This window comes from Candidatus Solincola tengchongensis (genome assembly GCF_015711935.1).
Taxonomy (GTDB): domain Bacteria; phylum Actinomycetota; class Geothermincolia; order Geothermincolales; family RBG-13-55-18; genus Solincola_A; species Solincola_A tengchongensis.
In genome coordinates, this window is the sequence record NZ_JACVJJ010000062.1 from 1 (window position 1) to 44,082 (window position 44,082).

The window sequence follows — 44,082 nt, forward strand, 5'->3', positions numbered from 1 at the left end:
CTACGTGTACAATTACGTTCGTCCCCACCGGAGCCTGGGTTATCTCACCCCCATGGAGTTCCTGAACGCCTGGATGGAGGAGTGCAAGGATAGGGGCGATGTGTTCACTATGTAGTGGACCAGGACAACGGGTTTTCGAGGGTCTCGGGATGGCGGAAAATAGATCCAAAGCCCTCATCCGTCGGGTTGACGGGACGGGGAGCGGTAATCGCGAGGAAGACCTTCCCCTGGGGCTGGGCTCGTAAGACGGGAAGCGAAGGTCGATTTTCCTGGGACGGTGAGCGCCAAGGAAGGGAGGCTTGCAGGTGGCCCACTCCTCGGGTTCCCGGGAGGGCGGGGATGTTCTCCCTTGGACCGATTCTTGAAGGCATGGTGCGAGGGCGGGGAAGGAGAGGGGGCACCGGTGGTGTAGACTTGGGAGGGAAGGTCATGCGGGATGCGGCCTCGCTCACCGACCAGGCCCCGGTGAGGGAGGTTCGATCCGCGGTGGCGCGGGATGAAGGAAGGGACAACCCGGATATGAGGGATTACAGCGTTTCCCGGCAGGGGAGGCCGGCGCTCGTGAAGCCGGGGCCGGCGGGGCATGGCGGACGCGGCCTGCTCCTTCCGACATCGCTGGTCACGATCGCCCTTTTCTGTCTCCCATGGCTCGGGGGGTGCCGGGGGAGCAGGTCCCCCGCGGAGTGGCTACGGGAGTGCGGTCGCGCTGCGGAGGAATACGCTGCCGTGGGCGGGTATCTCCGCTTCCGCCAGGAGTCGGATTATGTCCTGGAGACCGCCAAGGGGAGGTTGACCCACACCCTCCGCGTGGAGGGGGAGATTATCTTCCCGGACAGGGAGAGATACGAGTTTCGGGAGGAGGTGAGGAGCGACATAAGAGGCGAGGAGAACAGGTCAAACGCCTTCTCCTACCTCACCCTGGACGGGGGCAAGACCGCCTACGTGCGAGGTGAGAGGCTCGTGGAGCAGTTGGGAGTGGAGGGATGGGTGCATTACACGCCGCCGGAGGAGCAGAACCGCTATTTCGACTATCCGAAGCTGGTGGGCAAGGCGATCGCATCGGCCCGGCAACCGCAGTGGTTGGGCTTCGAGGAGGCGGCGGGGGTGCGCTGTGCCCATCTCGCCTACGACCTCGAGGGGAGCGAGTTCCTCGATCCGGAGTCGCGTGAGGGTTCCCCGCTTCTTGAGGAATACGGGACCCTGGGCTCGGAATGGGCGGGTGTGGTGATGCGTGTCGAACTGTGGGTCGGGGAGGAGAGCCTGCTTCCCGTTCAACTGCGTTTGAGCACCCAGTACGGTGAGGAGGGCGTGGGGATGACCTACCTGATGCGGGTGGTCTTCGAGGGTTACGGGGAGCAGCCGCCCTTCCCCATCGAGAGGCCGGCGGTCTGGGTCGAGGCACAATGATTCATCAGGTTGAGTGGACCGGATTCTTCCACGGCGCGGGAAAAAGGAGCGTCGCGTAAGGCTGCTATAATACCTTTGCGTCGCTGGGGACGGGGAAGACGCCACAGAAAGCGGTTTGCATAGATCGCCGTTGGGCGTGCGGGTGTGATCGAACGAGGAGGAGTGATGGAAGCGGCCGTCAAACCCATGTCTTATCTCGTCATCCTAATCAGCGTGGCCCTGGCCATAAGCGGCCAGATATGCCTGCGGCGGGGGATGGCCGAGGTGAAGGAGCGCACGGGGATGAACGCCGGACAGCTGATGCGCAAGCCGGCGACCTTCATCAGGGAGATAGCCACCACCTGGATGGTGATCCTGGGGCTGGTCCTCTTCGTGGCCTCGGCCCTCTTCTGGCTCATAGTGCTCACCGATGTCCCGCTGGGAGTGGCTTATCCCTTCGTCAGCCTCACCTACATCGTGGTCATGCTCTACGATCGTTTCTTCGAGGGCCGGGAGATCATCGCGCTCAACTGGCTGGGGGTTGCGGCCATCGTCCTGGGCATCATCCTCATCAACTGGGGACAGTGGAGCCAGACCTCGCCCTGACAGCGGTTCCCGGGAGAAGGCGGGTGGCGGGATGAGGGTTATCTTCGACGGGACCCCCTTCCTCCTGGAGAAGACGGGGATAGGGCATTACACCGAGAACCTCCTCGCCCACCTCCTGAAGGTCGACCCCCGGCTTGAGCTGGGGCTCTTCGCCCTCTCCCTGCGCGCTGGCCACCGCCTCAGCAGGCTGGCCCCCGAGTTGCCGGGGTTGGAGGCGCGCGGCTTCAACCTCCCCGCCAACTTCCTCTATTACCGCCTGTGGAAGCGCACAGACGCCCTTCCGGCCGAGAGGCTCCTCGGCGATTTCGACATCTTCCACGCCACCAATTACCAGGCTCCCGCGCTGAGAAAGGCGAGGCTGGTCTCCACGGTGCACGACATCAACTTCGTGCGCTTCCCGGAGATGCAGAGCAAGGGCATCCGGCGTTTCATAAGCTCCCTTCCTCGCCTGCTGGAGAGGTCCAGGGTGGTGCTCACCGACTCGCGCTTCACCGCCCGCGAGCTCGCCGAGGTCTACGGGCTGCCCGAGGAGAGGATGGAGGTGGTCTATCCCGGGCTCGACCCCGTCTTCCGCCGTACGCCCGGCCCGGAGGAGATGGAGCTGGCCCTGCGGGCCTACTGCCTGAAACGGCCTTACCTGGCCTACATAGGGAACCTGCACCCCCGCAAGAACCTGGCCACCCTGGTGGAGGCCTTCGTGCTCCTGCGGAGGAGGGGGTTCGAGCACCGGCTGGCGGTCATCGGGGGCGGAGGGCTGGGAAGGCTGAACAACGCCGAATACCGCAAGCTCATGCGCCGGGTCACGGACCTGGGCATGGAGGAGGAGATCGTCTTCACGGGTTACGTGCCCGACGAACGCCTCAAGTCCCTGCTCGTGCAGGCCGACCTTCTGGTATTTCCTTCCATATACGAGGGCTTCGGGCTACCGCCGCTCGAGGCCATGGCCTGCGGGGTTCCGGTGGTCACCTCCAATCGTGCTTCCCTGCCGGAGGTGGTGGGGGATGCCGCCCTGCTGGTGGAGGACCCTTTGGACCCGGCGGAGATCGCGGACCGGGTGGAGGCCGTGTTGCGGGACCCCTCCCTCCGTGCCCGGCTGGTGGAGAGGGGGCGCGAACGGGCGAACCTCTTCACCTGGGAGGAGGCGGCCCGCAAGGTGCGCCGGGTGTACGACCGCGTCCTGGAGGGCGGATAAGACGAGCGCGCCTTCCCCTCTACGGAGACGGTCATGGGCGGCTTGACGGGTCCCTTCCCCGCGCGAAAGCCTGGACGGCGGTTTTTAAAGGGGCTTACGGGTTGAGAACCCGAAAGAGCGGCCCTCCACCCGCCAATAAGCGAGACATCGTAGGTGTGAAATGAAGAAACATACGGATAGGGATATAAGCGCAAGATCCGGAAGCCCCAACCCGAACAGGGTTGAAACCGCAGAGGGGGGCGGAAGGCCTAGCTCCACGAACCCCGCGCCTTCCCCCGGCGGTCGGAGCAAGGGCGGTTCGGGGAAAAGACCTGGGGTTACCCTGGCGGCCACGGTCCTCAACGAGGCGGGGACGGTCGTCGAGTGGTGGCGGAGCATCCTCTGCCAGACCCGCCTTCCCGACGAGGTGGTGGTGGTGGACGGCGGGTCCTGGGACGGGACGGTGGAGAGGCTGCGAGAACTCGCTTTGGAGGCCCCCTTCCCGGTGCGGGTGGATATCCTTCCCGGGAGCAATATAGCAAGGGGGAGGAACCGGGCCGTTTCCCTTGCCAGCCACGATGTCATCGCCGTGACCGATGCGGGCTGCGTCCTGGACCCGGGATGGCTGGAGAACCTCACCGCTCCCCTTGACGAGGATCCCGGGCTGGACCTTGTGGCCGGGTTTTACCAGCCCCTTGCCCGGAGCTGGTTCGAGGCCCTGTGCGCCTCCGTGACCCTTCCCCTGCCCCAGGAGGTCAGGGGCGAGCGCTTCATGCCTTCCTCGCGTTCCCTGGCCTTTCGCAGGGAGGTATGGGAACGGGTGGGTGGCTACCCGGAATGGCTGGACATAGGTGAGGACATGTACTTCAACCACCGCTGGAGGGAGCTGGGGATAAGGCATGCCTTCCGGCCGGAGGCGGTGGTCTACTGGCGAATGCGCCCCGATCTGCCCTCCTTCCTGCGACAGTACTTTCGCTACGCGCGGGGGGACGGGGAGTCCGGCATGTACCCTCACCGCCACCTCCTCCGTTTCGCCGTCTACGGGGGGCTGACCTGGGCGGCGGTCTCCCGGGCTGGAAGGCGCTTCTTCCCCCTCGCCCTGCTACCGGCGTGCCTCTACGCGGGCAGGCGGTGGAGGCGCATCCCGGCTTTCCTCCGGGACAGGTCCCCTGCGGAGAAGGCGGCCGCCGCGGCGGCGGTCCCTCTCCTTCTTGCCGGTGTGGACGTGGCCAAGATGGCCGGGTACCTGCACGGCCTGTGGAGAAGGCGGTCCGGAGGTCAGGTCTAGCCCCCGCGTTCACCTTCGCCCCGGCGGCTGCGAGGAGAATAAGAGCGGCGGGAACGGGTAAGGAGGCTTTTGGGATAACGCTGTATCATGAAGATGCCTCGATATGGTGTGAGTTGATTGAAAGATGCGAAGATGCCCCGATACGGCGTGAGGTGATCCGAGGGATGCGAAACGTGAACCCCGCCGCGCGCCCGGCGGGATGATGCTTGCGGAACCGAGGTGAGCGCGGCTTGCGGAAGTTGTCGGAAGCGCAGGTTGCTCCGATATTGATCAACTACAACACCCGGGAAGACCTGCGACGGTGCCTCCGAACCATGGAGGAGTGGTTGGGGAGACTCCCAGCGGTGGTGGTGGACAACGGTTCCACGGACGGCAGCCAGGCCATGGTGCGGGAGGAATTCCCCTGGGTACGCCTGGTGGAAAACCCGGGGAACCCAGGTTACGCCTCGGCCTGCAACGCGGGCATGAGGGCCACCGACCGCCCCTACGTCCTCATCCTGAACAGCGATGTGGAGTTCGTGGAGGGAGGATTGGAGGTCCTCCTGGATTACATGGAGGAAAACCCCCGGATAGGGGCCCTGGGACCCCGGGTGCTGAACACCGACGGCACGCGGCAGATGTCCTGCCGGCGTTTCCCCTCCATGCTGGAGAACGTGGTGCACGGCTTCCTGGGCGAGGTATGGCCGGAGAACCCCTTTACCAGGTCCTACCAGATGAAGGACCTGGAGGACGACGGGCCGCGCGAGGTGGACTGGGTATCCGGGGCGGCCATGCTCCTGCGCCGGGAGGCCGCGGAGCGGGTGGGCGGGTTCGACGAGGCATACTTCATGTACGTCGAGGACGTGGACCTCTGCTGGCGCCTCCGCGCCGCGGGCTACGAGGTGGTCTACCATCCCGGGTTCTCCCTGGTCCACCACATAGGGAGGGCCAGCTCCCAGCAGTCAACGCGCATGCTCTACGAACACCACCGCAGCATGTACATATTCTTCCGCCGCAGGTATGCCGGGTGGCGGGGGGCTATTATGAGACCTATAGTGCTTATAGGATTGGCCGCACGTTTTGTTCTGACATGGGCCTTAAGAGCGCGAAAGTGACGAAAAATCTGAGAGGGAGTACAAGATGAAATAGCGGAATTCCACATAACTTCGAAGGCTGATATGTCCATTAAATACGATGGCTTGAGTAAGGTGTAAAATGTTTTCTATGCGTGACCATTAAGAAAGCTTCACTTGTTATGCTGCTTTCAACGTTGGGGATGAATATTAAATGGCCGAGCGCGCTTTGATCACCGGGGCGGACGGGTTCGTGGGCCGGCACCTGGCCCGTTACCTCCTGGAGCGGGGGGTGGAGGTCCTCGGCCTGGGGCTTCACCCGCCGCGGGAGCCCGAACCGTGGGATGCTTGCGCTTACGAGGTGTGCGATGTTCTGGACCGGGAGAAGGTTCTCTCGCTGGTATGCGACTTCCGGCCCGAATACGTCTTCCATCTCGCGGCGCAGAGTTCCGTGCGCCGCTCCTGGGAGAACCCGTGGCTTACCTACAGGGTGGCCCTGGAGGGTCAGGCCAACGTCTTCGATGCCCTGCTGGAGGGGGAAGTGGACCCCGTGGTGCACGTGGCCTGTTCCGCCGAGGAGTACGGGATGGTGGGGGAGGAGGAACTCCCCGTCGCCGAGGACCGGCCCCTGCGCCCCGCCAATCCCTATGCCCTGAGCAAGGTCATCCAGGAAGAGCACGCCCTCTTCTGCCACCGCGTGCACGGCGTCAGAGTGGTTGTTACCCGTGCCTTCAACATCATCGGGCCCGGTCAGACCCGGGAGTTCGTGGCCTCCGATTTCGCCCACCAGATCGCGGAGATAGAGGCCGGACTGAGAGAGCCGGTCATCCGGGTGGGGAACCTGCAGGCACGCCGGGATTTCTCCGACGTCAGGGACCTCGTGGAGGCCTTCTGGAAACTGGTGAACCTGGGCACGCCCGGAGAGGTCTATAACGTTTGCAGCGGTGAGGACCGTTCGGTCGGCGAGGTCCTGGACCTGCTGGTCTCCATGAGCCGGGTCCCGGTCCGGGTGGAGGTGGATGCCGGCAAATTGCGCAAGGCGGATATCCCCGCCCTGCGGGGCGACAACCGGAAGCTGTGCGGGCTGACGGGATGGAAGCCCTCCATCCCTCTGGAGGAGACGCTACGGGACCTCCTCCAATGGTGCCGGGAGGAGGTCGCCGGCTTGCGGGAACCCAGCCGCGAGGCATGATTGGAGAGGCGTCGACCACCCGCCGCCGAAGGGGGCCGGGATGGGTCCTCATGTAAGGAAAGAGACGCGGATTGTACCCCGCTACCGGGAGGATGCGGGAAGGCGGCGGAGGACGGTTTGAGATCCTAGCGGAAAACTTACACGCTCCCGCCCGAGGCACCTGGAGGTGTCCCGCAGAGGAGTTGGCTAAAGAGCTTTCACCGCTGGCCCGGGATGGGATGCCAGCCGGTGAGGGGAAGGTAAAACCTCGAGGGACATCAATGAGCCACGCACTTTGAGCCCCATGGTGCCGAATCGTTTCGGTGGGCGCCTCAAGGCGTGAAAAAGCAGAGAGAGCCTACCGTAATGCTGGCAAAGCAAGCACACATGGAGATGAGGCAGACATGAGGAAAGGGAGATATCCCGATGGTGGCGGGTTTGCCGGTGAACGCAATATTGCCTATTATTCTGGATTGTTTGACGCCACGGGACATGTGTGCTGCGGGGCGTGAGGAACCCTATAGCGGGGCGAGGGGGCAGCGGCAGGGGCCTTTCGCACGCGGCGAAGTTCTCCTCGTGGACCGGTTTTTCTGCAGGCGGCGAGAGGCATGTGGGGGACGCCGAAAAGGCGCGTCCGAATCGCACTGTGGAGGGAAGAAACAGGGTGAGCTTTTCCGGAGGTGAGAGATGCAGGCGGTGATCCTGGTGGGGGGGCAGGGAACGAGGTTGCGTCCGCTGACCCTCACCACCCCCAAGCCCATGATGCCCATGATGAACAGGCCCTTCCTGGAGTTCCAGGTGAACCTCTGCCGCCGGCACGGGGTGGAGGAGATCATCCTCTCCACGGCCTACCTGCCCGAGATCTTCCAGTCCCATTTCGGCGACGGCAGCCACCTGGGGGTGAAGATGATCTACGTGACGGAGGAAGAGCCACTGGACACCTGCGGGGCGGTGAAGAACGTGGAGAGGTACATCCGGGGGACCTTCCTGGTCTTCAACGGGGACGTGCTCACCGACCTGGACCTCACCAACCTCATCGCCTTCCACCGCTCCAAAGGGGGCAAAGCCACCCTGTACCTGACCCGCGTTGAGGACCCCACGGTCTACGGCCTGGTGCCGCTGGACAATCGGGGAAGGATAACCGAGTTCCTGGAGAAGCCCAGCTGGGACCAGGTGACCACCGACCTCATCAACGCGGGGACCTATGTGTTGGAGCCGGAACTTTTGGAGAGGGTGCCCGAGGGGGAACCCTATTCCTTCGAGCGGCAGCTCTTTCCCCAGCTCCTCGAGGATGGGGTCCCCATGTACGGTTTTCCCAGCGAGGCCTACTGGATGGACATTGGGACACCGGCCAAGTACCTGCAGGCCCACTACGACATCCTGCGGCGGCGCCTCCCCTTCCGGTTCGAGGGCGAGGAGATAAAGCCCTCGGTATGGGTGGGGGAGGGCACGGAGATAGACCCCGAGGCGGCGGTCTTCGGGCCCACTGTGATCGGCCCCGGCTGCCGCATAGAGGCCCATGCCACGGTGTCCAGCAACTGCGTGCTGGGGCCGGGATGCCATGTCGGGGAAGGTTGCCACCTGGAGGGAGCGGTACTGCACGAGGGGTGTGATATAGGCCCCGGCTGCATCCTCCGCAGGTGCGTGCTCTCCCGCGGCGTCCGCTTGGGGGAAAGGGTCCACGTCTCGGACCAGGCGGTTCTCGGGGAGGGCGTCAGGGTGGGAGACGACAACGACCTGCGCTGCGGCATCCGGGTCTGGCCGGGAGCGGAAATCCCCCCCGAGACCTTGAAATTCTGATCCGGGCCAAGCCTTTTCCTTTTGGGTCGGATGCGGATGTGCCTCCCCTCCTTGCGTTAACCGGGGGATGGTTACGGACGGTTTAGGCCTCTTGGGTGAGATGGGTAGATCAGCCGGTTCTTCGAATCGGGCTGAAACGGCATGGAGCCCGGCTCGGGAACGGAGTACTTCGCTGAAGCTCGTTCGGTTCGTTTCCCTCGATTCCCGGGAAAGGGGATTGGGCCCGGCCGGGACGAGAAGGGAGCCGGAATCCGTGTTCGCCCGCTCTCCGGAAGAGAGGCCAACCGGGCGAATGCCATAAATATTGAGAGGCCCGTCTTTGATGACGCCGGAGATGAGGTGGGCCTCATCATCGGATCGCAAGGCGGTGAGGACCCGGGAGGACCCTGCGCCGGTGGGGGGCTCGAACCCGCTCCGGAATAGCGGCTCTTCCTTCTCGGGCCCGAGGCGGGTATGCAGCCGTGGTGGTTGCCGTATAATAGGGCAGTTATGATATCCAGGGTTGGAGTGGAGGAGGGAGGGGCGTTATCCAGGCGGGATGGGGCGGGGCCGGGAGCTACCAAGAGGCGGTCGAGGACTGGAGAAAGAGGGGACAAGGACCTGGAAGAGGTGAAGGCTGGCATAGTCTGGACTTGAAGAAGGAGGAAAGACCTTGCGCATCCTGATCACGGGCATCACCGGTTTCGTGGGCAGCCACCTGGCGGAGTACGCCCTCTCTCGCGGGGACGTCGAGGTCTTCGGGACGGTGCGCTGGAGGTCGCGCATGGAGAACATAGAGGGCATACTGGACCGGGTGTGCCTGGTGGACTGCGACCTTCGCGACGCCGTGGCCGTCCGCAAGACCCTGGAGGAGGTGAGACCGGAGTACATCTTCCACCTCGCGGCACAGAGCTTCGTGCCCACCTCCTGGAAGGCCCCGGCGGAGACCCTGTTCACCAACATCATCTCCGAGCTCAACCTCCTCGAGGCCATGCGAGACCTGGACCTCAAGGCTCGCATCCACGTGGCGGGCTCCAGCGAGGAGTACGGCCTGGTCTTCGAGGACGAGACACCCATCACCGAGGAGAACCCTCTGCGCCCCCTCTCCCCCTACGCGGTGAGCAAGGTGGCCCAGGACATGCTGGCCTACCAGTACCACCGGAGTTACGGCCTCTACACCGTGCGCACCCGGGCCTTCAACCACGAGGGGCCGCGGCGGGGACACGTCTTCGTGACCAGCAACTTCGCCAAGCAGATCGCGGAGATAGAGAAGGGGAAGAAGGAGCCGGTCATCGAGGTGGGCAACCTCAACGCCCGCCGCGACTTCACCGACGTTCGGGACATGGTCAAGGCCTACTGGCTGGCCCTGGAGAAGGGGGAGCCGGGGGAGGTCTACAACATCGGCTCCGGGCGGGCGGTGACCATCCGGGAGATGCTGGACATCCTCCTCTCCTTCACCGATCGGGAGATAGAGGTCCGCCCGGTCCCGGAGCGCATGCGGCCTTCCGACGTGGAGCTCCTGGTCTGCGACTGCACCAAGTTCCGGGAGCTGACCGGATGGAAGCCGGAGATACCCCTGGAGAAGACGCTCAAGGACACCCTGGATTACTGGCGGGAGAGGGTCTGAGAGCGCAAGGGCGGAGATCCGGGTTCCCCTCTTGCGCGACGGGGATAGGCCCTAGGGGTTCTGGGCGTAGGATGGCAGTGCTCGGTAGGGGCTTGGGAAACGGGAAATAGGGGACTGGTGAATACCGGGCATGGACCCGGAAGAAAGAAGGAGCGGAGATGGACTACCATATCGCCGACATCGGCCTGGCCGAGGAAGGGAAGCTGAGGATCGAGTGGGCGGAACGGGACATGCCCGTCCTGCGCCTCATCCGGGAGCGTTTCCGGCGCGAGAAGCCCCTGGAGGGGATGCGGGTGGGTGCCTGCCTGCACGTGACCACGGAGACCGCCAACCTCATGCTCACCCTCCGGGCAGGCGGAGCGGAGGTGGCCCTGTGCGCTTCCAACCCCCTGTCCACCCAAGACGACGTGGCCGCCTCCCTGGTCAAGCATCACGGCATCCCGGTCTTCGCCATCCGGGGGGAGGACAAGGAGACCTATTACGCGCACATCAACGCCGTCCTGGATACCCGGCCCCACGTGACCATGGACGACGGCGCGGACCTCATCTCCACCCTGCACGCGGAGAGGAAGGAGCAGGCCCGTGAGGTGTGGGCAGGGGCGGAGGAGACCACCACCGGGGTCATCCGCCTGCGGGCCATGGCCGAAGCGGGGGTGCTCCTCTACCCGGTCATCGCAGTGAACAACGCCATGACCAAGCACCTCTTCGACAACCGCTTCGGCACCGGCCAGTCCACCCTGGACGGGGTCCTGCGGGCCACCAACGTGCTGCTCGCCGGAAGGAGGGTGGCCGTCTTCGGGTACGGGATGTGCGGGAGGGGGGTGGCCTCCCGGGCCCGGGGGATGGGGGCCCTGGTCACCGTGGTGGAGACCGACCCCCTGCGTGCGCTGGAGGCGGTCATGGAGGGCTTCCAGGTGACCACCTCTCTTCAGGCTGCGGCCACCTGCGACCTCTTCATCACCGTCACCGGGGACATCCACGTCCTGCGGCGGGAGCACTTCCAGGTGATGAGGGACGGGGCCATCCTGGCCAACTCCGGCCACTTCAACGTGGAGATCGACATCCCCGCCCTGGAGGAGATGGCCGCGTCGCGACGGCGGGTGCGTGAGAACGTGGAGGAGTTCCTCCTCCCGGACGGCAGGCGCCTCTACCTTCTGGCCGACGGGCGGCTGGTCAACCTGGCCGCCGCCGAGGGACATCCCGCCTCGGTCATGGACATGTCCTTCGCCAATCAGGCCCTCTGCGTGGAGTACGTGAGGAAGGCCCACGCTTCACTGGACCGGGTGGTCTACGACGTGCCCGAGGAGCTGGACCGGGAGATCGCCCGCCTCAAGCTGGCCTCCATGGGCATCGAGATCGACTCCCTCACCCCGGAGCAGGAGCAATACCTCTCCTCCTGGGAGATGGGGACCTGATTCACCTCTCTTTCCGGGGAAAGAGGCATTGGGGATAGAGGCATGATCCGGTGCGCCGGGCATGGAGCCGCCCGAGACACAAGAAGAACGGAGGAGGCGCAAACGACGTGCGCCGGAAGGGGTACAACCCGGCACCGTTTGTCGCTGCAGGACCCTGACGATGGCGGTGCGATGCTTGTGTGAGCAATGGTTTCGGCCGAGCACGACAGAGGGTGAGAGAGGCAGGCCGTGGGAAAGGGCAAGGAGTTCCGCGCCGTGGACTGGGAGGATGGCCGGGTGGTCCTCCTCGACCAGACCCGCCTCCCGGGGGAGGAGGTCTACCTCCGCCTGGGCCGCTGGCCGGAGGTGAGGGAGGCCATCCGCGACATGCGGGTGAGGGGAGCGCCGGCCATCGGCATCGCCGCCGCCTACGGGGTGGTCCTGGCCGCCCTGGAGGGTGGGGGCGAGGAGGTGGAGAGGGCCTGCCGGGAGTTGGCGGCGGCCCGGCCCACGGCGGTCAACCTGCCCTGGGCGGTGGGACGCATGCGCCTCGCGGCGGAGAGGTCCTCTCCGGACGGTCTTGTCCGCGACCTCCTCGAGGAGGCCCACCGCATAGCCCGGGAGCAGGATGCCGCCGACCGGGCCATCGGGAGCCTTGGAGCAGAGCTGCTCCCCGAGGGCTGCCGGGTGCTCACCCACTGCAACGCCGGAGGCCTGGCCACCTATTCTTTCGGCACCGCGCTCGGGGTGATCAAGGAGGGTTTCCGGAGGGGGAAGGTCCGCTTCGTGTGGGTGGACGAGACACGGCCCCTCCTGCAAGGGGCGCGGCTCACCGCCTGGGAGCTGCGGCGGGAGGGGGTGGACATGGCGGTCATCTGCGACAACATGGCCGGCCACCTCATGTCCCGCGGGGAGGTGGACACGGTGGTCACGGGGGCGGACCGTATCGCCGCCAACGGGGACACGGCGAACAAGATCGGCACCTATACCCTGGCCGTCCTGGCGCACCGGCACGGGATACCCTTCTATATAGCCGCCCCTATCTCCACCTTGGACCCGGAGGTCCCGGAGGGAAGCGCCATCCCCATCGAGGAGCGGGACGCCGCGGAGGTCACCGACTGGGGAGGACGGCGGACGGTTCCCGAAGGAGTGACGGCGCGCAATTTCGCCTTCGACGTCACCCCAGCCGAGCTGATCACGGCCATCATCACCGAGCGGGGCGTGGCCCGGAAGCCCTATACGGAAAGCCTCCGCCGTCTCTTGGAGGACCCCCCGGGAGGGGCATGAACGTCTGGGGAACGGATCGCTGCGTGCTGGCAAGAGACGGAGCGGCGTGGATGGACAGGGGATTGAGCGGGGTTTATCCTCGGAGAGTGAGAGGCTCGATGCGTCGGGTTGTGGAGATCGCCCTGGAAGACGGGCCTCACGGAGCCGGGCAGTCTTCCCGGAAGGAAAGGCACGAGGGATGAAGGCCATGATCCTGGCCGCGGGGCTGGGCACCCGCCTCCGCCCCCTCACGGAGGAGATCTCCAAGCCCATGGTGCCCATCGTCAACCGTCCGGTGATGGAGCACATAGTGGAGCTTCTGGCCCGTCACGGCTTCCGGGAGATATACGTCAACCTCCACTACCATCCCCAGGTGATCACCGATTATTTCGGCGACGGGGGCAAGTGGGGAGTGTCCATAACCTATTCCCACGAACCGGAGCTCTTGGGGACCGCCGGAGGGGTCAAGAAATTGGGGCCGGAACTGGGGGGCGACACCTTCCTGGTCATCAGCGGGGACGCCCTCACCGACCTGGACCTCACCTCGCTGGTGGCCTTTCACCGGGAGAAGGGGGCCACGGCCACCCTGGTGGTCACCCCCGTGGAGGACCCCTCCAAGTACGGTGTGGTCCTCCTGGACGAGGAGGCGCGCGTCGTCGGTTTCCAGGAGAAACCCGCCCCGGAGGAGGCCAGGAGCCGCCTGGCCAACAGCGGGATATACGTGTTCGAGCCCGCGGTGCTGGACATGATCCCCGAGGGGGAGTTCTACGATTTCGGTTCCCAGCTCTTCCCGCGCTTCCTGGAGGAGGGCATCGCTTTCTACGGGTACCGCCACTCCGATTACTGGAACGATGTGGGGAGCTTCGAGGAGTACAAGGCGGGCAATTTCGACGCCCTCACGGGCAAGGTAAAGGTGCGCATACCGGGCGTGCGCATCGGTGAGGACGTCTGGATCGGGGAGGACACGGTCATCGAGGACGGGGTGGTCATGGTGGGCCCCATATGCATCGGTGCCCACTGCGTGGTGAAGAAGGGGGCCCGCCTCTTCGGGCCCCTGGTCATCGGGGACCGCACGGTCATCGACGAGGGGGCCATCCTCTACCGGGGCATCAAATGGGGGAACGGGTACGTGGGCAAGGAAGCCCACCTCATGGACACCATAGTGGGATGGGAGGCGGAGATAGGGGACCGCGCCGCCCTGCTCGCGGACACGGTGATCGGGCACCGCGCGGTGATCGGCGAGGGGAGCATCATCCACCCCGGAGTGAGCATCGTCCCCGGCGCCTTCGTGGACAAGGACCTCCACTTCCGGGGGGACCCCTCCCCCGAGGATTGAGGCGCGGGGAGGACCGTTATCCGCCACTGGCGACCCTCACGGCTTCCACGTGTGACACGAGGTCTTCATCCCCGCCTTTTCCCCTGCCGTTAAGTTCATGAAGCATCGGGACCTCCCACGGAAGAAAGGGCCGCCGTTGGGCTCGTTATGCACCTGAACCTCCATCGGAATCGAAGGTCGCCCGGAAGCTTTTGGCGCACCGGGACCTCCAACGGAAGAAAGATCGGCGGCAAGTTCCGGATGATTCCCAACGTCCCAGGAGCTGAAGATCGCCAGGGAGTTGGCGATGAAAACCGGCCCTTCACCACAAGGCAGGTCGTTGGGGAGATGTTGATTAAAATATAATAGTTATATAATATATATAACATGATGAATCATGGGACGCTTGCCGAGCTCATCTTCCCCACTCGCTGCGCGGGCTGCGGCGGTTACGCGGGGCGGCTGTTGTGCCCCAATTGCACGGCGCGCCTTCCCTACATCAGGGGGCCGGCGTGCCTTCGGTGCGGAAAGCCGACCCTCTACGATGTGGAGGAGTGTGGACAGTGCCGCGGGCGGGTCCGCAAACTGGACCTATGCCGGGCGCTGGCGCTGTACGAGGACCCCCTGCGCAGGGCCATACACCGCATGAAATACGGCGGGATCTGGAGGCTGGCCAGGCCACTAGGGTTCATGGCCGCCACCTCCATGGCTCCCCACCTGGGGGGCGGTGCCCCCTGCGTTACCCACGTGCCCATGCACCCCCGACGCAGGAGGTCAAGGGGTTACGACCACGCGGAGCTTCTGGCCCGGGCGGTGGCGGAGGCACTGGGGCTTCCTCACCGCACGCTGCTGGTGCGGACCAGGCATGCCCCCACCCAGGCCTCCTCCGACCTCAAGGCGCGCCGTGAAAACGTAAAGGGAGCCTTCAGGGCCGTGGATGGACCTCGCCTTCCTCGCGAGGTGCTCCTAGTTGACGACGTGATGACCACGGGTTACACCCTTTCCGAGTGCGCCACGGCCCTCAAGAGAGCGGGCGTGCGTTCCGTGGCGGCCTGCGTCCTGGCCAGGGATGTGGCGGAAGGCGGGATAGGAGGAAAAGGCTCTGCCCTATTTTCCGTTCAAAGCGCCGCCCGGCGATGCCGATAACATATTCGGAAGCCAGAAAGGAGGGGACGAAGATGCAAATATCCGACCGCGAGATAAGGAATTCCCTCCACCGGCTGTCCGAGACCGCTTATCACGAAGGCAAGAGCGCCTACCGGGATCCCGACACCGTTAACCTCCTGCTCGCCAGGATCCAGCATCTACCCGAGGTCCGGAGCGAGAAGGTACGCGTCCTGAGGAAAGCCATAAGGGAAGCGCGTTATCGGGTGCCCAGCGAGGAGGTGGCCGGGAAACTGCTGGGCCGCATCATAGCCGACAGCCTCCGCTGATCGGACACCCCCACGAAAGAGTGTTAAGTGTGCCCCGACAATACCTCAGGGATCCATCTTTATGAACGCCGTTCGGGTGGGAGGGTATTGAGAGGCAAACCTGTCATCCTGGAAGAACAGGCAGAGTCGAGGGCACGAAAGGGTTGGTCTCTCGAGCGTCAGAACTTGAGGAAACGCCGCTCCGCCCGGCTTGCGGGGCACAGAGCCCGTAGGAGGACCCGCCGAGGCCTTGGGCCGCCGCATGGGCCGCCGCATGCTTTATAATAGGGTCGGAAGGCTTCGACCCGGGTCTGTGGTTGAAAGTCGATGCCAGCCGCAGGCGAAACGACCCACGTAAGCCAACTCTTGGTTGGTGAGCATGGTGCGGCTTAGGGGTAAGTCCTGCCCGGCCGGAGAGCCGGAGAAGCGTAGTAGTGGCGGGCGAGGAGACGTTCCCGCGGGGTATTCCTTCCCGCTGCGAGCCGCTCAGCAGGCGAGTGTGGGGGCAAAGACCAGGTCAGCCGGGCTTCGAAGCCTTCCTCTTTAGAGGCGCCCAAAAGGCACCCGGGGGAGCGTCGCGGCAGGGCACTGGGGGAGGAGATGGCTCGTGCCGTGAGCTCCGGCTCCGGGGTTGGCGGGGATTACAACCTATGACCTCTTGTGTTAACCTAATGCGCGTCGCCGGCGGGGACCTCGCGAAGAGGTTGCGGCAGCGGAAGGCGATCGGTCGCAGGCCCATACCTTGACCCGTGGTATGGGCTTTTTACGCGAGGAGGAAGGGAGAAGAGGACATGCAGATCATCGTCAAGGGGAAGAACCTGGAGGTAACCGATGCCCTGCGCGATTACGCCACGGAGAAGGTGGGGCGGGTCGGGAAATACCTGGACCGCATCATCAAGACGGAGATAGAGCTGAGCGTGGAGAAGAACCCCAAGATACAGGAGAACCAGGTTGTGGAGGTGACCATCTTCTCCAGCGGGCCGGTGATAAGGGCCAAGGAGAGCGCCTCCGACATGTACCAGGCCATCGACCTGGTGTGCGCCAAACTGGAACGTCAAGCCCGCAAGGTGAAGAGGAAGGTCATCGACCGCCACCATCACGCCCGGAACCCCTTCAAGGAACCTGCCGTCCTTCCGGAGGAGGAAGAGGAGAGGGAGCCGGTGATCGTGAAGACCAAGAGCTTTCCCCTCAAGCCCATGACTCCCGAGGAGGCCTGCTTGCAGATGGAGCTGGTGGGACATGACTTCTTCGTCTTTATAAACTCGGAGACGGAGGAAACCAACGTCGTCTATAGAAGAAGGGATGGGAACTACGGTTTGATCGAGCCGGGAGGTTGAAGCCATGAGGCGCTTTCTGGACATCCTGCGGCAACTCCTGGACTACGTGGTGCGCCGGGGAGCGTCCATGAGGCTGTGAACACGCGGGAGGAGCGGCGCGCGGGGGTGAGCAGCCTTTCCAGAGACCCGCTCCCGCGGGGAGGGGATGGAGGAACGCTCCCTCCCACCGTCCGTCCCGGGAGCGGGCCGGCGAGTTTGAGACACCGGAGGGTTGGAAGTGACGGATAAGGACGGTAGCGCGCCCGAACGGGCGGAGAGGGGCGAGAGAGGCGAGGAGCCGAGGGAGAGGCTCTCGCGCCCGGAGATCGGCGCGAAGGGCAGGATTCTCACGCCGGTGGGCCTTTTGGGCTGGCTGGCCGCCCTGGGGATAATCCTCTTCCTGACGCTGGCCGACGACCAGCCGGTGCTCTGGTTTTCGGTGGTCCTCCTAGGCATCTCCATAATCCTCTGCGAGAGCATGGGGGAGAGGATGGCCCTTGGCGGGAGGTCCACCTACGGGATCATCGTCATCTTCGCCGCCCTGACCGCGCTGAACACCCCCTCGGCGATGATCGTGGCCCTCTGCGGGGGGTTCAGGTTGGGGCGCGGGGAGGAAAGGGTCTCGCCGGAAACGGCCCTCTTCAACGGGGCCATGTATTCGCTGGCCGTCTGGGTGGCCTCGGCCACCTACCATGTCCTGGGAGGCTCATCTCGGGCTTTCACCCTGGAGGAGGGCATGAGGTCCGTCCTCCCGGCCCTGGCCGCGGCCGCCGTCTTCTGGGTCCTGAACACCGGGGGGATGGCCCTCGCCCTGCGTCTCAAGCGGGGTCTGGAGCCGGCGCGTTTCCTTAAGGCCGATGCCCTGAGGCTCCTCCCAAACCAGCTCGTCTATGGACTGGTCGGCTTGAGCGTGGGGATCATCTACGCCCAGAACGCCTTTCACGTCCTGCAGGACGTGGAGGGGAGGGCCATCCTGGACGCTGCGGGGAAGCCCATCGTGGTGGGCTCCACGGTCGAGTACCTGCGCGGCTTCTTCGCCGTCCTCTCCTTCACCGCCCTGCTGGGTACCGCCTGGTACTTCTCCGGGAAGAACATCGAGCTGCTGGAGTCCTACGACCGCAGCCTGGAGACCCTGGTCACATACCTGGAGCGCCGGGAGCCCTACCTTGACGGGCACGCGTTGCGGGTGGCGGAGTACGTGGTCATGACCGCTAGGAGGATGGGACTACCTTTCTACGAGGTGAGCCGGCTCCGCCACGCCGCTCTTCTGCACGACCTGGGGAGGGCTGCGGTGCCCCTCCGCATCCTCATGCGCGAGGGACGCCTGGACGAGGAGGAGTTCGAGGAGGTGAAGAAGCATCCGCTGGAGGGCAGTTCCCGGCTGGAGGAGGTCCCTTACCTCGCGGATATGGCCGACGCCGTCAGACACCACCACGAGTATTACGACGGCGGCGGTTACGTAGATCACCTGGCCCGGGAGACCATCCCCCTCGGGGCGCGCATCATCGCCGTGGCCGACGCCTACGACGCCATGACCCGTACCCGCCCCTACCGGGAGGCCAAGACGCACGAGATGGCGGTGGCGGAACTCCGCCAGAACAGCGGGTTGCAGTTCGATCCCCAGGTGGTGGAGCATTTCCTGGCCGCTCTGGAGGAGGCCGCTGTGTCTGGTGCCCCTGCCGCGGTAAGGGCGGCGCCGGGAGAGGAGGAGCGGGCCGAGGTACGGGTGGAGGAGCACGTGGAGAAGGTCGCCTCCCCGCCGGAGCTGCGGGCTCCTGCAGCCCGGAGGGGAAGGAGGGCGCGTCGCCGCGAGGAGAGGCTGCGCGAACGCAGGGAGGCCAGGGAACGCCTGGAGAGGGAAGCCCTGCGGGCCCTGGAGGAAGAGGGGCCGCCGGAAAGCGAGGAAGCACATCTCGGGGAATCCCCACCTGGCGACACCGGGATGGAGAGCGGGGATCACGGGACACCCGGAATCCCCGGAGGTGAGGCGCCGGAAAGCGCCCCGGAGCGGGAGGAAGGGGGTGAGCGGTGATGAACAAGGCCCGTTCCACGGCCCTGAAGTACCTCTCCGCGGCCGCTTTCCTGGCGGTTCTTGGGGTGTGCGCCGCTCTGGTCAAGTGGGGGGACCTCGACCCGGTCCGCACCATCGGGCTCATCGCTTTCCTGGCCTTCCTGGAGACCTGGAGGGTACAGTTCCCGTGGGGGAGGCCGCTCCGGCTGGGCATGGCCGTGCTCCTTTGCGTCCTGGCCATAAGACCCCTTCCCGAGGCGGTATGGGTCTTCCTGGTGGGAAGCCTGCTGGGGCGCGTCCTCTACCGGGTGCAGCGGTCCGAGGAGGGGGATTTCCTGCATATCGTGCAGCGGACATACATCGTCGCCCTTGCCGGGCTGGTCTACCGGGCCCTCATATTCCTGGGCTGGGAGTACTCGTGGAAGGCGTATCCGGAGTATTTTTCCGACTCTCCCACGGCACAGAACGTCTTCTCGACCTACTACAACCCCGCGGTGATGCACCGGGCTCTGGTCTTCCCCGTCGCTTTCCTGGCCATGGCCCTGGCCTTCTACCTGGGGGAGATGCTCACCTCCTCGGTGGAGATGGCCGTGGCCGGCCGCGGCAACTGGCGCGCCGTCCTTCCCCAGCACGCGCGCCAGACCTTCCCCGTTTACCTGGCCATAGCCGGGGCGGGGGCGCTCATGGCTCTCTATTTCCCCCGCATCCCCTGGTTCAACTTCCTGGTCTTCTTCATCCCCCTACTGCTGGTGCGCGCGGAATCCAACCGGGACAAGGAACTGGACGACCGTTACTTCTCCACCCTCCTGGTCATCGGTGACGCCTTCGACCTGGGCAGGGGCATGCCCGGCCATTCCGGCCGGGTTAGCAACCTGGCCGCCGAAGTGGCGCGGGAGATGGGGCTATCCGCGGAAGAGGTACGGGATATCCGTTACGCCGCCGCCCTCCACGATATAGGGCGTGTCGAGGCGGGCCCGGGTGAGGAAGAGGAACACGCGGAGCGGGGAGCGCGAGTGCTGGAGAAGGTGCCCCGCCTCGCGCCCATAGCCCGCATAGTGCGGCACCACCATCCCTCACCCGAGGAGGAGGGAGGGGCGAGGCTTCCGGTGGGCGCCAGGATCATCGCCGCGGCCACGGATTACGACATCCTGACCAACCGGGCCAGGAACCGGCTGTCCAGGGCCGAGGCCCTCGAGGAGATGAGCCTGGAGAGGGGGCGCAGGTACGACTCCATGGTCTTGCGCACCATGGCCCAGGTGCTGGAGGCCCAGGAGCGCGCCAGGCGCCGCCCGGAGAGGGAGATAAGGCAGCGGGCCAAGGTGCTCGAAGAGGAGGAGCTCAAGGAGACCTTGGAGGAGATCTTCCGGGAGGAGGAGCGGGAGTGAGGGCCTGCTGCCCGGAGTGGAGTGGTTAGCGGATGTGAGCTGATCCGCCCCACGAACGCCACACCGGTTAACTCCCATCCGGCCTTCGTCCGGGTCGGGTCGAGCTTCAACCGTGACGGATTGGACGGAGGTCGGTCTTCGCCCTGCCGATGACGAAGCCGCTTTTCCGGGGTGTGAGGGCTGTCTCGGAGGCGGGTCCATGCTGCCCGGCATGTCCAGAGAAGGAACCTGTATGGTAATTATTACCATAAGGAATAAGGAAGATGTCGCGGAAAGGCGGTTTTGGCGACTCTTGCTAAAAGGGCCGGCTGCCGTCAAATACCGTCCGGAACATCCATGGAAGAAAATGGGCGGTAAGAAATAAGTCGTCCGGGAAAAGGCTCCCTTCCGCCGGACGTAACCGGGCGGAATGCAGAGGAGTGCATTCCGTGGAGGTAGAGGGCAACCGAGAATTCGAAGGTTGCACCCGGCAGGGGGAAAGGGTCTCGTTTCCTGAAAGGCCAATTATAAGCGTCTTACCAGGACGGGATGAGAACCCGACACGCCCATCGAGTGTAGAATATGAGGAGAGAGTGGCGGGCCCTGTAGGAGGGATATATCCGCCGGATACATGGGCCCTTACCCTTGTGAAGATGCGCCGTAAGATGCCGTGGAGCCCGGGAGGAGGAACGGAGGATGCTCAAGGCGCTGGGCAAGGTGCTGCGCATGGGGGAGCGCAAGAGGCTGGAGCAGCTGGAGGAGACCGTCCGGCTGGTGAACGCGCTGGAACCCGAGGTGCAGCGCCTGAGCGACGAGGAGCTGCGGGCCAAGACGGGCGAGTTCAAGTCCCGCTTGGAGCGGGGTGAGTCCCTGGACGACCTGCTCCCCGAGGCCTTCGCCGTGGTCCGGGAGGCGGCGGTGCGCACCCTGGGCCAGCGCCATTTCGACGTCCAGATCATGGGCGGGATCGTCCTCCACCAGGGGAAGATCGCGGAGATGAAGACCGGCGAGGGCAAGACCCTGGTGGCCACCCTGCCCGTTTACCTCAACGCCCTGGAGGGGAAGGGCGTGCACGTGGTCACGGTCAACGACTACCTGGCCCGCCGGGACAGCGAGTGGATGGGGGCCATCTACCGCTTCCTGGGCCTCTCCGTGGGGCTCATCCAGGCCCAGATGCCCAAGGAGCAGCGGCGTAGGGCCTATGCCGCCGACGTGACCTACGGGACCAACAACGAGTTCGGGTTCGACTACCTGCGGGACAACCTGGAGGTCTCCCTGGCGGGGATGGTACAGCGCGGGCACCATTACGCCATCGTGGACGAGGTGGACTCCATCCTCATCGACGAGGCCCGTACCCCCCTGATCATCTCCGGGGCGGCCGAGGAGTCGGCGCGCCTCTACCGGCAGTTCGCCTCCATCGCTCCCCGCCTCAAGCCGGGGGTGGACTACGAGGTGGAGGAGAAGACGCGCACCGTCTCCGTCACCGAGGAAGGGATACGCAAGGTGGAGGCCATGCTGGGGGTGGACAACCTCTACGATCACCTCAACACCCCCCTGGTGCACCACCTGCACAACGCCCTGAAGGCCAAGGAGCTCTACCGCCGCGACGTTGATTACGTGGTCACCGACGGTCAGGTGGTCATCGTGGACGAGTTCACCGGGAGGCTCATGCCCGGGAGACGGTGGAGCGACGGCCTGCACCAGGCCATCGAGGCCAAGGAGGGGCTGCGCGTGAGGCAGGAGAACCAGACCTTGGCCACCATCACCCTGCAGAACTACTTCCGCATGTACGAGAAGTTGGCGGGCATGACCGGCACGGCGGCCACCGAGGCGGCGGAGTTCGAGGAGATCTACGGCCTTGAGGTGGTGGTCATCCCCACCAACCTCCCCATGATCCGGGAGGACAAGAACGACGTCATCTATAAGACGGAGGAGGCCAAGTTCCGGGCCGTGGTGGAGGATATAGCCTCCTGCTACGAGCGCGGCCAGCCGGTCCTGGTGGGGACCATCTCCATCGAGAAGTCGGAGCGCCTCTCGGCCATGCTCCGCAAGCGGGGCATCCCCCACCAGGTGCTGAACGCCAAACACCACGCCCGGGAGGCGGAGATCGTTGCCCAGGCCGGCCGCCTGAAGACGGTGACCATCGCCACCAACATGGCCGGCCGGGGAACGGACATCATGCTGGGCGGCAACCCGCGTATGCTGGCCCAGAAGGAGCTCCTGGGCCGGGTGGAGATGGACGAGGAGGCCTGGAGGAGGACGCTGGAGGAGGAAGGCATCCCCTGGGAGGAGTGGGAGCGCAAGCTGGCCGAGGTCACGGCGCGCTGCGAGGAGGAGAAGAGGAAGGTCATCGAGCTCGGCGGGCTCTATGTCCTGGGCACGGAGAGGCACGAGGCGCGGCGCATCGACAACCAGCTCCGGGGCCGTTCCGGCCGCCAGGGTGACCCCGGCGTCTCCCGCTTCTACCTCTCACTGGAGGACGACCTCATGCGCGTTTTCGCCTCTCACACCGTGGCCTCCCTCATGGACCGCCTGCGCCTCCCCGACGACCTGCCCATCGAGAACAGGATGGTCACCCGGGCCATAGAGACGGCGCAGAAGAACGTGGAGGCCAACCACTTCGAGATGCGCAAGAACCTCCTCAAGTACGACGACGTCATGAACACCCAGCGGGAGGTGATCTACGGGGAGCGGAGGCGCATCCTGGAGGGGGAGGACATCCATTCCCGCGTGCGAGAGATGATAGAGGAGGTGATCGGCTCCGCCGTGGCCGGTCACGTCGACGCCGAGGCCCATCCCGAGGATTGGGACCTGGAGGGCCTCTTCCGCTATCTGAGGAGCGTTTACCCCGTGACCTTCGAGCCCTCCCAGATAGACCTGGACAGCGTCACCCCGGAGGCCCTGCGCGACGCCCTGGTGGAGGACGCCCTGGAGGTCTACGAGCGGCGGGAGAGGGAGTTCGCCGAGCAGGGCCAGGACATCCGGGAGCTGGAACGCCTGGTCATGCTGCGGGTCATCGACAACCGCTGGCGGGACCACCTCTACGACATGGACCACCTCCGGGACAGCGTGGGCCTGCGCTCCTTCGCCGGCCGCGACCCCCTGGTGGAATACCAGAACGAGGCCTTCCGCACCTTCCAGGAGCTCATCTTCAACATCCAGGAAGAGTTCCTCCGCTACATGTTCCATGTGCGCCTGGCCAGGGTGGAGGAGAGGCCTTCCCTGCGCGTGGTGGAGGGGGAGGGCGGAAAGCGGGGGAAGAGGGCCGAGCCCGCGCGCTCCCAGAAGGTGGGGAGGAACGCCCCCTGTCCCTGCGGTAGCGGGAAGAAGTACAAGCACTGTTGCGGTAAGAGCGCCTGAGAGGACCCCTTCGCGCCGCGAAACGGGGGGTTTCGCTTTTTCAGCCTACGGGGAGGCCGCCGTTTCTCGCCCGTCCGGCGGGCTCGGGGCGCGTTCGGGCCGGGGAGCGAGAGGAGGGTCCGGCGAGAGAAGGCTGGAGATTCTCGCCTCTCACCGGGTCTGTTGATGGCGTTTGACGTGTCCTTTGGGGGGCGCGGAGCGGACGGGAGATCGTCCGGAAATCCCCTACGACTTATGTGATTTCGCCCGTTGAGGCCGGAAGGTCACCGTTCTGTGGTATCCTTCATTCCGCCGTTCAATGGTAACGAGCCCGAGGTTGGAAACCGGAGGGAGATATGGGAGAGGTTGGAGAGAGGCTGGAGAAGATAAAGGAGTATCTTTGACATCGAGGGCAAGAAGGCGCGCCTCGCCGCCCTGGAGAAGGAGGTGACCCGCCCCGACCTCTGGGAGGACCAGGAAAAGGCCCGCCGCCTCCTGGCCGAGCTTTCCGCCCTGAAGGACGTGGTGGAGCTGTGGGAGAGGCTGTGGTCGGAGGCCGGTGACCTGGAGGAGCTGGCCCTGCTGGCCAGGGAGGAGGAGGACGCCGGCCTGGCCGAAGAGGTGGAGCGGGGGATGCAGCGCCTCAGGCGGGAGATCGACCGCCTGGAGGAGGAGAGCCTGCTGGCGGGGGAGTTCGACTCCCACGACGCCATTGTGAGCATCCATCCCGGGGCGGGCGGCTTGGAGTCGCAGGACTGGGCGGAGATGCTCCTGCGCATGTACCTCCGTTGGGCGGAGAACCGGGGTTTCAAGGTGGACCTCAACGACGTGCAGCCCGGGGAAGGCGGAGGCATCAAGAGCGCCACCTTCACCGTGCACGGCCGCAACGCCTACGGGCTGATGCTGTCGGAGAAGGGTGTCCACCGCCTGGTGCGTATCTCTCCCTTCGACGCCTCCCGCCGGCGGCACACCTCCTTCGCCTCCCTGGACGTTATCCCCATGCTGGCCGAGGAGGAGCGGGTGGAGATCGACCCTAAGGATCTGCGCGTGGAGACCTACCGCTCAAGCGGTGCGGGAGGCCAGCACGTCAACGTCACCGACTCGGCGGTGCGCATCACCCACCTCCCTACGGGTATAGTGGTCTCCTGCCAGAACGAGAGGTCCCAGATCCAGAACCGTGCCACGGCCATGCGTATCCTGGAGGCCCGCCTCTTCGAGCTCGCCCGCCGGGAGAGGGAGAAGGAGATCGAGAAGCTGCGAGGGGAGAGGAAGGACATCGGTTTCGGCAGCCAGATACGCTCCTACGTCCTGCACCCCTACCGGCTGGTGAAGGACCACCGGACGGGCATGGAGACGGGCAACGTGGATGCCGTGCTGGACGGGGAGTTGGACGAGTTCATCGACGCCTACCTGCGCTGGAAGGCCGCCGGCTCCTCCAGCTGAGGGATGCCCTCCCTTTCCCCCGGTAGCCTCAAAGGACAACGAATGCCAGAGGGCGGTTTCGACGCCGGAGGAAGCGTTCCCCTCGTCTGGAAAACGGGCCCAGAAGGGGAGTCTCCGGCGGAGGCATGGTCGAGCGGGAAGCGCCTCTCCGGCGGGCGGATAAAGCGGGAAGCAGAGGGATGGGGGAGAGCGGGTGGTGGGAAAGGCTACCGGATAATGAGGGCCTTCCGCGTAGGTCACGCGTAATGTTCCGCTGCGGAGGGAGCGGGATCGGAAGAAAGGTCTTGGCTTGACGTGCTGTTCTCACGCGCCGGCTTGCTCGACTTTTTGGTCGGGTGTCCGGCGCGAGCGGCGACATCCGGAGGAGGATCAGGTGGAAAGGGGAGATTACCGGATAAAGGTGGACCTCCACGTGCACACGGTGTCCAGCGGGCACGCCTACTCCACGGTGGAGGAATGCGCCCGCTGGGCGGCGGAAAAGGGGCTGGAGGCCATCGCCGTCACCGATCACGGCCCGGCGGTTCCCGGTTCAGGTAATATTTACCATTTCTGGAACCTCAAGGTGATCCCCCGCCGGCTCCACGGGGTGGTTATCCTACGCTCCGTGGAGGCCAACATCCTGGACACGGAGGGTACCCTGGACCTCCCGGACAAGGTCCTGGCCGCCCTTGACGTGGTCCATGCCGGGCTGCATCCCTACACCGGATACCAGGGGGAGAGCGTGGAGGAGAACACCGCCGCCCTGCTCTCCGCCGTCCGCCATCCGCTTGTGGACATCATAGTGCATCCCGACAACCCCGCTTTCCCGGTGGACATGGAGGCGGTGGTGGAGGCGGCGGTGCGGGAGGGGAAGGCTCTGGAGGTGAACAACAGTTCCTTCACCTACACCCGTAGCGGGAGCGAGGAGAACTGCCGCCGCATGGTCCGTCTTCTGGCGGAGAGGAAGGGCCTGGTGGCGGTGGGGAGCGATGCCCACGTGGCCTCCTTTGCAGGAGAATTCGGAGAGGCGATAGAAATATTACGCGAAACTGACATGGCTCCGAGCAGCGTGATAAACTACTCCATCGAAAGGCTGGAGGAATTTCTGGCGCGGAGAGGGAAGCAGCTGCGCCTGGAATGAGGCCGGCCGGCGAGCCAGAAAGGCGTGAAGATATGAGTGCCGTGCGCCCGGAGACGGAAGGGATGGTCTTGGAAGGGACGGAGGCAGACGAGCTCAGGAATAAGCTGGAAACTATTTCCAGAGAACTGCGGAAGGACATCGTGCGCATGATCGGCCTTGCCGGGAGTGGGCACCCCGGAGGCTCCCTCTCCTGCGTGGAGATCATGGCCTGCCTATATTTCTACAAGATGAGGCACCGCCCGGAGGAACCGGAATGGCGCCTCCGCGACCGCTTCGTGCTCTCCAAGGGGCACGCGGCGCCCGCCCTGTACGCCGTCCTGGCCCGGAGCGGGTACTTCGACCGGGAGGAATTGTGGCGGCTCCGCCGTCTGGGTTCCATGCTCCAGGGCCACCCGGACCGGCTGCGCACCCCCGGGGTGGAGATCTCCACCGGGTCTCTGGGACAGGGCCTCTCCGCCGCCTGCGGCATGGCCCTGGGGTTGCGCATGGACGGGCTTCCCTGCCGGGTATATGCCCTAATCGGGGACGGGGAGAGCCAGGAGGGAGGGATCTGGGAGGCGGCCATGCTCGCCGCGCACCAGCGGCTGGACAACCTCACGGCCATCCTGGACAACAACGGTTTGCAGATCGACGGGCGCTGCTGCGAGGTGGTGGACCTGGGGGACCTGCCCGCCAAGTGGCGGTCCTTTGGCTGGGAAGTGCAGGAGGTCGACGGGCACGACGTCCTGGAGGTCTGCGCCGCCCTGGACCGGGCGGACGGATCCCTTGGCCCCAGCATGATCATCGCCCACACCATAAAGGGCAAAGGGGTCTCCTTCATGGAGAACAACGTGGACTTCCACGGCAAGGCACCGACCCGGGAGGAGATGGAGAGGGCCCTGAGGGAGCTGGAAGAAGAGATATGACTGAGTGGGAGCTGCGCTATACCCGGGACGGGTACGCCGATGCCCTGCTGGAGCTTGGCGAGAAGGACCCGCGCATCGTGGTCCTCGACGCCGACCTGGCCAAGTCCACCCAGACGGAGAGGTTCAAGCTGCGTTTCCCGGACCGTTTCGTGGACTGCGGAGTGGCGGAGCAGAACCTCATGGCCACCGCGGCCGGGCTGGCGGCCACGGGGAAGATAGTCTTCGCCTCGACCTTCGCCATCTTCGCCACAGGAAGGGCGTACGACCAGGTGCGCAACACCATCGCCTATTCCGACCTCAACGTCAAGATATGCGCCAGCCACGGGGGCATCACCGTGGGGGAGGACGGCTCCTCACACCAGGCCCTGGAGGACATCGCCCTCATGCGGGCGGTGCCGCGCATGAAGGTGGTGGTGCCCGCCGACTATTACGAGGCGAGGGAGGCGGTGAAGGCCGTGGCCTACCTGGACGGCCCGGCCTACGTGCGCCTGGGGCGGCCCAAGGCACCGGTGCTCTTCAGCGAGGACTACCGCTTCCGATTCGGGAAATGCCTGCTCATGCGCCCGGGGAGGGACGTCACCATCATCGCCTGCGGGTACTTGTTGCACAAGGCCCTGCAGGCGGCGGAACTCCTGGCCGATGAGGGTATAGAGGCCGAGGTCCTCAACCTGCACACGGTGAAGCCGTTGGACCGGGAGGGCGTCCTGGAATCGGTGGCCCGCACGGGGAGGGTGGTGACCTGCGAGGAACACACCGTTCTGGGCGGGATGGGAAGCGCGGTGGCCGAGCTCCTCGCGGAAGAGATGCCCACGCCCATGCGCATGGTGGGCATCCGCGACCGTTTCGGCGTCTCCGGGTCGGCGGAGGAGCTGGTGGAACATTTCGGGCTGGGCGCCCGTCACATCGCCGAGGCGGCGCGCCTTCTCTGTCATGGAGATAACGGCGGAAAGACGAGGAGATGATGCGTTTTGATCAGGATGCGTAGGGTGACCAAGATCTACAAGGGCAACGTCTACGCCCTCGAGGACGTCACCCTGGACGTGGAGAAGGGGGAGTTCGTCTTCCTGGTGGGTCCCTCCGGCTCGGGCAAGACCACCCTCATCAAGCTGCTGATCAAGGAGGAGGAGCCCACCAGCGGGCAGATCTACATCGCGGACACGAACATAAACCAGCTGCGCAAGTGGAAGGTCCCCTACCTCAGGCGCAAGATCGGGTGCGTCTTCCAGGACTTCAAGCTCCTGCCCCACAAGACGGTCTTCCAGAACGTGGCCTACGCCATGGAGGTGACGGGCAAATCCCGCCGCCTCATCGAACAGCAGGTGCCGGAGGTGCTCAAGCTGGTGGGGCTGGGGCACAAGCTGGACGCCTTCCCGGACGAGCTGTCCGGAGGGGAGCAGCAGAGGGTGGCCATCGCCCGCGCCTTCATCAACCGGCCCCCCATCCTGCTGGCCGACGAGCCCACGGGAAACGTGGACCCCTCCCTTGGGGTGGGTATAGTGCGCCTCCTGGAGAAGATAAACTCCACGGGCACCACGGTCATCGTGGCCACCCACGACAAGAACATAGTGGACGCCTTCCGCAAGAGGGTGATCGCCCTGGAGAACGGGCGCATCATCCGCGACCAGGACAGGGGCGTGTACGGCTATGAATAAGATAAAGTACTTCGCCGGCGAGACCTGGGCATCCCTTCGCAAGAACATCATCCTGGCCATAGCCGCCATCGCCGTGGTCACCGTCTCCTTGGGGATCCTGGGCCTGGTGGTCATGGGCTGGAACATGTTCAGCAACATGATCAAGAACGCCGAGCGCAAGGTGGGGGAGGTGGACGTCTACCTCTCCGACCTAACCACCCAGGAGGAGCTACAGGCCATCGAGGCCTTCCTGGCCTCCATCCCGGAGGTGGATGCCAAGTCCATCTACTTCAAGAGCAAGGACGAGGCCCTCCGGGAGTTCAAGGAGCGGTTCAAGGACCAGCCCGAGCTCTGGGAGTACATCGACGAGAACCCTCTTCCCAATTCCTACCAGTTGATGACCAAAGACCCCAAGGACGTGGGCGTGGTGGTGGGAAGGATCAACAATGAGGCCCCCTACCGGGAGCGCATCGAGGACATCAAGTCCGCCAGCTCGGCCATCGAGAAGCTGGAGAACATCTTCGACAAGTTCCGCCAGATAGGCACGGTGGCCGTCATAGCCCTGGCCTTGGTGGCCGTGCTCCTGGTCTCGGTAACCATCCAGGTGGCCATCTTCGCCCGGCGCAGGGAGATCGGGATCATGAAGCTGGTAGGAGCCACCAACTGGTTCATCCGCTGGCCCTTCGTCCTGGAGGGGGTGTTCGAGGGGCTCTCGGGTTCCCTGGCCGCCATCCTCGTGGTCATGGCGGTCAAGGTGTGGATACTCGACCGGCTCATCGAGAGCCTCCAGTTCCTGCGGCTCTCCTTCTCCTCCGGGCTCTTCGCCGTCCTCGTCCCCTGCATCCTGGTGGGCGGCGTGGTCATCGGGGCCCTGGGAAGCGCCTACGCCCTGGGACGCTTCCTCGAGGTGTGAGAGCAGGACCCTGTTCCGCGGGGGAGGAAAATGCAGCCGGGCCCCGATCTCGCCGACGAAGGGCAGAAGCGCCGGGACCGGCGCATCGCCGTACTCGCCGTTGTCCTGTCCCTGCTTCTCGTGGGTTCATGTTTCGCCGTGCCCTATCTGCTCACCTCCTCGGGACGCCGCTCCGGCGGCACCTCATCCGGGTCTCAGGGGCGTGGAACGGCGGAATCCTCCGATGAGCTCCGGAAGCTCCTGCTGGACAGCGATTCCTTCCGGCGGGCGGAGGACATCGTGGAGGGCAACTACGTGGAAGAGGTGGACGAGGAGGAGCTCCTGGAGGCCGCGGCGCGGGGGATTCGCCGCCTCGCGGAGTCCGGGGCCGACAGGGAGCGCCTGGTGGCGCGGGGGGTGGAGTCCATGCTCGATTCCCTGGACGACCCCTTCACCGCCTTCATGAACGCGGAGCAGCTGGAGATGCTGGATACCCAGCTCTCCGGCCATTTCTCGGGCATCGGGGTGGCCATGCAGAAGGTGAAGAACCAGATACGCGTGGTCCAGGTGCTGGAGGGAACCCCGGCCCAGGAGGTGGGGATACGGGAGGGGGACATCGTCCTCGAGGTTGACGACAGGGATGTCACCCATATGGAACTGGACGAGGTGGTCATGCTCATCCGGGGGCCGGAGGGGACCACGGTGCGCATCGGGGTCTCCCGTCCCGGGGAACCGGACATCCTCCGCTTCGACATCATGCGCCGCAGGATCGAGATCCCGGTCATGGAGACGGAGGTCAAGGAGGGAGGGGTGGGTTACATCCGCCTCACCGACTGGACCCAGGACGCCGCGGAACGCCTGCGGGAAGCCCTGGCGGACCTGGGGGCAAAGGGTGTTTCCTCTCTGGTCATCGACCTGCGCTCCAACCCGGGAGGTTACATGGAGCCGGCCATCGAGGCCGCGGATCTCTTCCTCCGCGACGGGGTCATCGTCTCCTCCAGGGGACGGGTTGCGGGGGTGAGCCGGGTTTACGAGGCGGACGGGGAGGTCTCCTGGGACCTTCCCGTTTACGTGCTGGTCAACCGTGGATCGGCCAGCGCCTCGGAGATCTTCGCCGCTGCCCTGCGGGAGAACAACCGCTGCCTCTTGGTCGGCGAGGCCACCTTCGGGAAGGGCTCCATCCAGCAGATCTTCCGCCAGCCCGACGGGACCGGCATCCGCCTGACCATCGCCCGCTATTACACCCCGCGGGGAAACAACATCGACGACCAGGGCATCGCCCCGGACTTCCCGGTGAGGAACCCCCTGGTGGGCGGGGAGGACCTCCAGCTGCAGAGGGCCCTGGAGGCGGCCCGCGGCACCCGCTAGGAGGCCCCGAGGAAACCCGGTGCGAACAGCCAAAGCCGCCGGGGCATCGCCCCGGACATCCGCCACTGCGAGAGAACCGCTACCCATATCCCGGTGAGGAACCCCCTGGTGGGCGGGGAGGACCTCCAGCTGCAGAGGGCCCTGGAGGCGGCCCGCGGCTCCTTGAACCCATACAATTGCGTCCCCAGGTTGAATGTTCGGAAATGCATGAGCATAAGTCCCCAGGTTGAATGTTCGGAAATGCATGAGCATAAAAGACCTCCGACTGTGGATGGGCGGTTGAGAGATTTCCTTCAGCCTTGTTGCATCCGGTGCGGCGGAGAGCCCGTCCTCGGGCGGGGTTGCATTGCTGCAGTAATTAAATATAATAATATTTAATTATATTTGATGATGACGAGTATTTCCTGGGGTTGTGGCCGTAGGAGAGCACGGTTTTCATCTCGGGGTTTGGGAAAATTGGAGGACATATGCCGCATAACATTTTCTTTTTCGCTCTGGTCGGTTTTTCGCTCAAATAATCGACGGAGCCATCGGTATGGCTTATGGGGTGATCTGCGACACGGTGCTTCTTAGCCTGGGAATTCCCCCACGACTTTCCAGTGCCAGCCTGCATGTATCCGAGGTATGCACGACGGGAGTCTCCGGTCTCTCCCACTTCACCTTTCGCAATGTGAAAAAGGAATATTTCTTCCGGCTGCTCATACCGGGGGTGCTCGGGGGAGTCTTGGGAGCTTATCTCCTGGCCGATGTTCTCGACGGTGAGCGCATCAAGCCCTTGGTCTCGTGTTACCTGCTGATCATGGGCGTGGTCATCCTGTACAAGGCTTTCCGTCAACCGGTGCATAAGGTCACCGACGCACATCTGTTCCTGTCGAGCTTGGGAGTGGTGGAGGGATTCTGCGATGCCATAGGGGGCGGAGGATGGGGTCCCATAGTGACCTCCACCCTTGTGGCCAGGGGCAACAACCCCCGTTATGTGATCGGGTCGGTCAACGCCACGGAGTTCTTCGTCACCACCGCCCAGTCGATTACCTTCTTCCTCACGGTATCCAACATCGATTGGTGGATAATTCTCGGCCTGGTCATCGGGGGCGTAGTGGCAGCTCCCTTTGCTGCCTACACGGTGCGCAAGGTGGCCACGAGGCCTTTGATGCTCCTTGTCGGCGGCTTGGTGGTGACGCTGAACCTCCGCGCCCTTATCCCTTACCTCCTGCGCCTTTTTTAAGGGTTGAGGAACTATAGAGGCGGCTGTCGATGGGTGTTTTGAACCGGGATGTTTCGGTGGCATGCTCCGACCGCTTGGGGATGGAATGGATAATATAAAATAAAAAAACCCTTCCACTGGAAGGGTTTTCCTTAATTATGGTGGAGGCGGGGGGAGTCGAACCCCCGTCCAGAAATCCGACCGCGTGGGCTCTACGAGCGTATCCGCCGTTTCAGGTTTCACCTCCGGTTCGCCCGGCGAACGGCTCGCCGGAAGCTATCCCGGATGGTTTGTCCTCCGGCCTTTACGGGAGTAGGGCCGGAGCGAGCCCGCTGGACGACGCCCCTTCCCCGGTCGCGGGCCTCCCGGAGAGGGACGGGCCGCTTCTATTAAGCGGCCAGAGCCAACTCGCTGTCGGCGTCTATTTGTTTTCCCGCTTGCTCACGGGGCGCGGGCCCCCGGCTCGCTCCCACTGCGGCCGCCGATCCCTGTCGAAGCCGTTTCGCCCCCTCTTTTCAAGCTGCGCCTTCAAGTACATTTTACACCTCGTTGACCGCAAATTCACCCGCCGTGACGAACCCGCACGAACGGCGGCAGGCTTTTTGCGTCCGTGACAAAAATCGGTCTCTACCGTGAGGAGCAGGAAACCCAGAATCCCTTTCGAACCCGATCGTGCTTGAAAGAAGATCACGGCTTCATCGACCGATCCTCGAGCCTCTGGAGCACCATGCGAATGAGGATTCCCCCGAGCGGTGAAGGACATCTCCTTCTTCCTTCGATAGCGCCCTCCTTTCCGTCCATGACCGGGCTGTCCGGCCTGGGGGAGGGCTTCCCCATCCCCTTTCACGGCCGGGGGCGCCGGCCAGGGCGCTACGGAGATCCCCCAAAGGCGGACGCCGGGCGAGATCCGTTCCCCCGAGCGGTGAAGGACATCCCTTTTTCGTGCGAGGACCTCGGGTTTGAACGGGGATCGGCAAGGCGTTATAGTGTTTCGATCTTTAATGCGCCGGCCAAGGGTATACGGTGACGATCGGGAGATCCTTGCTTTCGGCGGAACAATCCGCCGATGACGACCTCGAGGGGGGTTCGCCCTCAACGGCCTCGTGCGCCGTTTCGGATGCGCACGCTCAACGCCTCGCCTCCCGAGCCTGCCCGCCTTTACCCGCCTCGGATATGGTAAGCTAACACCCATAAGGCCGGATGGCCGGAGCTCGCAAGATGCGGCGGTATTGCGGTCCGCGCGAGCCGGCGCATAGCCTCCGTCGAGTTCCTCGCAGGTGTTTCGTGGAAGGATACGGCGCCTCCCGCATTGATGTTCCGATTGCTGGGGGCCGAGGACCTGAGAAAGGCGGTCGCCGGGTTGCGGCGCATGGAAGATCGGCCCCGGGACGTGGATTGGCAGAAGATAGAATACGAGGCTTCACGGGGTAAAGCCTGCATGGGCGAGCCCTGTGCCGTGAGCGACAGAGGAGAAGCGGAAAGGCTCTACAGGAGGGGCCTGCGCCTCGAGTATTTCACCCTGGCCTACAACCTGCTGGAGGCGGCGGCATCCATCGGTTTCGGCCTCCGGGCGGGAAGCATAGCCCTGGTGGGTTTCGGCCTGGACAGCGTGGTGGAGTCGCTGAGCGGGTTGGTGCTCGTCTGGAGGCTGCGCATGCACGGGAAGGTCTCCGGCGAGGAGGAGCAGAGGGTGGAGAAGAGGGCCATGCGCCTCGTGGCCGTCACCTTCCTGGTCCTGGGTGTCTATATCCTCTACGAGTGCCTGGATAAGCTCATCGGGAGAGAGGTACCGGAACCATCGCTCCCGGGGATGGTCATCTCCGCCCTTTCCCTGGTGGTCATGCCTTTCCTCGCCCGGTGGAAACGCCTCACAGGGGAGAGGCTCGGAAGCAGGGCCCTGGTGGCCGATTCGCGCGAGACTCTGGCCTGCGCTTTCCTCTCCCTTTCCCTCTTCGTCGGCCTGGGCTCCAATTACCTCTTCGGCTTCTGGCAGGCGGACCCGATTGTCGGACTGGCCATAGCGGCCTTCCTCTTCCGGGAGGGAGCCGAGGTCTGGGGGGAAGCGGGGGAGGAGGGAGAGGAAGAAGGGGAAGGAGGCTAGGAAGGCGGGCAATCCAAGGAGGAGTGGCCAAAGGCCTCCTATGCAATGGCTGAACGCCGGTCCGATAAGGGTTCCGCTGTTTTTCGAAGCGTCCTGTCTCTCAAAGGACACAGGACACCGCTTTCCTTAGCCGTTATGGGGGAGGATGGGTGGCCGGACGCAGATCCGGGAAGATCCCGCCGCCGGTCAGGCCGCTCTATTATTTTATGCATTTCCTGCCGCAGGAAGCCGCTTGCCTTCCCGGTTGGTGGAGAGGAAGAGTAGCTGGGCATCGGTCCAGGGAGATTCAACCGAAGGTGCAGGCCGTTTTTAACCCTATCGCTGAGAGGGTGCGATGAACGCCTGGTCGCGGTCTCCAACAAATTCGCTCTTCATGCATGGCCGGGAGCGAAAGCCACTTTCTTGGGAAGAATTACCTTGATCCCCTGCCACGAATATCCGTAAGGATACTTATTGGATAGCGAAGTCCGAGTTTCCACGTATGGCCGTGAGGGGGGTCCGCTCTGGAGGGCCCTGCCCTGGGGATGAATATTTATCGGGGACTCCGGACGCGGGGAGAGGGGGCAAAATGTCGGGGAGGGGAAGCCCCTATTCTCGGGATAGATGCCTCCCGCTCTCCTTCAGGGCACGCTCCAGGTCGCGCCGGCTCTCGCGCTCCATTATCTCGCGGCGGCGGTCGGCCTTGGCCTTGCCCCGGGCCAACCCAAGTTCCACCTTTATCTTGCCCTTCTCGTTGAGGTAGAGGCTGAGGGGTACAAGGGTATAGCCCTTCTCGGCCACCTTGCCCTGCAGGCGCCGTATCTCGCCCTTGTGCAGGAGGAGCTTTCTCTCCCGGCGTGGTGGGTGGTTGAACGCCCCTCCATGGCTGTAGGGTGCCACGTGCATGTTCTCCAGGTAGACCTCGCCGTCCCTGACCCTGGCGAAGCTGTCTCGCAGGGAGGCCTTTCCCTCCCGTATGGACTTGACCTCCGAGCCGAGGAGGGAGATGCCCGCCTCCATCCGTTCCTCGATGAGGAAATCGTGCCTGGCCTTACGGTTCTCGGCCAGGGTCTTCACCCTCTTCGCAGACTGGTTCTTCCCGCTCATGGGGAAATCATAACCCAGCAGGGGCGTGGAAGGACAGGAAGCGGGAGGTACCGGGCGAAAAATGCGAGGGAGGGTTCGATGATGGCCTGGAGGACGGGTTGGGATCCCTTCGTAGGGAGGGATAGCGCGGGAGGACAGGCAACGGGAGGTACCGGGCGAAAAATGCGAGGGAGGGTTCGATGATGGCCTGGAGGACGGGTTGGGATCCCTTCGTAGGGAGGGATAGCGCGGGAGGACAGGCAACGGGAGGTACCGGGCGAAAAATGCGAGGGAGGGTTCGATGATGGCCTGGAGGACGGGTTGGGATCCCTTATGGGAAGGATAAAGTGGGAGGTGTAATGGGTAGGAGAGTGTCTGGAGCGGGGCATGTACGCGCTGCCCCTTGCGCGGTCGGGAAGGGCAATGCCCCTCGACAAGTTCAAGGTAAGAGGCGCGGGAGCCCAGGGTTCCATGCGCACTGCGGGTGGCATGGCGGCGCATTTGGCGTCGTCGCTTCGCTTGGGGAGACGCGGACCTCGCATAACCCATACCGGTGTCGGCGGAGTGCATGGGGGCCCTCCGGCGGAACGCGGGCCCGGTCCACCCGGCCCCATGCTCCTTATGCTGGTAATCGGCGGGTTCCGGGGTTATAATTCGTCTCCGTGCACGGTCGGCTGCGGCGAGGACGTGCCTCCGGGAAGGGCTCCCGTCAAAGAGAGGGGGATTCGCCGCGGGCCGGCCGGTCCGCACGGATGGGATTGCCCCGTTAGGCATGGAGTAATAACCTGGTCGTGACGAGGTCGAAGAGCGTGGTTGGCGGATGCCCGCAGTAGGCGGGCGGAAGGAGGGGAGCGAGGTCGAGATGCCCATTAGCCTGACCCGGGACATCTACCGGCTGGCCAACTCCTTCGGATCGAACATCTATCTGGTCACCGGGAACGGGCTCACCCTGGTGGACGCGGGGTTTCCCGTGGACCTGCCGGCCATCCACATCGGGCTGCGCAGGATGGGCGCTTCCCCCCGCGACCTGGAGATGGTGGTGGCCACCCATTACCACGGGGATCATGTGGGGACCATCTCGGGTCTGAAGCGCAGGCACGGGGTCCTCGCCGCCATCCATGAAGACGATGCGCCATACGCGCGCGGCGATATCCCCTACGAGCGCTTCGAGGTGGAGACGTCACGACTGGTCTTCTACACCGCCCTCTGGCCATTTTTCCGCTACCGCGCTTTTCCCGTGGACCGCCCTCTGAAGGAGGGCGACCGCCTGGACCTGGCCGGAGGGCTGGAGGTGATCCACACTCCCGGACACACGGCGGGGAGCATCTGCCTCTATTCCTCCCGCCGCGGAGTGCTCTTCAGCGGGGACCTCCTGCGCAACGAGGGCGGTATCCTGGAGGGCCCCCCACCGCAGTTCACCCCCGACCCGGAGGCGGCGGCGCGTTCCCTCCTCCGAGTGAGGGAGCTGGATTTCGAGATCCTCCTCCCCGGTCACGGGGAACCCATACTGGGAGGAGCCGGAAAACGTTTCCGCAAGGCGCTCGAGGAAGGGCTTATATGGCCCCTCAACGGTGCATGACCCTGTTTTCCGTTGACCCTCCGGGTTTCGGAAAAGCCCGAAACCGTCACTGGAGAAAGTCGTCCGCGCACGACATGAACTCTCGCCTCCCGTGGGCCCTCCGAGGTTTAGGGGAAAAGCGGGGTGCCCCTGCCTTTCCCCGGTCCGCGGGCCTATGCGAGCTGTGTGCGGAGGAAAGCCGTCACCGGAGGGGTCCCTCCTCACCGACCCCTCGGCATGAACCCGAAGCTGGTTTACGTGTCGTCCATGAGGCCATGGAGTGGGTGCGATGCCTCCATTGAGCCAATCATCGGGAAAAGGAGATGAGAGGGTTGCGCAAACCGGAGGGGCCCCGAGTTGCAGACCCGAGCCGGATAAGGGTCCAAGGGTATCGAACCGCGAGACTTGGTTGACCGCGGCCTGTTGCCGGTCGTCCGCGCATCAAGTAGGGTGTTTTCCGCGAGGGAAAGCGGACGTACCGTAACCGCAGGCTCATGGGACGGTCCTCGACCTGCCGCTTTCCGCGCTCCTCCTCCGTTCCAGCCATTCCGTCAGCCGCCCGGGCTTTTGCGCCGGGACTCGCGGTTGGCGCAGGCGCTCGTCGATGAAACCGGCCGTGCGTACGGCCAAGGCCATGACCGTCAGCTGCGGGTTGACCCCCAGGGAGGTGGGAAGGACGCTGGCGTCGGAGATGTAAAGGTTTTCCACCTCCCATGTCTCGCCGGTGCTCTTGACCACCGACCATTCCGGGTCGCCGCCCATGCTGCAGGTGCCCATGGGGTGATAGGCGGAGAGGCCGTAGATCTCCCCCCGGCGCAGGCGGTGCCGGGAGAGGCGTGAGAGGTCGCGGGGGGAGGTCAGTTCACGGTAGCCGGCTATGGGGGTGTAGACCCTCCTGGCCCCGGCGGCGAACCAGATCTCGGCCATGAGCACCACGGAGCGCTTCATCCTCTCCAGGTCCCCGGGCCCGAGGCGGTAGAAGGCCAAGGGCTGGCGCGCGGAGGGTCCGGCCGTGACCCGGCCCCGCGAGTCGTGTTCGCTGATCATGGAGCCGAAGGTCCCGCAGTAGGGATACAGGCGCATGGCCTCGGCGTTCCTGCGCCCGCCCCAGGGGAGGCTCACGGACATAACGGGGGGCGGCAGGGTGACCCCCTCGAGCATGATCCCCTCCGGGGCGAACTCGTCCACATAGGTGCTCTGCGGGATTCCCCTCGGGTTACCGGTCCTCTCCTTGAGCAGGGCCATGGTGGCCCCGCAGGGGTGGATGGAGAGGTTCTCGCCCACCCGGCCGGAGGAGAGGCAGATACGGTTGTGCAGGAGCAGGGAAGGGGTCTGGAGGGCCCCCGCGGCGAGCACCACCACCCGGGCGTAGACCTCCAGACGGAAGCCGTTCCTCTTCCCCCCGGCATCAAGGAAGTGCCCCCTTATCCCCACCGCCCTTCCTCCGCGGACCAGCACCCGTTCCGCGCGGCAGCGGGTGTAAACGTCCGCGCCCGCCCTCACCGCGTCCGGTATCCAGGAGACGTTGGCGCTCTGCTTTGCCCCGGAGGGGCAACCGTAGGCGCAGACGCCGTAGCCCTCGCAATCCTTGGCGTTGCGGGGCAGGAAGCCACCGGAGTAGCCCAGGGACCTCGCGCTCTCCAGGAAGAGGAGGGCGTTCCTCCCCGCCACTTCCGGATCCGCCCTCTTCACGAAGAGGTATTCCTCGAGGGCGGAGTAAAGGAGGTTCAATTCCTCCTCGGTGATGTCCCGGAGGCCGTTCTCCAGGTGCCAGCGCTTGAGGACGTGCCGCGGGATGCGCAGGCAGGTCCCGGAGTTCACCGTGGTGGTGCCGCCCACGGTCATCCCCTGGGGGACGACCACCACCGGGAGGCCAAGGGTCACCGTCTGGCCGGCGTCCCGGTAGAGGCGCATGAGGGCCTGGGAAGAACGGAAATCGAAGTCCTCACGGCGGTACCAGGCTCCTTCCTCCACGACCACCACCCGGTATCCGGCTTCGGCCAGCTCCTTGGCCACTGGGGCGCCGCCCGCGCCGGAGCCCACGATGACCACGTCGGCCTCCCGCCGGACATCCCCGGACACCTCCTCCGGGCGGACTATCATCGGACCACCTCCCTCCGGAGCGCCTCCTCCCTTAAGGCCCGCACCTCGAAGCCCAGAGCCTCCTGCACGTCATCCCGTCCGTAATAGGCCAGGTACAGAGGCGTGCTCAGAAGGGTGGGCACCGCGTTGAGCAGCAGGGACCGGCTGGAATAGAGGGATTCCAGGAACTCCTCGGCCTCCGCCGGGCGCAGGGAATACAGGGAGCGGCGGAAGCGCAGCCGGCACAGGGCCTCAAGGAAGAGGGTCATGGCCAGGTAGAGCAGGCGGAAGGCCGGCGTGCCCGAGGATATGAACTCCCGGCAGAAGGCGGCTACCTCATCAGGGTCGGCGGCGGGCAGGTCATGCGAGGTGACCAGGAGCACGGGCACCAGTCGCTCGATACGCCGGAGTATCGATTCCCTCATCCCAAGACCTCCCTTCCTTTCCCCAACTTCCCCCTTCTTAACTTAAAGGGAGGTTGGCGCCGCGGTCAAACGTGCCGGAGGTCATTCCTCTCGTTCCCTTCGTCCCGACGGCTTTTTTTCTTACCTTGCCGGGATGAGAGAGAGGTTTCTCAAACATTTTCCTCCCGGCAAACGTCTCCCGAAAGGATACGGCACCATCGGGCAAACAGAAGAGGTCGGAGAGCTCGCTCTCTACGCCACTCGGTTCCGGCGGGCGCCTTCGGGTCTGAGATGAGCCGAACGGCAGCCCCCTCCTCCTGCAGGAGCGAACAGCTCGGGAGGAGGGAGGTGGTGGCCCTGTGGCGAAAGGGGTTGTGCTAAGGTTGTGCTAAAATCAAGGGATGTTTTGAGGAAGACGCAGTTTAGCGCGGCCGTTGGGGCTCGACGCCCGAGCCTCCGGCCGCCTGGAGGTGTGAGTTGAACGCCGCGCCCCTGGGCATGTTCGATTCCGGTGTGGGGGGATTGACCGTGATGCGGGCGGTGATGCGCCGCCTGCCGCGGGAATCCATCATCTATTTCGGGGACAACGCCAGGGGGCCCTACGGGCCGCGGGAGATCCCGGAGATAAGGCGCTTCGCGCTGGAGATAGCGGCCTTCCTCGAGTCCCTGGGGGTGAAGATCATCGTGGTGGCCTGCAATTCGGCCACCTCCGCCGCCCTTCTCGACATCCAGAGGAACTGCTCTGTGCCCGTCCTGGGGGTGGTGGAGCCCGGGGCGCGGGGAGCGGTGCAGGCCACTCGCAACCGCCGCATAGGGGTGATCGGCACCCGGGCCACGGTGCGCAGCCGGGCCTACCAGAAGGCCATCCATGCCCTGGACGCCGGGGCCCACGTGCATTCCCGGGCCTGTCCCACCCTGGTGGACTTCGTGGAGCGGGGTGAGGTGCGCGGGCCTCGGGTAGAGGAAGAGGTGCGGCGGTACCTGGCCCCCTTGAAGAAGAGGGGCGTGGACACCTTGGTCCTGGGGTGCACCCATTATCCACTCCTCCGGGAGGTCATCGCCCGGGAGATGGGGGAGGGGGTGCGGCTGATAAGCTCCGACGAGGAAGTGGCTCGGGAAGTGGAGGAGAACCTGGTCCGCAGAGGATATCTCAAGAACTCCGAGGAGCCCCCCACCTACCGCTTCATGTGCTCGGGGGACCCGGAACAGGCCGTCTCCCTGGGTAGGATCTTCCTGGGTCCCGAGGTGGAGAGGGTGGAGAAGGTGGAGCTGCCGCTGGGAGGGTGGAGGCCATGGTCCTGACCGTCCTCGGCGCGTCGGGGACCTATCCCCGGCCCGGAGGGGCCTGCAACGGATTCCTCATCCAGGAGGGAGGATATTCCCTGGTCATCGAGCTGGGAAACGGTTGCCTCTCCAACCTCCTGCGGGAGGTGGAGCTCACGGCCATCGACGCCGTGGTGGTCACCCACATGCATATCGACCATTTCGGAGACCTCTACCCCCTGTATTACGCGCTCCGCTTTCACCCCTTGAGGCCCTGGGGGCTGCGCCTCATCCTCCCCGAAGGGGGCCTGGAGCTCTTGGGGTGCATCCTGGGGCGGGAGGCGCGGGAGTACCTGCCCATTGTCTTCCGGGAGGAGAGGCTGCAGGAAGGGGTGGATTATGAGGTGGGAGGGATTAGGCTGCGGGCCTTCCCCACCCGTCATCCGGTTGAGGGGTATGCCCTGCGGGTGGAGGGGGACGGATGGGCGCTGGCCTATTCCTCCGACACCTCCCCCACTCCCTCCATCGAGGAAGCTGCCCGTGATGCGGACCTCTTCATCTGCGAGGCCACCCTTCCCGATTCCTACCGCGAGGAGGCCTCCCACGGACACATGACCTCCAGGCAGGCGGGCGAGGCGGCGCGCCGTGCTGGGGCGCGGCGCCTGCTCCTCACCCATATATGGCCCACCTTCGAGCCGGAGGAGGTGCTCGCTGAGGCGGCCGAGGCCTTCGGCGGTGAGGCGGAGGTGGCCCGGGAGGGTATGCGCATTCTCCTGGGAGGTGGAGGGGATGGTTAGGAGGGACGGGAGGCGGCCCGATCAGCTGCGTCCCATACGCATGGTGCGCGGCTACATCGCCCATGCCGAGGGATCCGCCCTGGTGGAGATGGGGAACACCAGGGTGATATGCACGGCCACCCTGGAGTTCAGGGTGCCCCAGTTCCTGCGGGGCTCGGGGAGGGGTTGGATAACCGCGGAATACGGGATGCTCCCGCGTTCCACCCGAGAGAGGATGAGCCGGGAATCGGTGGTGGGAAGGCAGGGAGGGCGCACGCTGGAGATACAGCGCCTCATCGGCCGCTCCCTGCGGGCGGTGACGGACATGGAAGCCCTTGACGAGTACACCATCTGGGTGGACTGCGACGTCATACAGGCCGACGGGGGCACGCGTACCGCGGCCATCAACGGCGCTTACGTGGCCCTCCACGAGGCCTTCCGCCGCCTGGTGGACGAAGGGAGGCTGAAGGAGGTCCCCTTGGCCGACGCCGTGGCCGCGGTCAGCGTGGGCATAGTGGACGGCGTGCCCCTCCTGGACCTGGACTTCGACGAGGATGCCTCCGCCGAGGTGGACATGAACGTGGTCATGACCGGGAAGGGTGACCTGGTGGAGGTACAGGGAACGGCGGAGAAGAGGCCCTTCTCCCGGCGCGAACTGGAGGAACTCCTCGAGCTGGCTCACGCGGGCATCGGGAAGATATTGGGCCTGCAGCGAGCCGTCCTCTTCTCCGAGAGTAGGGAGGCCTGCCTGGAGGACGCGGGATGAAGGAGATCCGCTTGGCGGTGGCCACTCGCAACGCGGGCAAGATTAGGGAGATACGCAAGGCCCTGGAGGGGCTCCCGCTTCGCCTCCTGACCTGCGAGGACTTCCCGGATTGGCCCGTCCCAGAGGAGGAGGGGAGCACCTTCGAGGAGAACGCGCTGGAGAAGGCGGAGAGCCTGGCCCGCTTCTCCGGGCTCCCATCCCTAGCCGACGACTCCGGCCTGGAGGTGGATGCCCTGGACGGGGCGCCCGGAGTGAGCAGCGCCCATTACGCGGGGAGGCACGGCGACGACGCCGGGAACGTGGCCCGCCTCTTGACGGAAATGGAAGGAATTCCCAGCGAGAGGAGGGGGGCGCGTTTTGTCTGCGTCCTGGCGCTGGCCGGACCCCGCGGGGAGAGGCGGCTTATCAGGGAGACCTGCGAGGGGCGGATAGCGGAGGAGCCTCGCGGCGAGGGAGGTTTCGGCTACGACCCGGTCTTCGTCCCGCGGGGACATTCTCGCACCATGGCCGAGCTCACGCTGGAGGAGAAGAACGCCCTCAGCCACCGCGGCAAGGCCCTGCGGCGCCTGCGGGAGCTCCTGGAGCGCGGGGAGCCCACCTGGCTCTTCTCCGACCCTTCTTAATGTCCGCCAGGTTCTATAAAAACGTTGCGCATGCGATGGACGCCGGTGGTAGGGATCTTGAATACCATCCGGATGGAGCGGTGTTCGGCGGATGGTTTCAGTGCCGGTAAGGCATCGAGAACATTGATTGCGTGCCTTCAGGGCGCTAGGGGCGGGGAAAAGAAAATGGAGCGGGAGACGGGCCTCGAACCCGCGACCTAGAGCTTGGAAGGCTCTCGCTCTTCCACCTGAGCTACTCCCGCTCGCGCCCGCCGAAGGAACTCCGGCGAGAGTAATTTTAACACAACCGGGAGCAATGGATTGAAGAGCCACCTTCCCGGTCTACCGCAAGGGGGCTGGGGTGCGGATGCGAGGGAAGCGATGCGAGGGTAGCTTGCGGAGATCTCCTTTCCGCAGGCTGGCTTTTCCGCGTGCTGGGGCTTGTCCGGCGAGGTCCGTGCGGGGAGAAGGTTCCTTTGGCCGGGTGAAATCGACTGATGCGGCTTGTGTTCGGCACATCGGACAGTGGTGGGCCGAATGGGCGGCTCACGACCGTTACGGAAAGGCCCGATGTAACGGCTCAGGGGACCGGTACCAGGGCGGCGACTGGCGAAGGATTCCTTTCCCGCTGCAGGCGTTATCCGGTGAAGCCGTGTTGAGGGTCCTTACCCGCGCAAACCGGCCCGCAAAGGCGTCCGCATTCGGCAGGAGGTATGGGAAACGCGGCAGCGGCCCTTCGCGCCACCGGTGCCGGGCGGCGCGGCCCGAAGTACGGATCTTCGGGTGGAGATGCCGGATTCGGCTCATGAGCTCGTGTACCGTCCATACCGACGGGGCTTTTGGGCAACGGGGCGGTAAGGCGTGTGGGCCTTATTCCCGCGCTGGTTGTCGTTAATGCGCGCGGGCCTTATTTCACGCAACGCTTATTGTTATAATCATTCCGTCGGGGTGTGGCGCAGCTTGGTCAGCGCGCATGCTTTGGGAGCATGAGGTCGGCGGTTCAAATCCGCCCACCCCGACCAGATTTTACCAGGCAACTCCACGCTCGATGTCCGTGGAGAAGGGGGAGACGGGCGAGAGGCTTCATGGGGATCCCTTGCCGGCACACACACGACCCTCTGCGCCGCCCGGCGGGTTCAGGGAATTCCATGGGGTTGCCGGCGCCCGGGTAAGAGACGGATCCGGTGTGGCGGGGAGGGCCGTCACGTAGAAGGCACGGCTCCCCGCGGCGGGGTGATCTCATGCGAGGCCGCGCGGCGTCGCGGCCCCGAGAGGAGGGAGGGCGAGAATGGTCGTGGAGAGGGGCTGGTTCATCCCCACCCTGCAGTTCGGTCCCCATGACGTCTTCCTGGTCGAGGACTGGGAGGAGACCCCGGTGGGGCCTTACCGGGCGGTCTTCCACTTC

34 protein-coding genes, 2 tRNA genes and 1 other RNA gene are annotated in these 44,082 nt (G+C 64.9%); 32 read left to right on the forward strand and 5 right to left on the reverse strand.

What is annotated here, in order from left to right; translation table 11 throughout:
• The first annotated feature begins 414 nt into the window (after positions 1-414).
• From H7007_RS05500 to H7007_RS05620, 25 genes are all read left to right on the forward strand, one after another.
• Entirely contained in the window at positions 415-1,407 is a 993-nt protein-coding gene (locus H7007_RS05500; RefSeq protein WP_287153734.1) for a hypothetical protein, read from the forward strand.
• Between the two features lie 165 nt (positions 1,408-1,572).
• Positions 1,573-1,992, forward strand: coding sequence for a DMT family transporter (locus H7007_RS05505; RefSeq protein ID WP_287153736.1), 420 nt, complete (start codon positions 1,573-1,575; stop codon positions 1,990-1,992).
• A gap of 31 nt (positions 1,993-2,023) precedes the next feature.
• Complete coding sequence (locus H7007_RS05510) at positions 2,024-3,184, forward strand: glycosyltransferase family 4 protein (protein WP_287153737.1); 1,161 nt, start codon at positions 2,024-2,026, stop codon at positions 3,182-3,184.
• Between the two features lie 160 nt (positions 3,185-3,344).
• A complete protein-coding gene (locus tag H7007_RS05515; protein WP_287153739.1) occupies positions 3,345-4,451 on the forward strand; it encodes a glycosyltransferase in 1,107 nt (368 codons plus the stop codon).
• A 230-nt stretch (positions 4,452-4,681) separates the two neighbouring features.
• A complete protein-coding gene (locus H7007_RS05520; RefSeq protein ID WP_287153740.1) occupies positions 4,682-5,545 on the forward strand; it encodes a glycosyltransferase family 2 protein in 864 nt (287 codons plus the stop codon).
• Between the two features lie 172 nt (positions 5,546-5,717).
• Positions 5,718-6,695, forward strand: coding sequence for a GDP-mannose 4,6-dehydratase (locus H7007_RS05525; protein WP_287153742.1), 978 nt, complete (start codon positions 5,718-5,720; stop codon positions 6,693-6,695).
• Between the two features lie 666 nt (positions 6,696-7,361).
• Positions 7,362-8,474, forward strand: coding sequence for a nucleotidyltransferase family protein (locus tag H7007_RS05530; protein WP_287153744.1), 1,113 nt, complete (start codon positions 7,362-7,364; stop codon positions 8,472-8,474).
• A 652-nt stretch (positions 8,475-9,126) separates the two neighbouring features.
• The gene (locus H7007_RS05535; protein WP_287153745.1) at positions 9,127-10,080 is read left to right on the forward strand and encodes a GDP-mannose 4,6-dehydratase; all 954 of its coding nucleotides are present in this window, start codon (positions 9,127-9,129) and stop codon (positions 10,078-10,080) included.
• Between the two features lie 158 nt (positions 10,081-10,238).
• A complete protein-coding gene (gene ahcY / locus H7007_RS05540; protein ID WP_287153746.1) occupies positions 10,239-11,495 on the forward strand; it encodes an adenosylhomocysteinase in 1,257 nt (418 codons plus the stop codon).
• 228 nt (positions 11,496-11,723) lie between these two features.
• Positions 11,724-12,761: an S-methyl-5-thioribose-1-phosphate isomerase gene (gene mtnA / locus H7007_RS05545; RefSeq protein ID WP_287153748.1), complete on the forward strand. Its 1,038-nt coding sequence runs from the start codon at positions 11,724-11,726 to the stop codon at positions 12,759-12,761.
• Between the two features lie 178 nt (positions 12,762-12,939).
• Positions 12,940-14,076 (forward strand): nucleotidyltransferase family protein, encoded by a 1,137-nt coding sequence (locus tag H7007_RS05550; protein ID WP_287153749.1) that lies wholly within the window; start codon positions 12,940-12,942, stop codon positions 14,074-14,076.
• 369 nt (positions 14,077-14,445) lie between these two features.
• A complete protein-coding gene (locus tag H7007_RS05555; protein WP_287153751.1) occupies positions 14,446-15,201 on the forward strand; it encodes a ComF family protein in 756 nt (251 codons plus the stop codon).
• 32 nt (positions 15,202-15,233) lie between these two features.
• The gene (locus H7007_RS05560) at positions 15,234-15,488 is read left to right on the forward strand and encodes a flagellar biosynthesis anti-sigma factor FlgM (RefSeq protein WP_287153753.1); all 255 of its coding nucleotides are present in this window, start codon (positions 15,234-15,236) and stop codon (positions 15,486-15,488) included.
• 770 nt (positions 15,489-16,258) lie between these two features.
• Positions 16,259-16,804: a ribosome hibernation-promoting factor, HPF/YfiA family gene (gene hpf, locus H7007_RS05565; protein WP_287153754.1), complete on the forward strand. Its 546-nt coding sequence runs from the start codon at positions 16,259-16,261 to the stop codon at positions 16,802-16,804.
• Positions 16,805-17,021: 217 nt separating this feature from the next.
• Positions 17,022-18,815, forward strand: a complete 1,794-nt coding sequence (locus H7007_RS05570) for an HD-GYP domain-containing protein (RefSeq protein WP_287153783.1) — start codon at positions 17,022-17,024, stop codon at positions 18,813-18,815.
• Positions 18,815-20,179 carry an HD-GYP domain-containing protein gene (locus tag H7007_RS05575; RefSeq protein WP_287153756.1) on the forward strand — a complete coding sequence of 455 codons (1,365 nt, stop codon included), beginning with the start codon at positions 18,815-18,817 and terminating at the stop codon, positions 20,177-20,179. Before H7007_RS05570 ends, H7007_RS05575 begins: the two co-directional genes overlap by 1 nt.
• A gap of 675 nt (positions 20,180-20,854) precedes the next feature.
• A complete protein-coding gene (gene secA / locus H7007_RS05580) occupies positions 20,855-23,518 on the forward strand; it encodes a preprotein translocase subunit SecA (RefSeq protein WP_287153758.1) in 2,664 nt (887 codons plus the stop codon).
• A 335-nt stretch (positions 23,519-23,853) separates the two neighbouring features.
• A protein-coding gene (gene prfB / locus H7007_RS05585; protein ID WP_502754847.1) for a peptide chain release factor 2 occupies positions 23,854-24,940 on the forward strand; the annotation gives its coding sequence in 2 pieces (ribosomal slippage) (positions 23,854-23,886 and positions 23,888-24,940; 1,086 coding nt in all).
• Between the two features lie 373 nt (positions 24,941-25,313).
• Positions 25,314-26,060, forward strand: a complete 747-nt coding sequence (locus H7007_RS05590; protein WP_287153760.1) for a phosphatase — start codon at positions 25,314-25,316, stop codon at positions 26,058-26,060.
• 62 nt (positions 26,061-26,122) lie between these two features.
• Positions 26,123-26,965: a transketolase gene (locus H7007_RS05595; protein ID WP_350340621.1), complete on the forward strand. Its 843-nt coding sequence runs from the start codon at positions 26,123-26,125 to the stop codon at positions 26,963-26,965.
• On the forward strand, positions 26,962-27,927 hold the full coding sequence (locus tag H7007_RS05600; RefSeq protein WP_287153763.1) for a transketolase family protein: 966 nt from the start codon (positions 26,962-26,964) through the stop codon (positions 27,925-27,927). Before H7007_RS05595 ends, H7007_RS05600 begins: the two co-directional genes overlap by 4 nt.
• Before the next feature lie 6 nt (positions 27,928-27,933).
• Positions 27,934-28,617 (forward strand): cell division ATP-binding protein FtsE, encoded by a 684-nt coding sequence (ftsE, locus tag H7007_RS05605; RefSeq protein ID WP_502754848.1) that lies wholly within the window; start codon positions 27,934-27,936, stop codon positions 28,615-28,617.
• The gene (gene ftsX / locus H7007_RS05610; protein ID WP_287153765.1) at positions 28,610-29,509 is read left to right on the forward strand and encodes a permease-like cell division protein FtsX; all 900 of its coding nucleotides are present in this window, start codon (positions 28,610-28,612) and stop codon (positions 29,507-29,509) included. The genes ftsE and ftsX overlap by 8 nt, the downstream gene beginning before the upstream one ends.
• Positions 29,510-29,539: 30 nt before the next feature.
• Complete coding sequence (locus H7007_RS05615) at positions 29,540-30,856, forward strand: S41 family peptidase (RefSeq protein ID WP_287153767.1); 1,317 nt, start codon at positions 29,540-29,542, stop codon at positions 30,854-30,856.
• Positions 30,857-31,391: 535 nt separating this feature from the next.
• Positions 31,392-32,081: a sulfite exporter TauE/SafE family protein gene (locus H7007_RS05620; protein WP_350340620.1), complete on the forward strand. Its 690-nt coding sequence runs from the start codon at positions 31,392-31,394 to the stop codon at positions 32,079-32,081.
• A 138-nt stretch (positions 32,082-32,219) separates the two neighbouring features.
• On the opposite strand, the gene ssrA is transcribed toward H7007_RS05620, so the two are convergent.
• Positions 32,220-32,570: a transfer-messenger RNA gene (ssrA, locus tag H7007_RS05625) on the reverse strand.
• Between the two features lie 802 nt (positions 32,571-33,372).
• Between ssrA and H7007_RS05630 the strand changes: the two genes are divergently transcribed.
• Positions 33,373-34,161, forward strand: coding sequence for a cation diffusion facilitator family transporter (locus H7007_RS05630; RefSeq protein ID WP_287153768.1), 789 nt, complete (start codon positions 33,373-33,375; stop codon positions 34,159-34,161).
• Positions 34,162-34,749: 588 nt separating this feature from the next.
• Here the strand turns inward: H7007_RS05630 and smpB are convergent.
• Positions 34,750-35,247, reverse strand: coding sequence for an SsrA-binding protein SmpB (gene smpB, locus H7007_RS05635; protein WP_287153769.1), 498 nt, complete (start codon positions 35,245-35,247; stop codon positions 34,750-34,752).
• A gap of 841 nt (positions 35,248-36,088) precedes the next feature.
• Between smpB and H7007_RS05640 the strand changes: the two genes are divergently transcribed.
• Positions 36,089-36,805 (forward strand): MBL fold metallo-hydrolase, encoded by a 717-nt coding sequence (locus H7007_RS05640; RefSeq protein ID WP_287153771.1) that lies wholly within the window; start codon positions 36,089-36,091, stop codon positions 36,803-36,805.
• 471 nt (positions 36,806-37,276) lie between these two features.
• Here the strand turns inward: H7007_RS05640 and H7007_RS05645 are convergent, their stop codons facing one another.
• Positions 37,277-38,887, reverse strand: coding sequence for a GMC family oxidoreductase (locus H7007_RS05645; protein WP_287153773.1), 1,611 nt, complete (start codon positions 38,885-38,887; stop codon positions 37,277-37,279).
• Complete coding sequence (locus H7007_RS05650; protein WP_287153775.1) at positions 38,884-39,291, reverse strand: hypothetical protein; 408 nt, start codon at positions 39,289-39,291, stop codon at positions 38,884-38,886. Before H7007_RS05650 ends, H7007_RS05645 begins: the two co-directional genes overlap by 4 nt.
• Before the next feature lie 456 nt (positions 39,292-39,747).
• On the opposite strand from H7007_RS05650, the gene murI reads away from it, so the two are divergent.
• The 4 genes from murI to H7007_RS05670 are packed head-to-tail and all read left to right on the forward strand — an operon-like array spanning position 39,748 to position 42,698.
• Positions 39,748-40,572, forward strand: coding sequence for a glutamate racemase (gene murI / locus H7007_RS05655; RefSeq protein WP_287153777.1), 825 nt, complete (start codon positions 39,748-39,750; stop codon positions 40,570-40,572).
• Entirely contained in the window at positions 40,563-41,330 is a 768-nt protein-coding gene (locus tag H7007_RS05660) for an MBL fold metallo-hydrolase (protein WP_287153779.1), read from the forward strand. The genes murI and H7007_RS05660 overlap by 10 nt, the downstream gene beginning before the upstream one ends.
• Positions 41,323-42,075, forward strand: a complete 753-nt coding sequence (gene rph, locus H7007_RS05665; protein WP_287153781.1) for a ribonuclease PH — start codon at positions 41,323-41,325, stop codon at positions 42,073-42,075. Before H7007_RS05660 ends, rph begins: the two co-directional genes overlap by 8 nt.
• Positions 42,072-42,698 (forward strand): XTP/dITP diphosphatase, encoded by a 627-nt coding sequence (locus tag H7007_RS05670; RefSeq protein WP_287153782.1) that lies wholly within the window; start codon positions 42,072-42,074, stop codon positions 42,696-42,698. The genes rph and H7007_RS05670 overlap by 4 nt, the downstream gene beginning before the upstream one ends.
• 166 nt (positions 42,699-42,864) lie before the next feature.
• Here the strand turns inward: H7007_RS05670 and H7007_RS05675 are convergent.
• Positions 42,865-42,940: transfer RNA gene (locus H7007_RS05675), tRNA-Gly, on the reverse strand.
• 681 nt (positions 42,941-43,621) lie between these two features.
• Between H7007_RS05675 and H7007_RS05680 the strand changes: the two genes are divergently transcribed.
• Positions 43,622-43,699 (forward strand) — tRNA-Pro (locus H7007_RS05680).
• Positions 43,700-44,082 lie beyond the last annotated feature (383 nt).

Excerpts from the sequence above, each read along its gene's own strand:
- H7007_RS05505 (WP_287153736.1), top strand. The coding sequence starts at position 1,573 with ATGGAAGCGGCCGTCAAACCCATGTCTTATCTCGTCATCCTAATCAGC.
- H7007_RS05510 (WP_287153737.1), top strand. The coding sequence starts at position 2,024 with ATGAGGGTTATCTTCGACGGGACCCCCTTCCTCCTGGAGAAGACGGGG.
- H7007_RS05515 (WP_287153739.1), top strand. The coding sequence starts at position 3,345 with ATGAAGAAACATACGGATAGGGATATAAGCGCAAGATCCGGAAGCCCC.
- H7007_RS05525 (WP_287153742.1), top strand. The coding sequence starts at position 5,718 with ATGGCCGAGCGCGCTTTGATCACCGGGGCGGACGGGTTCGTGGGCCGG.
- H7007_RS05530 (WP_287153744.1), top strand. The coding sequence starts at position 7,362 with ATGCAGGCGGTGATCCTGGTGGGGGGGCAGGGAACGAGGTTGCGTCCG.
- ahcY (WP_287153746.1), top strand. The coding sequence starts at position 10,239 with ATGGACTACCATATCGCCGACATCGGCCTGGCCGAGGAAGGGAAGCTG.
- H7007_RS05550 (WP_287153749.1), top strand. The coding sequence starts at position 12,940 with ATGAAGGCCATGATCCTGGCCGCGGGGCTGGGCACCCGCCTCCGCCCC.
- H7007_RS05555 (WP_287153751.1), top strand. The coding sequence starts at position 14,446 with ATGAATCATGGGACGCTTGCCGAGCTCATCTTCCCCACTCGCTGCGCG.
- H7007_RS05560 (WP_287153753.1), top strand. The coding sequence starts at position 15,234 with ATGCAAATATCCGACCGCGAGATAAGGAATTCCCTCCACCGGCTGTCC.
- hpf (WP_287153754.1), top strand. The coding sequence starts at position 16,259 with ATGCAGATCATCGTCAAGGGGAAGAACCTGGAGGTAACCGATGCCCTG.
- H7007_RS05575 (WP_287153756.1), top strand. The coding sequence starts at position 18,815 with ATGAACAAGGCCCGTTCCACGGCCCTGAAGTACCTCTCCGCGGCCGCT.
- secA (WP_287153758.1), top strand. The coding sequence starts at position 20,855 with ATGCTCAAGGCGCTGGGCAAGGTGCTGCGCATGGGGGAGCGCAAGAGG.
- H7007_RS05595 (WP_350340621.1), top strand. The coding sequence starts at position 26,123 with ATGGTCTTGGAAGGGACGGAGGCAGACGAGCTCAGGAATAAGCTGGAA.
- H7007_RS05600 (WP_287153763.1), top strand. The coding sequence starts at position 26,962 with ATGACTGAGTGGGAGCTGCGCTATACCCGGGACGGGTACGCCGATGCC.
- ftsX (WP_287153765.1), top strand. The coding sequence starts at position 28,610 with ATGAATAAGATAAAGTACTTCGCCGGCGAGACCTGGGCATCCCTTCGC.
- H7007_RS05615 (WP_287153767.1), top strand. The coding sequence starts at position 29,540 with ATGCAGCCGGGCCCCGATCTCGCCGACGAAGGGCAGAAGCGCCGGGAC.
- H7007_RS05620 (WP_350340620.1), top strand. The coding sequence starts at position 31,392 with ATGGCTTATGGGGTGATCTGCGACACGGTGCTTCTTAGCCTGGGAATT.
- H7007_RS05630 (WP_287153768.1), top strand. The coding sequence starts at position 33,373 with ATGTTCCGATTGCTGGGGGCCGAGGACCTGAGAAAGGCGGTCGCCGGG.
- smpB (WP_287153769.1), bottom strand. The coding sequence starts at position 35,247 with ATGAGCGGGAAGAACCAGTCTGCGAAGAGGGTGAAGACCCTGGCCGAG.
- H7007_RS05640 (WP_287153771.1), top strand. The coding sequence starts at position 36,089 with ATGCCCATTAGCCTGACCCGGGACATCTACCGGCTGGCCAACTCCTTC.
- H7007_RS05645 (WP_287153773.1), bottom strand. The coding sequence starts at position 38,887 with ATGATAGTCCGCCCGGAGGAGGTGTCCGGGGATGTCCGGCGGGAGGCC.
- H7007_RS05650 (WP_287153775.1), bottom strand. The coding sequence starts at position 39,291 with ATGAGGGAATCGATACTCCGGCGTATCGAGCGACTGGTGCCCGTGCTC.
- H7007_RS05660 (WP_287153779.1), top strand. The coding sequence starts at position 40,563 with ATGGTCCTGACCGTCCTCGGCGCGTCGGGGACCTATCCCCGGCCCGGA.
- rph (WP_287153781.1), top strand. The coding sequence starts at position 41,323 with ATGGTTAGGAGGGACGGGAGGCGGCCCGATCAGCTGCGTCCCATACGC.
- H7007_RS05670 (WP_287153782.1), top strand. The coding sequence starts at position 42,072 with ATGAAGGAGATCCGCTTGGCGGTGGCCACTCGCAACGCGGGCAAGATT.